Raw genomic sequence first — 57671 nt, 5'->3', positions numbered from 1 at the left:
CAGTTGCAGGTCGACACCGATCTGCGGAGCAGCCAGGCCAACGCCCCCCACACTTTCCATGGTCTGGAACATGTCATCGATCAGTTGCCACAACTCGGGGCTGTCGAACATCTCGGCCGGTACTGGCGGGGCAACGCGCAACAGGCGCTCATCGCCCATTTTCAGAATTTCACGAATCATGATCAGGTTTCATCAATGGTCGGTTTGTGTGAGTGATCGCGCCCCAGTCCCGACACATGGTGCTTTTCCTCATGGACGGGACCATGTTCGCCAGCCACTTTTTCGCCAGGGTCCTTGCCCTCCCGCGACATGTGTTCGATCACCGCGTTCATCTCCGCGCCCAACAGTAGCACCGCAGCGGAAATGTAGAAGTACAGCAATAGCACAATGATTGCACCGATACTGCCATACATGGCGTTGTAGTTGGCGAACTCCTTGACGTACAAACCGAAGCCCAGGGAGGCGATGATCCACACGACCACCGCCAGCACCGAGCCTGGAGTGATGAAGCGAAACTCCTGTTTGACGTCGGGCATGACGTAGTAGATCAACGCCACCGCGACCATCAGCAGAATCACGATCACCGGCCAGCGTGCGATGGTCCAGAGCGTGACGATAAAGTACTCAAGGCCGACTTGTGCAGCGATCCACTCCATCACCTGCGGCCCGAGCACCATCAGCGCGGCGGCGATCAGCAGCATGCCGGCAATGCCGACGGTGTAGATGATCGACAACGGAAAACGTTTCCACAGCGGGCGCCCTTCTACCACGTCATAGGCAGCGTTCATCGCACTCATCATCAGCCGCACGCCAGCAGAGGCGGTATATAGCGCAATCACGATCCCCACCGAAAGCAATCCACCCTTGGATTGCTGAAGCTGGTCGATCACCGGGTTGACCTGTTCCAGTGCCTGGGGCGGCAGTACCAGTTCCGATTGCAGACGCAGCCAGGAGAAGAAGTCGGGCAGGTGCAGGAAGCCGATCAGGGCAATCAGGAACAGGATGAACGGAAACAGCGAAAACAGCATTTGATAGGCCAGCGCCGAGGCATAGGTCGACATCTCGTCGGCGACGAACTCGGTGACCGTGCGCATCATCACACGGTGCAGGGGCAAGCCTCTCATGTCTGGAAAAATCATTAGCGTCTCCATTCGCCGCATACGCATTTGGGTTGAAGTCGTGGCGACTCTGGGGCCGTTTCCTTCACCAAGGTAGCCCAGTTGGCGACTTTGAAACAAATTCAGTGTGCAAGTTCAGGCTGACACAAAAATGGCCATCCGGGGATGGCCGTTTCTTCTTTTCATTAAAGGCATTTCAATGGGAGGAAAAGTCGTTACACAAGGTTGACCGGGAGCTTTTGCAGGGAGTTTCATTTATTTCCACCACGACATTTCATCGTTCAGTGCAGGTTGCGCTTTATGTTTGCGGGCCAACCCCTGAGAATGCGCAACACATTCAGGCCATGGCGCTGAAGATCCAATCCCGTAGGAATGTTATGAAACTCGATAAAAAGCAGGCCATTGCCCGCAGAAACCAGGAACTCGGCGGTGCTGTGCTTGGCGTCAACAACTGCCACTTCACCGAATTGAACCGCAACCGCAATATCTGGTGGTTCGACATCCCGGTATCGCGTCTGGCCGTGGGTCAGTACGAGTGGATTCACCTGCTGATGCACACGCCGGACACCGACGAACTGCTGCACCTGAAAGTGCCGACCGTGTTCCTGCGCGAGAAGCTCGAAGGCCTGGTGGTACGCAATGAAGGCAAGCGCAAGGCTGCATTGAGCCTGGAACTGAGCGCCGACAAGGACTCCTTCCTGCAGGACATGCGCCCGGCAGGCGCCAACGTAAACTTCGCGCCGTTCCGCCAATAAAACAAAAAGCTTCGCGAGCAGGCTCGCTCCCACATTCAACCGAGTTTCGTCAGAAAGAATGCGGTCACATGTGGGAGCGAGCCTGCTCGCGAAAGCGGTCTGACAGACGCTGAGTTTTCCCTGTCGACCAACAAAAAGCCCCGCATCGGCGGGGCTTTTTGTTGATTACGCAGTGGCTTTCTTCGCGTTGATCTTCTTCAGCTCTTCATCGCGCAATTCTCGACGCAGGATCTTGCCGACGTTGGTGGTCGGCAGTGCATCGCGGAATTCCACGGCGCGCGGGACCTTGTAACCGGTGACGTTGGCGCGCATGTGCTCCATCACCTGTTCCTTGGTCAGGGTCACGCCCGGCTTGGCAACGATGAAAATCTTGATCGCCTCGCCCGACTTTTCGTCCGGCACGCCGATGGCCGCGCATTGCAGCACGCCCGGCAGGGTAGCCAGCACGTCTTCGAGCTCGTTCGGGTACACGTTGAAACCGGAAACCAGGATCATGTCTTTCTTGCGATCGACAATACGCATGTAGCCATCGGGCTGGATCAGCGCGATGTCACCGGTCTTCAACCAGCCTTCGCTGTCGAGGATCTCGTCGGTGGCTTCCTGGCGCTGCCAGTACCCCTTCATGACTTGCGGGCCCTTCACGCAAAGTTCGCCGATTTCGCCCAGCGGCTGCTCGACACCGGCATCGTTGATGACTTTGCACAGGGTCGACGGCACCGGAATGCCAATGGTGCCGACCTGGATGTGCTGAATCGGGTTCACCGTCGCCACCGGGCTGGTTTCGGTCATGCCGTAGCCTTCGCAGATGCCACAACCGGTCACCGCTTTCCAGCGTTCGGCCGCGGCCAGTTGCAGGGCCATGCCGCCCGACAAGGTCACTTTCAGCGCGGAGAAGTCCAGCTTGCGGAAACCTTCGTTGTTGCACAGGGCCACGAACAGCGTGTTCAAACCGACAAAGCCGCTGAACTTCCACTTCGACAGTTCCTTGACCATCGCCGGCAGGTCGCGCGGATTGCTGATCAGGATGTTGTGGTTACCCGCCAGCATCATTGCCATGCAGTGAAAGGTGAACGCATAGATGTGGTACAGCGGCAGCGGCGTGATCAGGACCTCGCAACCTTCATTGAGGTTGGAACCCATCAGCGCCTTGCACTGCAGCATGTTCGCCACCAGGTTGCGGTGGGTCAGCATCGCACCCTTGGCCACGCCGGTGGTGCCGCCGGTGTATTGCAGCACCGCGACATCGCTGCTGGCCGGGCTGGCTTCCGCCACTGGCTGGCCCAGGCCTTTGCTCAGCACGTCGTTGAACTTGACGGCTTTTGGCAAGTGATAGGCCGGCACCATCTTCTTCACATACTTGATGACGCTATTGACCAGCAAGCGCTTGAGCGGCGGCAGCAGGTCGGCGACTTCGGTGACGATCACATGCTTGACGCCGGTTTTCGGCACCACGGTTTCAGCCAGGTGCGCCATGTTGGCCAGGCAGACCAGGGCCTTGGCACCGGAGTCGTTGAATTGGTGTTCCATTTCCCGCGCGGTGTACAGCGGGTTGGTGTTGACCACGATCAGCCCGGCGCGGATGGCGCCGAAGACGGCAACCGGGTACTGCAACACGTTGGGCAGTTGCACGGCGATTCGATCGCCGGGCTGCAAGTCGGTATGCTGTTGCAGGTAAGCGGCAAACGCACCGGACAATTCGTACAGCTCACCGTAGGTGAGTGTCTTGCCCAGGTTGCTGAATGCCGGCTTGTTGGCGAAGCGTTGGCAGGATTGCTTCAACACTGCCTGAATATTCGGATACTCGTCTGGATTGATGTCGGCAGCAATCCCAGCTGGGTACTTATCCTTCCAAAAGTCTTCGATCATGGAAGCCCACTCCTCAGCAACGCGAATTCAGCACCGCATTTGATGCGATTATTATTGGTGTTTGGCCATTGGTGAATCTGGCTGATAGAAGGCCGAGAAGTCACAAAGCGCGCCGAGAGTAGCAGCTTTGCAAAGGGTCGACTAGAGCCAAAAGCAGGCTCTACGGTCACATTTGTGACTCAAGAATCACAAGCAGTCATTTTAGAGCAAAAAACCTATAAAGCTCTGAAGCCCACGAAAACCGGGGCTTTTGCTCTCCCCAAAAAGCATCGCGGGCAAGCCACGCTCTCACAGGGTTCGTGTCGTTCACATCCATTGTGTACGACACGAACCCTGTGAGAGCGTGGCTTGCCCCGGGCGGCGTTCCGACGATCCGCGCAAAGCGCGGCCATTCACCAATCAGGCAATATCACGCAACTCCCGCCGCAGGATCTTGCCCACCGGCGTCATCGGCAGCGATTCGCGCAGCACGATGTGCTTGGGTACCTTGTACGCCGTGAAGTTCTCCTTACAGTAAGCCTTCAGCTCTTCAAGGCTGACGCCCGCTTCACGGGCCACCACGAACAGCTTCACCGCCTCCCCCGACCGCTCGTCTGGCACACCGATGACCGCACAGTTGGCGACTTTCGGGTGTGCCATCACCACGTCTTCGATCTCGTTCGGGTACACGTTGAAACCCGAGACAATGATCATGTCCTTCTTGCGATCGACGATACGCACGAATCCGTCCGGGTCGATCACCGCGATATCACCGGACTTGAACCAGCCCTCGGCATCCAGCACTTCGGCCGTGGCATCAGGTTTCTGCCAGTAGCCCTTCATGATCTGCGGGCCCTTGATGCACAACTCGCCGCGTTCGCCCAAAGGTTGTTCGACGCCGTCATCGCTGATGACTTTCAGCGCAGTGCCCGGCACCGGCAAGCCGACCGTACCGATCCGCGACTGGTCGCCATACGGGTTGGTACAGGCCACCGGCGAGGTTTCGGTCAGGCCGTAACCTTCGGTGATGCGGCAACCGGTCAGTTGTTCCCAGCGTTCGGCTGTCGCCTTGACCAGCGCAGTGCCACCGGAGTTGGTGAGCTTGAGGCTGGAGAAGTCCAGGGTCTTGAAGTCCGGGTGATCCATCAGCGCGACGAACAGCGTGTTGAGCCCCAGCAGCGCCGAGAACCGCCAGTTCTTCAGTTCCTTGATGAAGCCACCGATGTCACGCGGGTTGGTGATCAGCACGTTGTGGTTGCCCGTCACCATCATGCACATGCAGTTCGCCGTGAAGGCATAGATGTGGTACAGCGGCAGCGGCGCGATCATGACCTCCTGCCCTTCGCGCAACAACGGTTGCCCGTCGCTGCCGAACTGTCCAAGACATGCCCGTGCCTGTTGCATGTTCGCCACCAGGTTGCCGTGGCTCAGCATCGCGCCCTTGGCCAGGCCGGTGGTGCCGCCGGTGTATTGCAGCACGGCAATGTCGTCGAGACCGACGTTCAGCGGCTTGATACCCAGGCCACGGCCCATGCGCAACGCGCTCTTGAAAGAAACGGCCTGGGGCAAGAAATAGTCCGGGACCATCTTCTTGACCTTGCTCACCATCGTGTTGACCAGCCAACCCTTGGCGGTAGGCATCAGGTCGCCCATCTTCGCTTCGATCAGGTACTGGATATCGGTGTCGGGGAGCACTTCCTGGACTTTCTGGCCGAACACGTTCAGGTACACCAGCGCCCGCGCACCGGAATCCTTGAACTGGTGTCGCATTTCCCGCGCGGTGTACAACGGGTTGGTGTTGACCACGATCAACCCGGCGCGCAAGGCCCCGAACACGGCAATCGGGTAATGCAGGACGTTGGGCATCTGCACCGCGATCCGGTCCCCTACCACCAGGTCGGTGTGGCCTTGCAGATAACCGGCGAAGGCCGCACTTTGGCGTTCCAGCTCCGCGTAGGTCAGGGTCACGCCCATGTTGCTGAACGCCGGGCGGTCAGCAAACTTCTTGCAGGAACGCTCGAACACCTCGATCACCGACTTGTAGGCTCCCGGATCGATATCCAGGGGTACTCCGGCCGGGCGTTTGTCATTCCAGAAATCAGGTTGCATTGTTCTTGTCCTCTTTACCTGAATCTATCCGGGGCCACTTTTCTGTCATTTTTCAAAAAAAATGCAAAAAGCGGAGCTTCACGGACACTAGCAGTTATGACGTAGCAGGCAAATATGCCCACCGCCGTCATTGATCCCATGAATCTTCTTGCCGTGGCGCAAGCTGATCAGACGCCCGGCCAAGGATGCGCTATAAACTGCAACGAGCTGTTTGCGACCAGGCAGCCTCATGCAAAGGAACCGCCATGATCCATGACACATTCTGGCTGACCACGAGCGACCACAGCCGCCTCTTCGTCAACCAGTGGCTACCCGAGGGCAGCCTCAAGGCAATGATTCTGCTGGCCCATGGCATGGCCGAACACAGCGGTCGCTATGGACCCCTTGCGCAAAAACTCTGTGATCAGGGCTATGGCGTGTGCGCACCGGACCTGCGTGGACATGGCAAAACTGCCGAAAACGGGACACTGGGGCATTTCGCCGATGACAATGGCTGGTCCAAGGTCGTGAGCGACCTGGCCTGCCTCAACCAGCACATCGGCCAGCAGCACCCTGGCATACCGATCGTACTGCTCGGTCACAGCATGGGCAGCTACGTTGCCCAGGCTTATCTGCTGCACCACAGCGCCAGCCTGCACGGGGCAATCCTCAGCGGCTCGAACTTCCAGCCTGTGGCGCTTTATCGCGCGGCACGGCAAATCGCCCGTTTCGAACGCCTGCGCCAGGGCCGCCAAGGGCGTAGCGCATTGATCGAATGGCTGTCGTTCGGCTCGTTCAACAACAAGTTCAAACCGGCACGCACGCCGTTCGACTGGCTCAGCCGTGATCCGGCGCAGGTCGATCTGTACGTCAACGACCCGCTCTGCGGTTTCCGTTGCACCAATCAACTGTGGATCGACTTGCTCGGTGGCTTGCAGCAAATCAGCAAAGCGTCCAATCTCGCGCAGATCGACCCGGGCCTGCCGTTGCTGGTGATTGGCGGTGAATGTGATCCGGTGAGCGAAGGCAAACGTCTCAAGGATCTGGCCGACGCGCTGCGGGCGGCCGGCAGCCAGCACCTGCAACTGACCGTTTACCCGCAGGCACGGCACGAACTGTTCAACGAGAGCAACCGCGATGAAATCATCGCCGATGTGCTGAACTGGATCGCACAGGCCTTGAGCACGCCTCGGCCGCACCGGTCCGAATAGCTTTATTTGTGAATTTTTTAATTCGTCACAGGAATTGAGACAGATGACCCAGGTTACCAACACCCCTTACGAAGCCCTCGAAATCGGCCAGACCGCCAGCTTCAGCAAGACCGTCGAAGAGCGCGACATTCAGTTGTTCGCCGCGATGTCCGGCGATCACAACCCGGTGCACCTGGATGCCGAATACGCCGCCAGCACCATGTTCAAGGAGCGCATCGCCCACGGCATGTTCAGCGGTGCGCTGATCAGCGCGGCGGTTGCCTGCGAACTGCCTGGACCGGGGACTATCTACATCGGCCAGCAAATGAGCTTTCAGAAACCGGTGAAGATCGGCGATACCCTGACCGTACGCCTGGAAATTCTCGAAAAACTGCCGAAGTTTCGCGTACGCATTGCCACTCGCGTGTTCAACCAGCGCGATGAACTGGTGGTGGATGGCGAGGCGGAAATCCTCGCACCACGCAAGCAACAGAGCGTGACGTTGACCACGCTGCCGGCCATCAGCATCGGCTGATTGACCGCTCAAAAACAAACAATCTGGGAGCGAGCAGGCTCGCTCCCACATTTACTTCAGCTCAGCCTGGCTTACGAACGGGCACGCGCCTGGTTACGCAGGGCCTTGTCCTGATCGTGATTGCGCTGGACACCAGGATACTGACGCTCAACCAGGTCACGAATGCCCACCAGGTTGTGCTTGTTGATTTTCTCCATGAATTGGCCTGCATGCAGAATGTCTGTATTTTCCAGACTGACTGAATCAAGACGACCGACCGATGAATCCTGAAAAGCTCGAACTGCTGATCACCCGCGAAATGCCTTTCGGCAAATACAAGGGTCGAATCATTGCCGACCTGCCCGGCCCTTACCTGAACTGGTTCGCCCGGGAGGGTTTCCCTCACGGCGAGTTGGGCGGCCTGCTGGCCCTGATGCAGGAAATCGATCACAACGGCTTGTCGGACCTGCTCGAACCGCTACGCGCCAAACACGGCAAACCGGCCCCGCGCCACTGAATCACCTACCGAGTAACCCATGCCCGACAACACCCGCCGTGCCCGTGATGAAGCCTTCTGGCAAACCTTTGCCGACCGCTACGATGTCGAACCCGGCCCGCTCAACCTGGAGAACGGTTACTTCGGTCGCATGTCGCGCACGGTGGTCGAGGAATACCAGCGCAACATCGAGCTCATCAATCGCAGCAATTCGGTCTACGTGCGCCAGCGCTTCGAACAGGGCGACAGCCTGAAGATTCGCGCGCAACTGGCCAGGTTGACAGGCGCACCCGCCGACAGCATCGCCCTGACCCGTAACGCGTCGGAAGGTTTGCAGTCGCTGATCCGCAACTACAACCGGCTGCAGCCCGGCGATCAGGTACTGGTTTGCGACCTGGAATACGACACGGTCAAAGGCGCCATGCGCTGGCTGGCACGCAATCGTGGTGTCGAAGTGATCGAGATCGAACACGCACACCCGGCAACCTTCGACAGCCTGCTCAATACCTATCGGGAAGTCTTCGCACGGCATCCGCGGCTGAAGCTGATGGCCCTGACCCACGTCACCCATCGCACGGGCCTGGTGATGCCGGTACAGGCGATTGCAGCCGCAGCGAAGGAACATGGCATCGACGTCATCCTCGACGGGGCCCATGCCCTCGGCCAACTCGAATTTGATCTGGCCGGGCTTGGTATCGCCTTCGCTGGCTACAACCTGCACAAGTGGATCGGCGCACCGCTGACGCTCGGCTTCATCTACATCGCCCCCGAGCGCCTGGCCGACATCGACCCGGACATGGGCGAAATGCACTTCCCGCTCACTGACATTCGCGCCCGTACGCCGTACAGCACACCGAACATTCCTGCGCTGCTGACCTTGCCGCTGGTACTCGAGGAGCATCACGCCATGGGCGGCGCGGCAGCCAAGGGTTCGCGGCTCAACTACCTGCGCAACCTGTGGGTCCGCCCCGTACGCGCACTGTCGGGCATCGAAGTCCTGACCCCGGACGACCCGCGACTGTACTGCGGCATCACGGCCTTGCGCTTCATCGCACAGGCCGATCAGCAGGCGATGGTCGAGCGGCTGCTCAAGGACTACAACCTGTTCACCGTGGTACGCACCGGCGCGGCCTGCGGCCCGTGCATCCGCATCACTCCGGGGCTGACCACCACCGCCGGGCACATGACGCGGCTGACCACGGCGTTGGCGCAATTGAGCTGACCTGTAGGAGCGAGCTGGCTCCGGGCGGCGTTCCGACGATGGTCGTGAACGATAACCCGGGAACCCGATAGCCAGCGGTGCCTGGAGGTTTTTCGCGAGCAAAAAAAAACGGTGCACCGACCAAGCGCACCGTAAAGCCGTAGAACACACAACGAGTGTCGAGTGAAGCGATCAGTCCAGCAGCGCCAAAGCCTCGGCGGTGCATTCCTGAATGCGGGACCAGTCGCCGTTCTTGATCCACTCCGGATCAAGCATCCAGCTACCGCCCACGCACATGACGTTTTTCAACGCCATGTAGCTCTTGATATTGGCCGGGCCAACGCCGCCGGTCGGGCAGAATTTCACTTCGCCGAACGGGCCGCCCAAAGCCTTGATGGCTGCGACGCCACCGCTGACTTCGGCCGGGAACAACTTGAATCGACGGTAACCCAGAGCGTAGCCTTCCATGATGCCCGAGGCATTACTGATGCCTGGCAGCAGTGGAATCGGGCTGGAGACGCTGGCTTCCAGCAAGTCGCGAGTGATGCCCGGCGTGACGATGAATTGCGAGCCCGCCGCTTCGGCGGCAGCCAGCATCTGGCGATCGAGCACGGTGCCGGCACCGGTCACCAGCTCCGGACGCTGCTCGCGCAGAATCTGGATGGCCTTGAGGCCGAATTGCGAACGCAGGGTCACTTCCAGGGCCGTCAGGCCTCCGGCCGCGAGCGCATCGGCCAACGGCAGAACGTCCTGCTCGCGGGCGATGGTGATCACCGGCAGAATCCGCGCTTTCGCGCAGAGGCTGTCGATCAGGGCAACTTTGTCCGCCATGGAAACGGTCGGGGATGGGTTTGTCATAGCGGCTGTTCCTTGGCTCATGGGCACCAGTAAATCTCTAACGTGGGTTGCAGAAATGCGCGCACCGGCATTTCGGCGACATCGTCACCGGCCAGCGCGAAACTCAGGGTGGTCAGCTTGGACTGACCGGAAATCGACAGAACTTTATGTTTGGCCGAGGCCAGTAGCGCGCGGCTCATGGTCAGGCGCTGACGCGGCACGGTCGGCGCCAGCATCGGCCAGCAACGACGTGTGCCGTCGACTTTCAAGGCTTCGCCAAGGTTCGGGCTGTTGGGGAACAGCGACGCGGTGTGGCCGTCATCGCCCATGCCGAGGATCAGGACGTCGATCGCCGGCAACTCGGACAGTAAACGGTCGGCCTGCTCGGCTGCCTGTTCAAGGTTGGCACTGGCGCTGTACAGGCTCAGGAACTGCGCCTTGGCCGCCGGGCCTTGCAACAGATATTTCTTGAGCAGGCCAGCGTTACTGTCGGCGTGCTCCACCGGCACCCAGCGCTCGTCGGCCAGGCTGATCACCACATTGGACCAGTCCAGCGTCTGCTTGGCCAGGTGCTGGAAAAACGCCACCGGGCTGCGGCCACCGGACACCACCAGCGTCGCTGTGCCCTGAGCGTCGATTGCATCGCTCAATTGTTTGGCCACATTCAGTGCCAGGCTTTCGGCCAGCAGCACCGGGCTCTTGAACGCATGGGCGCTGACGCCCTGCGGCAGTTTCAAATCAGATATCGCCATACCATGACCTCCCGTCCCGCGTGATCAGAGCGATGGAGCTCATCGGCCCCCAGGACCCGGCCGCGTACGGCTTGGGCGCATCGCCGGATTTTTTCCACCCGGCGATCAACTGGTCACACCACTTCCACGCGGCTTCGATTTCATCTTTACGGACAAACAGGTTCTGATTGCCACGCATCACTTCCAGCAACAACCGCTCGTAGGCATCGGGAATCCGTGCGCTGCTCCAGGTGTCGGAAAAATTCAGCTGCAATGGACCGCTGCGCAGCTGCATGCCTTTGTCCAGGCCTTGATCCTTGGTCATCACACGCAAGGAAATGCCTTCGTCCGGTTGCAGGCGGATAATCAGCTTATTGCTGATTTGCAGGCGCTGCTCGGGAGCGAAGATGTAGTGCGACGGTTCCTTGAAGTGGATGACGATCTGCGACAGCTTCTGCGGCATGCGCTTGCCGGTACGCAGGTAAAACGGCACGCCGGCCCAGCGCCAGTTACGGATGTCGGCACGCAGGGCGACGAAGGTTTCGGTGTCGCTCTGGGTGTTGGAATTGGGTTCTTCCAGGTACCCCGGTACCGCCTTGCCTTCGCTGTAGCCGGCGATGTACTGGCCACGCACCACTTGAGTGGTCAGGCCTTCCGGGCTGATCGGCGCCAGGGCCTTGAGCACTTTGACCTTCTCGTCACGGATGCTGTCGGCGGACAGGTCGGCCGGCGGGTCCATGGCGATCAGGCAGAGCAGTTGCAGCAGGTGGTTCTGGATCATGTCGCGCAACTGGCCAGCCTTGTCGAAGTAACCCCAGCGGCCTTCGATACCGACCTTCTCGGCCACGGTGATTTCCACGTGGGAAATGTAGTTCTGGTTCCACTGGGTTTCGAACAGGCTGTTGGCGAAACGCAGGGCGATCAGGTTCTGGACGGTCTCTTTGCCCAGGTAGTGGTCGATGCGGTAGGTGCGGTTCTCCGGGAAGAATTGCGCCACGGCGTCGTTGACCTTGCGCGAGGACTCCAGGTCCGAACCGATGGGTTTTTCCAGCACCACACGGGTGTTTTGCGCCAGGCCGACCTTGGCCAGGTTTTCGCAAATCGCGCCGTATACGGCGGCCGGAGTCGCAAAGTAGGCGATGACCCGCTGTGCGGTACCGGCGACTTCGGCCAGGGCCACATAATCTTCGGTTTTGAGGAAGTCGACGTGCAGGTAGCTCAGCCGCGCCAGAAAACGCTCGACCACGGCATCGTCCAGCTCTTTGGCACCGACATAGCGGCGCAGCTCGGAGGCGATGAACGTCAGGTGTTCCTGCTCACTGCCCGGCTCACGGGCCAGCGCGATAATACGCGTGTCCTCGTGCAGCAGGCCGGCGCCGTCGAGTTGATAGAGGGCAGGAAACAGCTTGCGCAAGGCCAGATCGCCCAGGGCGCCGAACAAGGCAAAGGTGCACGGTTCAACCGTAATCGAGAGCATGATGTTTGTTCTTTTATCAAGTTAAGCTACAAATACCTTTTTTCAAGGCATCACTCAAGGGAAAATGTAGTAATAACCACAACATTTTCGCAAAATACAGATTCCGAGTGGTGGTCGGTCGGAGCCATCAGTAGGATAGGCCACCGTTACGGGCCTCACCAAAGGCCCTTTTTGCATTAGCCGCGCGCTTATCGGTGCCGGTGAATCAAGGAATCCCATATGGACCGCGTGCGAAATTTACTGGAACAAATCCAGAATCGCCTTGAAGAGCTGAACAAGGCCGAGCGCAAAGTCGCCGAGGTGATCCTGCTCAACCCGCAGCAGGCCACCCGGTTCAGCATCGCTGCCCTCGCCCAGGCGGCTTCGGTCAGCGAACCGACGGTCAACCGTTTCTGCCGTTCGTTCGGCGTCAGCGGCTACCCCGAGCTCAAACTTCAACTGGCCCAGAGCCTGGCCAGTGGCGCCGCGTACGTCAGCCGTGCGGTGGAAGCCGACGACAATCCGGAAGCCTATACCCAGAAAATCTTCGGCAGCGCCATCGCCTCGCTGGACAGCGCTTGCCAGGCACTGGACCCGAACCTGATCAGCCGCGCCGTCGACCTGTTGATCCAGGCCCGGCAGATCCACTTCTTCGGCCTCGGCGCCTCGGCCCCGGTGGCCCTGGATGCCCAGCACAAGTTCTTCCGCTTCAACCTTGCCGTCACGGCCCACGCGGACGTGCTGATGCAGCGCATGATTGCCTCGGTGGCCCACACCGGCGAGCTGTTCGTGATCATTTCCTATACCGGTCGCACCCGCGAACTGGTGGAAGTCGCACGCATTGCCCGGGAAAACGGCGCATCGGTGCTGGGCCTGACCGCCGAGAACTCGCCGCTGGCCAAGGCCAGCACCCTGAGCCTGAACATTCCACTGCCGGAAGACACCGACATCTACATGCCGATGACGTCGCGGATCATCCAGCTGACCGTACTGGACGTGCTCGCCACCGGCATGACCTTGCGCCGGGGCGTGGATTTCCAGCCGCACTTGCGCAAGATCAAGGAGAGCTTGAATGCCAGCCGGTATCCGGTGGGTGACGAGTTCAACTGACCCGAAATCTCGGCTGACCTATCCGGCCTCTTCGCTAGCAGGCTCGCTCCCACACTGGATCTTCAGTGAACACAGCATTTGTGTTCAAAACCAGTCCCCTGTGGGAGCGAGCCCGCTCGCGAAAGGGCCGGTCGCATCACCGCAAATGCCGAGCTAAGCCCCCACCCGCGCCTGCAAACTCAAATGCGCCCGCTCCCCAGGTTTCAGGCACAGGCTGTCGGTACCGCCGCTTGCGGCCTCTACGCAAACGAATTCGGATATCTCGCTCCAGGTCACGCCGAGCAACGGCCGTGAACCGGGATGCCAAACCACCGTGTCGGCCGTGTCGCCGGTATCGATGCACAGCGCCCGCTGCCAGGCATGGTCGTTGAGCTGCAATTCGCCGTCATGCTGGAACACTCGCTGACAACCGCCGTCCACGCGCAACTCGCCTTCCTGCTGACAAACCTGTCGGCTCAACTGGTCATAACCCTGCGCACCGTCCAGCCCAGACAGCGCTATCTCACTGACATCGCCAATACGCCAGTAAGCGTGCAAAGCCTGGCTCAACTGGCACGGCATGTCATCCTGATGCTCGGTGCTCAGGCGCAACTCCATGCGCTCGCCCAGATGCGCGTGCAGGTCCACCTGCCAGTCGCACAACTTCAGTTGCCAGTGCAATCGCACGCCATCGTCGTCACTGTTGCTGTCGAGCAGCTTCCAGTCGAGCAGCCGCGCCCAGCCATGGGACGGCCAGGCGTTTTCGCTCGGATGCCGGCCATACCACGGCCAACACACCGGCACGCCACCGCGAATGGCACCGACCTGCGGCCACTTCGCCGCGCACCAGAGCCAGGGTTTCTGGCCCTGTGGCTGGAAGTGCAACAACTGCGCGCCCTGACGGCTGAACACCGCCTGACACAGCGGATGATCGATCACCAGCACGTCGCGCATCTGATAGCGCTCCCACGCGAACACCGGACGCTCGCGCAAGGATTTGAAGAAGCGTTGTAGCGGATGCTCAAGCATGTGCCACGGTCCTGAAATCATCTGTCACCGGGGTGCGCGGCCCGCAAAAAAAAGCGGACAGCCAGGGCTGTCCGCAAAAATGCGCACATTGAGGAGAGCTTATCGCAACAGCGTCAGAACACCGACTGAATTTTCAGGCCGGCCACCAGCGCGTTGTCGACTTCATCCACACCACCCGGGTGCGTGATGTATTGCAGGTTGGGACGTACGGTCAGCCAGTTGGTCACGTGGAAGCCGTAGTTGATCTCGTAGTTGTATTCGGTTTCACGAATGGGCGAGAAAAGCGGGTTGTCGAAGTCCGAAACACCGTTGGCCGCGTTGGTCAGTTCGGCGTTTTTCTTCACGTCATCGTTGACATGGATACGGGCGAAACCGATGCCCACGTCATCCTTCGGACGCGCGTCGAACGGCCCCTTGTACACAAACATCAGCGACTGGTAGTTGTCGATGAAGTTGGTGTCCTTGTCGTGGAAAGTGGCGTTGGCCGCGATGTTCAGACCGCGAGAAGCGTCGCCGTTGTGGTTGGTGAGTTGCTGCTGCGCGACGAACCAGTAGCCGTGCTTGCTATCGTGGACGCGCAAAGGGTTGCCGGTGGTCGCTGCGTCCTGACCGTTGTCGTCTTCGCGAACGTCGTTGGCATCGGAGGTACTTTTGTAGTAACCGACACGGTATTCGCCCGGCAGGTTGTTGACCTTCGGCGACCAGACCAGCTCGACCGGCAGGACGGTGCCATTGGTACCACTGCCGCTGAGCTTGAAGCCGTTGCCGTGCTCCAGTTGCGACGTGTTCTGGTTGTACGCGCCGATCTGGGCGTAGAGCTCGTCATTGATGTTGTACTTCACGCGGATCGCCGCCTGGCTGACCGGCCAGTTGTACCAGATGTTGGTGGCCCAGTTACCCACTTGGGATCCGCAGAACGCCAGGTTCTGGAATTCGCACGGGAAGGTGTTGAAGTCTTCACCTTCGCCGAAGTAACCGGCCTTGACGTCCAGCTTGTTGTCGAAGAACTGATGCTGAATCCACAACTGGGTCAGACGCACCATGTGGCCACGGCCGAAGACTTCCTGGGAGGAACTCAGGGTGCCGGCACGCGGGTCGCCGATACGGTCGTTGGAGATGTTCTCACCGTTACGGTTGGTGAGCTGGATCTTGGCCTGGGTGTTGTCCCAGCCCAGCAGTTTTTCCAGGTCCAGCGCCGCCCCAAGGCCGAACTGATCAGCGTAGCGCGCGGTCTTGTCATCGTTGAAACCGCCATGCAGGTTAGCGCCGACTTCACCGACGTAGTCCATCTTGATGTCGATGCCCTGCTCGATCAGTTTGGTACGCTCGCCACCCCAATCGCCCGTCATCCATTTGGAGCCGGAGCTGAACGCTTCATCGGCCATCGCATTGCCGGCCAGAACCAGTGCTGCCGCTGCTGACACTTGGCAGATCAACCGGGCCTTGTTCTTCATCTTCATCCCTACATCCTCGTTTTATTGTTATTAACTTTTCTTTTTTAACGCGGTTACATCAGTTGCGACGCACGACAGGCCGTGCATCGCGGATCCCCTGTGGGAGCGAGCCTGCTCGCGAAAGCGGTGAATCAGGCGACATCTTTTTCGAGTCTCAGACCGCATTCGCGAGCAGGCTCGCTCCCACATTTGTTCTTCAGCGGCCTTTGAACTGTGCGACGTTGGCAACATGTGATTCGGTTTTCGCTACGCCAGCGACGCCCAGTCGCTCACCCGTTTTCGCATCGAACAGCAGCACTTTCGCCGGGTCGAATTGCAGGTTCAGCGTCTCGCCCACCGCCGGCGCCACGTCCGGCGCCATGCGGCAGCAGACTTTGGTGTCGTTGAGATTGACGAAAACCAGGGTGTCGGGACCGGTCGGTTCGGTGACCTGCACTTCGGCACGAATGGTCGGCAAACCGTTCGCTTCGCCGTTGGCCAGAACGATCTGCTCAGGGCGCATGCCGAGGATCACTTCGCGATCTTCAAGACCGGCGTCCTGCATGCCCAACGGCAGTTCGCAACGGGCCTGGCCGCTGTCGAGCAGCGCCAGCAAACGACCGTCCTTGCGCTGTAAGCGCAGCGGAATGAAGTTCATCGGCGGCGAACCGATGAAGCTCGCCACGAACAGGTTGGCCGGGTCGTTGTAGATGTCCTTCGGCGTGCCGAACTGCTGGATGATCCCGTCTTTCATCACCGCAACCTTGTCACCCAGGGTCATGGCTTCGATCTGGTCGTGGGTCACATAGACCGTGGTGGTTTTCAGGCGCTGGTGCATCAATTTCATTTCGGTGCGCATCTCGACCCGCAGCTTGGCGTCGAGGTTGGACAGCGGTTCGTCGAACAGATAAATCTTCGGCCGCCGCGCCAGGGCACGGCCCATCGCCACGCGCTGCTGCTGGCCACCGGAGAGCTGGCCAGGCTTACGGTTGAGCAGGTGTTCGATCTGCAACAGCTTGGAGACGCGGGCCACCTCTTCGTCGATTTCCGCGGTCGGCATTTTGCGGATCTTCAGGCCGAACTCGATGTTCTCGCGCACGCTCATGGTCGGGTACAGCGCATAGGACTGGAACACCATGGCGATGTCGCGATCCTTGGGGCTCATGCCGCTGATGTCGGCGCCGTCCACCAGGATCGCGCCGCCGCTGATGGTTTCCAGGCCGGCGATGCAGTTCATCAAGGTCGACTTGCCGCAGCCCGACGGGCCGACCAGGATCAGGAATTCCCCGTCATCGATCTTCAGTTCGATGTTTTTCAGGGTGTCCGGCAAACCGGCGCCGTAGGTCTTGTTGACGTTGCGTAATTCGAGAGTTGCCATGTTTCTACCCCTTGACCGCGCCGGACGTCAGCCCACGCAGGAAATACTTGCCAGCGAATATGTAGACCAGCAGTGTCGGCAGCCCGGCGATCATCGCGGCGGCCATATCAACGTTGTATTCCTTGACCCCGGTGCTGGTGTTGACCAGGTTGTTCAGGGCCACGGTAATTGGCTGGGCATCGCCACTGGCGAAGACCACGCCGAACAGGAAGTCGTTCCAGATCTGGGTGAACTGCCAGATCAGGCAGACCATCACGATGGGGATCGACATCGGCAGCAGGATCTTCCAGAAGATCGTGAAGAAGCCTGCGCCATCGAGCCGGGCGGCCTTGACCAGCGCATCCGGAATGCTCACGTAGTAGTTACGGAAGAACAGCGTGGTGAACGCCAGGCCGTAGACCACGTGCACCAGCACCAGGCCCGAGGTGGTGTTGGCCAGGCCGAATTTGCCGAGGGTGAACGAGGCCGGCAGCAGCACGGTCTGGAACGGCAGGAAGCAGCCGAACAGCAACAGGCCGAAGAACAGCTGCGAACCACGGAAGCGCCACATCGACAGCACGTAGCCGTTCATGGCCCCGACGAAGGTGGAGATCAGCACCGCCGGTACGGTGATTTTCACCGAGTTCCAGAAGTAGCCGCCGACCACGTCCCAGGCCTTGATCCAGCCGATGCCGTCAATCACGGTCGGCCAGCTCAGCAGGTTGCCGGTGCGGATGTCTTCCGGGGATTTGAAGCTGGTCAGCAGCATCACCACCAGCGGGATCAGGTACACCGCCGCGGCCAAAAGCAGCGTGGAGTAGATCGCAATGCGGCTGAAGCTCAGGGCTGGTTTGCCGAGTTGATTAGTCATGGCGTTTGCCTCGCAGCTCGGAGTACAGGTACGGCACGAGGATGGTCAGCACGGCGCCGAGCATCAGCATGGCGCTGGCCGAACCGATGCCCATCTGGCCACGGCTGAAGGTGAAGGAATACATGAACATCGCCGGCAGGTCGGAGGAGTAACCCGGACCACCCGCAGTCATCGCCGCGACCAGGTCGAAGCTCTTGATCGCGATGTGCGCGAGGATCATGAAGGCACTGAAGAACACCGGGCGCAGGCTCGGCAGCACGATCCTCAGGTAGATGGTCGGCAGGCTCGCACCGTCGACTTGCGCGGCACGGATGATCGATTGATCGACGCCGCGCAGACCAGCGAGGAACATCGCCATGACAAACCCGGAGGCTTGCCACACGGCGGCGATCACCAGGCAGTAAACCACGCGATCCTGATCCACCAGCCAGTCGAGACGCAAGCCCTCCCAGCCCCAGTCACGCAGCATCTTGTCCAGGCCCAGGCCCGGGTTGAGCAGCCATTTCCACGCCGTACCGGTGACGATCATCGACAGCGCCATCGGGTACAGGTAGATGGTGCGGATAAAGCCTTCCTTTCGGATGCGCTGGTCCAGCAGCACGGCGAGGAACACGCCCAGCACCAGGCTGATGCCGATGAACATGCCGCCGAACAGCGCGAGGTTCTTGCTCGCGACCCACCAGCGGTCGTTGTCCATCAGGCGCATGTATTGCTGCAGACCGACCCACTTGTAGCTCGGCATGAAGCTGGAGTTGGTGAAGGACAGAATGAACGTCCAGATGATGTAACCGTAGAAGCCAACCAACACGATCAGCATGCTCGGCGCGAGTACCAACTTGGGTAGCCAGCGTTGCAGCGCATCGAACGGTGAGGCTTTGCTGAAAACCGCCACAGAGCTCATCGGGATAATCCAGGTGGAGAAGTGAAATCCGGACAGAGTTCCCCCCTGTAGGAGCGAGCTTGCTCGCGATGGAATCAAGAACACCGTGTTCTGTCTGGATTAGCGCGGTGTCTGGTAGTCCATCGCGAGCAAGCTCGCTCCTACAATGGGGCGGAGCTCTCTCAGGGGTTTGCCGCAGGATTCTCCTGCGGTGATTGCGAATTACTGGGCCGCTTTGACAGCAGAAGCCAGTTGGGCGCTGGCCTTGGCCGGGTCAGCGTCCTTGTCGTTCATGAAGTTGGTGACAACGTCGAAGATCGCGCCCTGCACAGCCAGGGAGGTGGCCATGTTGTGCGCCATGCTCGGTTGCAGGCCGCCGGTCTTGTCGTCCGCGATGAAGTCCTTCGCCGACTTCTGGGCACACTCGTCGAAGCCAAGCTTGTCCATTTCGTTCAGCATGTCATTACGCACCGGGATCGAACCCTTGTTCATGCTGAAGATTTTCTGGAAGTCGGTACCCAACGCGACCTTGGCCAGGTCTTGCTGGGCAGCGATGTCGCCCTTGCGATCGGCATTGAGCTTGAATACGGCCATCGAGTCGATGTTGTAGGTGAAGGCTTTTTCGGTGCCCGGGAACGCCACGCACTGGTAGTCCTTGCCCGCGATTTTCTTCGCGGCGGTCCACTCGCTTTTCGCCCAGTCGCCCATCATCTGCATACCGGCCTTGCCATTGATGACGTCGGCGGCGGCGATGTTCCAGTCACGACCGGCACGGTTCGGGTCCATATAGCCGGTGATCTTTTTCAGCTCAGCGAACGACTTGGTCATCTCCGGGCCGGACAGGGTTTTCTGGTCCAGATCGACCAGGGCCTTCTTGTAACCGTCGGCGCCCATGACCGAGAGCACCACGTCTTCAAACACGGTGCTGTCCTGCCAAGGCTGACCGCCGTGGGCGAGCGCGATGAAGCCTGCGGCCTTGAGCTTGTCGCCGGCGGCATAGAATTCTTCGAGGGTAGTCGGGGCTTTTTCGATCCCGGCTTTCTTGAACACTTGCGGGTTGATCCACAGCCAGTTCACGCGGTGGATATTCACCGGCACGGCCACGTAATCGCCTTCGTATTTGACGGTGTCAGAGACTTTCTTCGACAGCAGGCCATCCCAGTTTTCCGCCTTGGAAACGTCTTTCAACGCGTCGGTGCTGAGCAGGCCAGTGCTGCCCCACTCCTGGATGTCCGGACCCTTGATCTGGGCAACGCCCGGCGGGTTGCCGGCTACGGCGCGACTTTTGAGTACGGTCATGGCCGTGGAACCGCCACCACCGGCGACTGCGCCGTCCTTCCAGGTGAAGCCGTCTTTTTCGACTTGAGCCTTCAGGACATCGACCGCTGCTTTTTCACCACCGGAAGTCCACCAGTGAACGACTTCGACAGAACCTTTGGATTCGGCGGCGAGCACACTGAGGGGGAGCGCAGACAGGGAAGCGAGAGAAATGACAGTAGCGAGGCGAGAAATCGCATTCATCTAGGAGCACCTTTCTTGTTGTTATGCATGCAAGTCTGTTGCTTGCGCTGCATAGGATTCTAAACAGGCGCTATCCCCTCGCAGGTAACGAAGGGATGCGCGAATGTCACCGCATGGTTACATAGAACCGCTCTGGGACAGATGCGCCAGCGCCGTGGCCATGCTCGGCGCCAGCGCCAGGCGCGGAATCAGCACGGCTTGCCAGGCGTGGTAAAGGTCTGGCTTTCCGGGCCAGATATCGGCACTCGGGCGGTTCAGCGGGTCGAGTTCGTGATGCCAGCTGCCGCCTTCGCGGTCGATGAAATGACTGTCACAGAATTCCCAGAACAGTCGGTACCAGTGTTCATACTGCTCATCACCGGTGCGTTTAAGCAGCGCACTGGCGGCGGCACTCGCTTCGCAATGGGTCCAGTGTAGGCGATGGCGGACCACCGCTTTGTTGTCCCAATCCAGGGTGTAGACGATCCCCGGCGCACCATCGACGTCCCAGCCGTGGCGGCAGTTGTGCTCAAAGAGTTTTTGCGCGTCGATGCGCAGCCAGCCCGGCGTGAGCATCCCCGCCCTGACCCGCGAAGCTTCCAGATGCAGCAACAGCCGCGCCCACTCGAAACCGTGGCCCGGGGTGGTGCCATAGGGGCGGAAGCCGTCGGCCGGATTGTCACGGTTGTAGTCCCGCAGTGGCTGCCAGGCGTGATCGAAATGCTCGATCACCAGGTAATCGTTGGCAGCGGCGTGACCATGGATCACCCGCTCGACAATCCGCTGGGCACGGCTCAGCCAACGGTTGTCGTCAGTGACATCAGCCAGTGCAAGAAAGGCCTCGGTGGCGTGCATGTTGCTGTTGGCGCCGCGATAGGCTTCCTCCTCGCTCCAGTCGCGGTTGAAGGATTCGCGCATGGCGCCCTCCTCCTCGCTCCAGAAGTACGTATCGATGATGTCGACGGCATCATCGAGCAAGGCCTGCGCACCGGGACGCTGCGCGACTACCGCAGAACTCGCGGCCAGCGCGACGAAGGCATGCAGGTAGGCGTTCTTGCCGGTGTTGCCGTCGCGGTGTTCGGCAGCCGCGAACCAGCCGCCGTGAAGCGCATCCCGCAGTGGCCCGCGCAGTGCCGCGACACCGTGATCCACCAGCTCGGCAAAACCCGGCAGCCCCTGGATATGGGCCATGGCGAAGCTGTGGGTCATGCGCGCAGTGTTCATGGTCCAGGCTTGCGCATTGGCCGGAAGCCGACCTTTTTCATCGAGGTCGCCAAAGCCTTCAGGGAGCCTCGATGCCTTGGCAAACGCCAGCAGGCGCGAGCCTTCGGCAGCGAGCCATCGCTGATGGGCAGGTGCATTCAGCCAACTGCTGAAGGCCGGTTGGAAGGTGTCCATGACGTACCTTTTTTGTTGTTATGACTGCTGGGCAGCATAAACAACGGACGAAGGCTGGCTTGTAACGAAGGGGGTGGGTTATGTCACCGGCTTGTGACAATTGCCTTGAGGACAATGTTGAATGTTCTGCCGTCTTCGCGAGCAGGCTCGCTCCCACATTGGATTTGTGTACGACGCGCGCCCCTGTGGGAGCGAGCCTGCTCGCGAAGAACGATAACGCGGTTTAACTAATCGGCACTGCGGGGCAACTGCAGGGTCACCCGCAACCCGCCCTCACGCAGATTCTGCAAACTCACTTCACCACCGTGGCTATGGGCAATGTTGCGGGCAATCCCCAGCCCCAAGCCATACCCCTGCTGCTGCCCGGCCAGGCGGAAGTGCGGTTCGAACACCTGCTCCAGCCGCTGCTCTGGCACGCCCGGCCCTTCATCATCGACATGCAGGATAAACGCGCTGTCATCGTCATCGATGTACAGATGCGCGTTCTGCCCGTACTTCAACGCGTTATCGATCAAGTTGCCAATGCATCGCTTGAGCGCCAGCGGTTTCCCCGGATAGGCCGCCAGCGCCCGCCCCTGCTGGGTCACGCGGCCGTTGCCGTTCGGTGCCAGATACGGTTCCACCAGACAGTCGAGCACATGGTTGAGGTCCACCGGCTCGATGTTCTCGTGGATGTCGGTGTCTTTCACGCACTGCAGTGCGCCTTTGACCAGCAGCTCCAGCTCGTCCAGGTCACGCCCGAACTTGGCTTGCAGTGTTTCGTCTTCGAGCAATTCGACCCGCAGTCGCAGGCGGGTAATCGGAGTGCGCAGGTCGTGGGAAATCGCGCTGAACAACTGGCTGCGCTCGGTCAGGTAACGGCTGATGCGCTCGCGCATGGTGTTGAAGGCACGGCCGACTTCCACCACTTCGCTGCCACCACCTTCGGCCACCGGCTCGACATCGGCGCCCAGTGACAAGTCCCGCGCTGCCCGTGCCAGACGCTTGAGCGGACGACTCTGCCAGTGCACCAGCAGACCGATGAACAACAGCAGAAAGCCGCTGGTCAGGACGATGAACCACACCTGCTGTGCCGGCAGGCCCTGTTCTTCAAGACTGGTGTAAGGCTCGGGCAACAGCGAGGCGATGTACAGCCATTCGCCCGGTGCCATCTGGATCTGCGTGACCAGCACCGGCGGATTCACCGGTTCCAGGGTCAGCGCGTAGTGCGCCCAGGAACGTGGCAACTCATCGAGCTTCAGGCCGCCATTGAAGATGCGCAGGTCTTCCGGACTGACGAAGGTCACCGAGATGTCCGCGTCCTGACCGAGGGACTGGCGCAGCACCTCGTCCACGGCTTTGAGCACAGCCTCTTTGCGCGGGGTGATGGGCAGCACTTCCATGCCCAGGGGTTTGTCGTTGAGCGTCACCACGAACCGGGTGCCACCCATGCTGCGCAACTGATCGAGCACCAGGGGCCGAAACGCCACCGGCAACGAACGGAAGTAACTGACACTGGCCGCCATCGAATGGGCCAGGCTGCGGGCACTGGTGACCAGGCCCTCCAGCTGCGTGGCGCGCAGTTGCGACACCCAGATCACGCTCGACAGCGTCTGGGCGAACAGCACTGCCAGCAAGGTCAGCAGCAGCATCCGTCCCAACAGTGAACGCGGTACAGGGACCTTGGCGGCGAGATTGCGCAGAAACTCAGTGGCCATTGCTGGCAACCACATTGGCTGCCAATTGGTAACCACTGCCGCGCACGGTACGGATCAGCCGTGGTGGTTTTTCCGTATCGCGCAGACGCTGGCGCAAGCGGCTGACTGCCATGTCGACGATGCGATCGAGGGGCATCAGGTCGCGGCCACGGGTGGCGTTGCCGATGGTGTCGCGGTCGAGAATTTCCTGCGGGTGATCGAGGAACAGTTTCAGCAGTGCAAAGTCAGCACCCGAGAGAATCACCTCTTCGCCATCGATGTGAAACAGCCGATGGCTGACCATGTCCAGACGCCAGTCATCGAAGGCCAGCACCTCGCCACCGCTACGTTCCTGACCGAACTGCGCGCGACGCAACAGCGCCTTGATCCGCGCCTGCAACTCCCGTGGGCTGAACGGCTTGCCCAGATAATCGTCGGCGCCCAGTTCCAGACCGATGACGCGGTCGGCCTCGTCGGAACTGGCGGTGAGCATGATGATCGGCACCTGCGCCTGGCGTGGATGCTGGCGAATCCAGCGGCACAGGCTGAAGCCGTCTTCGTCGGGCAGCATCACATCAAGGATCACCAGATCGCTCGGCGCCTCGTTCAGCGCCTGGCGAAAACCGGCGCCGTCGGGCGTGGTACGCACCTGGAAACCGGCGCGGGTCAGGTAGGTATCCAGCAACTCGCGTATCTCTTGATCGTCATCGACCAACAAAATCGACTTGTTGACTGAGCTCACTTCGAAGGCATCCTTGTTGTTGGAATTAGCGGATTATGCCTGATGCACAGAATCTACAAACACCACAGAAGCAACTGTGGGAGCGAGCCTGCTCGCGAAATCGGTTTTACATTCAACACATTCGTTGACTGACACACCGCATTCGCGAGCAGGCTCGCTCCCACAGTTGATCGCCTTTCAGGCCGGGAGAGATTGCTCCAGCGCTACACCCGCGCCAACCAACCCCGAATACGGCGCCGTCACCAGCCACACCGGAATCCCCTTGAAGTAGTCGCTCATGCAACCCTTGTCGGCGAAGCATCGGGCGAAACCGCTCCGGAGGAAGAAGTCGGCAAAGCGCGGAATCACCCCGCCAACGATGTACACGCCAGCACGTCCACCGGTGGTCAGCACGTTGTTGCCGGCCACGCGACCGAGCCAGCAGCAGAACTGTTCAAGCACTTCCACGGCAATCGGGTCGCCCGCCAGTCCGGCAGCGGTGATGGCTTCCGGCGTGTCGAGCACCGGCGTGTGCCCGTCCACCGCGCAGATCGCCCGGTAGACGCGCGGCAAGCCGCCGCCGCTCAACGCGGTTTCAGCACTGACGTGACCGATTTCGTTGAAGATATGTTGCCAAAGCTGAGTTTCACGCGGGCTGCTCAACGGCAGGTCGACGTGACCGCCCTCCCCCGGCAACGCAGCGAACCGGCCCTCCCCTAAATCGAGCAAGGTGCCAACGCCCAGGCCGGTGCCCGGGCCAATCACCACCGCCGGGCGCAATGGCTCCGGCGTGCCCTCGCAGACCACGCGGAATTCGCCGGGCTGCAAACGGGTCATGCCCAGGGCCATGGCCGAGAAGTCGTTGACCAGCAACAGTTGCTCGACCTGCAAGGTCTGGCAAAAGCCCTTGCGGCTCAGACGCCAGTGATTGTTGGTGAATTTGAATTCGTCGCCGCTGACGGGACCCGCCACCGACAGGCACACCGATCCGATCGCCCCGGGTGCCAGCCCCAGGCCATTCAGGTAGAGGCTGATGGCCTCTTCCGGGCTGGGGAAATCTGCCGTTGCCAGCACCTGGACCGATTCCAGTTGCTGGTTTTTCCACAACGCGAAACGTGCGTTGGTCCCACCGATGTCACCGACCAAAGCCAGTTTCAATTAAGCGTCTCCAGGGCAGAAGTGAAGGCGCTGGCGCCCTGCTCCGCCGAGCTGAAGGCCATGCGCATGAAACCAAACAGTTCGCGACCGGTGCCGATGTTGTTGCCCAACAGGCCCTTGGCCGGCGTGCGCGCTGCGAATTCTTCGGCGTCCACCTTAAGCTCCAGGGTGCCTTTGACGCCATCGACGCGGATGATATCGCCCTCTTGCACCCGCGCCAAAGCGCCGCCTACATAGGCTTCGGGGCTGACATGAATGGCCGCCGGAATTTTCCCCGACGCGCCGGACATGCGTCCGTCGGTCACCAGCGCCACCTTGAAGCCGCGGTCCTGTAATACACCGAGGAACGGCGTCATCTTGTGCAACTCCGGCATGCCGTTGGAGCGAGGGCCCTGGAAGCGCATCACCGCGACAAAATCCTTCTCCAGCAAACCGGCCTTGAATGCATCGGCCAGATCCTGCTGATCCTGGAACACCATGGCTGGCGCTTCGACGATCTGGTTTTCCACGGCAACGGCGGAGACTTTCATCACACCGCGACCAAGGTTGCCTTCCATCACCCGCAGGCCACCTTCCGGCGAAAATGCGCGGGCAACCGGACGCAGGATGCTTTCATCGAGGCTGTCGGTCACGCCTTCGCGCCACACCAGCTTGCCGTTGTCGAGGAACGGCTCCTGGGTGTAGCGGCTCAGGCCGTGGCCCATCACGGTGTTGACGTTTTCGTGGAGCAACCCGGCTTCCAGCAGTTCACGGATCAGGAACGACATGCCGCCCGCGGCCTGGAAGTGGTTGATGTCGGCTTTGCCGTTCGGGTAGACGTGGCTCAGGGTCGGCACGACTTCGGAGAGGTCGGCCATGTCCTGCCAGGTCAATTGAATGCCCGCCGCCATGGCGATGGCCGGCATGTGCAGGGTGTGGTTGGTCGAGCCTCCCGTGGCGTGCAGCGCCACGATGGAGTTGACCAGCGAACGCTCGTCGACGATTTCACCGATCGGCATGAAGTCGCCGTTCTGCTTGGTCAGGCGCGTGACCTGGTGCGCGGCTTCGCGGGTCAAGGCATCGCGCAACGGCGTGTTCGGGTTGACGAAGGACGCGCCCGGCAGGTGCAGGCCCATGACTTCCATCAGCAACTGGTTGGTGTTGGCGGTGCCGTAGAAGGTACAGGTGCCAGGGCTGTGGTAGGACTTCATTTCCGATTCCAGCAGCTCTTCGCGGGTTGCCTTGCCTTCGGCGTATTTCTGGCGCACATCGGCTTTCTGCTTGTTGGAAATGCCCGACACCATCGGCCCGCCCGGCACGAAGATCATCGGCAGATGGCCGAAGCGCAGCGCGCCCATCATCAGGCCCGGCACGATCTTGTCGCAGATGCCGAGCAGCAGCGCGCCGTCGAACATGTTGTGGGACAGCGCTACGGCAGTAGACAACGCGATCACTTCGCGACTCGGCAGGCTCAACTCCATGCCCGGCTCGCCCTGGGTCACGCCATCGCACATGGCCGGCGTGCCACCGGCGAACTGGCCGACGGAGCCGATTTCACGCAGGGCCTTTTTGATCATCTCCGGAAAGACTTCGTACGGCTGGTGCGCCGAGAGCATGTCGTTATATGACGAAACTATCGCGATGTTCGCGGAGTTCATCATCCGCAGGCTGTGCTTGTCTTCGCTGCCGCAACCGGCCACGCCATGGGCGAAGTTGGCGCATTGCAGCTTGCCGCGCATCGGACCGTCGCTGGCCGCACCGCGGATCAATGCAAGGTAGGCCTCACGCGTGGCGCGGCTGCGGGCGATAAGCCGTTCAGTGACCTCAAGGACGCGGGGATGCATGTGTAGAACTCCAGGCTAACGGATGTGGCGACCTGATTGTCTATGCTGATCAAAGGCCGGTGTCGATGGGATGACAGACGGTTTAATTGACCATTCGGACCAGTTGATTCAGGTCACTCGTTGTAGATTGAACAAAATATTGCCATTAAAAAGGCTTGTTTTCTATTTTTTTACGAATAATCTTGTAATTCCAACAACAAAACGACGGTAGCGCCGCAATATGACTCTTCGAATCGCAATCAATGGTTTTGGCCGCATCGGCCGTAATGTCCTGCGTGCACTCTATACCCAGGGCTACCGTCAGGATCTGCAGATTGTCGCCATCAACGATTTGGGCGACAGCGCGATCAACGCTCATCTACTCAAGTACGACACCGTTCACGGCACATTCGATGCCGATGTCCAGCACGACCAGGAGAGCCTGACGGTCAACGGCGACCGCATTTCGGTCAGCGCCATCCGCAACCCGGCCGATTTGCCCTGGGCCGCGGAAAAGATTGATGTGGTATTCGAATGCACCGGTTTGTTCACCGACCGGGCCAAAGCCGCCGCGCATATTTCGGCGGGCGCGCACAAAGTCATTATCTCTGCACCGGCCAAAGGCGCCGACGCCACCGTCGTTTACGGGGTGAACCACGACATTCTGCGCCAGTCGCACCAGATCATTTCCAACGCGTCGTGCACCACCAACTGCCTGGCTCCGGTGGCCCAGGTGCTGCATCGCGAACTGGGCATCGAAAGCGGCTTGATGACCACCATTCACGCCTATACCAACGACCAGCACCTGACCGACGTCTATCACGTCGATCCGTACCGCGCCCGTTCGGCCACCCAGAACATGATCCCGAGCAAGACCGGTGCCGCCGAAGCCGTCGGCCTGGTGCTGCCGGAACTGGCAGGCAAATTGACCGGCATGGCGGTGCGCGTACCGGTGATCAACGTGTCGCTGGTGGACCTGACGGTGCAGCTCAAGCGCGAAGCGTCGGCCGATGAGGTCAATGCGCTGATGAAAGAAGCCAGCCAGCACTCGAAGATCCTTGGCTACAACACCCTGCCGCTGGTCTCCAGCGACTTCAACCACAACCCGCTGTCATCGATCTTCGACGCCAACCACACCAAATCCAGCGGCAAATTGCTCAAGGTACTGGCGTGGTATGACAACGAGTGGGGCTTCTCCAACCGCATGCTCGATAACTGCCTGGCACTGTGCAACGCCGAATAGGCAGCACGCCCCCGTTCTTGCAGGAGCGAGCTCGCGAAGGATGCAAGGACCTCGTGTTCATTCAGGCGCCCCTTGTCATCGTTAACGGCCATCGCGAGCAAGCTCGCGCCTACAGAGGGTTTGCGGCGACTCATGGATCCCGGGCACAAAAAAGCACCCCGCAGGGTGCTTCTTTTTGCATCTGACTTCAGCGGATCAATGAGCCTGCTGATTCTCCGACAAGATCAACTTGCCCTCTTTATCCACAGGGATCTGGTTCCCGGGATCACGATCCATGCGCACATTGCCTTCCTTGCCGTCCAGCGAATACCGCACGTCGTAACCGACAACCTTGTCGCTGATGTCATTCACCGTATTACAACGGGTCTGGGTCGTGGTGTAGGTATCACGCTCCTGCATGCCTTCCTGCACCTTGTTGCCGGCGTAACCACCGCCAACAGCACCCGCGACCGTGGCGATCTTCTTGCCGGTACCGCCACCGATCTGGTTACCCAGTAATCCACCCGCCAATGCACCGACCACCGTACCGGCGATCTGATGTTGATCTTTCACCGGCGCCTGCCGGGTGACCGTTACATCCTTGCACACTTCACGTGGAGTCTTGATTTGCGTCTTGACCGGCTCAACGGCGAGTACTTGCGCGTACTCTGGGCCGCTTTTAACCAGGCTGTAGGTGGCCACAGCACCCCCGGCAGTCACACCGACAGCACCCAGTACAGCACCAACCAGCATCGACTTGTTCACATGAACCTCCTGACCATCACATACGGGATAAACCCGCGCTTCTCCCAGCCTTGGAGCACAAAAAAAGGCGCGAGTTCAACTCGCGCCTTTTTCGGACTACATCGCTGGAAGACTGCTCTGGATTAGAGAGCCCCTCAAGGACGGTCGTCGACTTCCTTCTCGGTATTGGCAGGAGGAATCAGGTCCTCGGTGCTCAGGTTCAGCCAGATCAGCACCACGTTAGCGATGTAGATCGACGAGTAAGTACCCGCCATGACACCGACGAACAGGGCAATCGAGAAGCCGAACAGGTTGTCGCCACCGAAGAACAGCAGGGCCGCGATCGCCAGCAAGGTGGAGATCGAGGTCGCCATGGTCCGCAGCAGGGTTTGCGTGGTCGAGATGTTGATGTTCTCGATCAGGGTGGCCTTGCGCAGTACACGGAAGTTTTCGCGAACCCGGTCGAATACCACGATGGTGTCGTTGAGCGAGTAACCGATGATCGCCAGCACCGCCGCCAGCACCGTCAGGTCGAAGGTGACCTGGAAGAACGACAGGATACCGATGGTCACGATCACGTCGTGGATCAGGGACACGATCGCGCCGACCGCAAACTTCCACTGAAAGCGGAAAGCCAGGTAGATCAGGATGCCGCCCAGCGCCATCAGCATGCCGAGGCCGCCCTGGTCGCGCAGTTCCTCACCCACCTGCGGGCCGACGAACTCGACACGCTTGACCGTCGCCGGGTTCTCGCCGCCGACCTTTTGCAGGGCTTCGGCCACCTGGTGACCCAGTTGCGGGTCTTCGCCAGGCATGCGCACCAGCAGATCGGTGGTCGCACCGAAGTTCTGCACGACCGCTTCGTGATAGCCCGCGGTCACCAGCTGCTCACGCACCTTGGTGACATCGGCCGGACGCTCGTAGGTCAGCTCGATGAGCGTACCGCCGGTGAAGTCCAGGCCCCAGTTCATGCCCTTGTGGAAGACACTGAAGATTGCCAGTGCGGTAAGGAACAATGTGACGCCGAACGCAAAGTTGCGGACGCCCATGAAGTTGATTGTACGTAACATGGCAGCCCCTTAAATCCACAACTTCTTGAAGTCACGACCGCCGAAGATCAGGTTGACCATCGCGCGGGTCACCATGATGGCCGTGAACATCGAGGTAAAGATCCCGAGGGACATGGTCACTGCGAAGCCCTTGACCGGACCTGTGCCCATGGCAAACAGGATGCCGCCCACCAGCAGAGTGGTCAGGTTGGCGTCGAGAATCGCGGTGAACGCCCGGCCGAAGCCTTCGTTGATTGCGCGCTGCACGGTCATGCCGGCGGCGATCTCTTCACGGATCCGCGAGAAGATCAGCACGTTGGCGTCGACCGCCATACCCATGGTCAACACGATACCGGCGATACCCGGCAGGGTCAGCGTTGCCCCCAGCAGCGACATCAGGGCCAGCAGCATCACCATGTTCACCGCCAGCGCGACGGTGGCGATGAGGCCGAAGAAGCGGTAGATGGCCATGATGAACAGCGAGACGAACAGCATGCCCCACAACGATGCATCGATACCTTTGGTGATGTTGTCGGCACCCAGGCTTGGGCCAATGGTGCGCTCTTCAGCGAAGTACATCGGTGCCGCCAGACCACCGGCACGCAGCAGCAGCGCCAGCTCGGACGATTCGCCCTGGCCGTTCAGGCCAGTGATACGGAACTGGGCACCCAGCGGCGACTGGATGGTTGCCAGGCTGATGATCTTCTTCTCTTCCTTGAACGACTGCACCGCCACGTCTTTCTCGACGCCGTCGACCACTTGCTTGGTGTAAGTGGTGACAGGACGCTGCTCGATGAAGATCACCGCCATGCTGCGACCGACGTTCGAACGGGTCGCACGGCTCATCAGTTCGCCGCCGTGACCATCCAGACGGATGTTCACTTCCGGCGTGCCGTGCTCGCCGAAGCCCGCCTTGGCATCAGTCACCTGGTCACCGGTGATGATCAGGCCACGCTCGATGAGCGCAGGAGGACGCTTGCCCTCACGGAACTCGAATTCCTCGGAAGTGGCTTTCGAAGCACCAGGCTCAGCCGCCAGACGGAACTCCAGGTTGGCCGTCTTGCCGAGGATACGCTTGGCTTCGGCGGTGTCTTGCACGCCCGGCAGCTCAACCACGATGCGGTTGGCGCCCTGACGCTGAACGATCGGTTCGGCAACACCCAGCTCGTTGACGCGGTTACGTACCGTGGTCAGGTTCTGCTTGATGGAGTATTCGCGGATTTCCGCCAGCTTGGCCGGGGTCATCGCCAGACGCAGCACCGGTTGACCATTGAGGTCGGCCGGAACAATGTCGAAATCGTTGAAGTTCTTGCGGATGATGGTGCGAGCCTGTTCGCGGGTCGCTTCATCGGAGAAGCCCAGCTGGATGGCACCATTGAGCTGCGGCAGGCTGCGATAGCGCAGTTTCTCTTTACGCAACAGGCTCTTGACGTCGCCTTCGTAGACTTTCAGGCGTGCATCGAGGGCTTTTTCCATGTCCACTTCCAGCAGGAAGTGCACACCACCGGACAAGTCCAGGCCCAGCTTCATCGGGTGCGCAGCGAGGTTGCGCAGCCATTGCGGGGTGGTTTGCGCCAGGTTCAGTGCAACGACGTAGTCGTCACCCAACGCCTTGCGTACAACGTCCTTGGCCGGCAGCTGATCTTCAGCCTTGGTCAGGCGAATCAGACCGCCCTTGCCGTTGGCGGCCAGGGTGGCAGCCTTGACGTTGATTCCGGATTCTCTGAGCGCAGTGCTTACACGATCCAGATCAGCCTGATTGACCAGCAGCGCAGTGCTTGCACCGCTGACCTGAATGGCCGGGTCATCAGGGTAAAGATTGGGAGCGGAATAAATCAGACCGACCGCCAGCACCGCCAGGATCAGAATGTATTTCCACAGAGGATATTTGTTCAGCATCACGCCGCCCGTTTATGACGCGGGGCGCCTTGCGCGCCCCGTCGATTGAATATGAAGTTGAAACTCAGATCGCTTTCAGCGTGCCTTTTGGCAGCGTGGCAGCGATGGCGCCTTTCTGGAATTTCATTTCGACGGTGTCGGAAACTTCCAGAACGACGAAATCGTCGGCCACTTTGGTGATCTTGCCGGCGATGCCGCCGGTGGTCACAACTTCGTCGCCCTTTTGCAGGCTGCTCAGCAGGTTTTTCTGCTCTTTGGCGCGCTTGGCCTGTGGACGCCAGATCATCAGGTAGAAGATGACCAGGAAGCCGACCAGGAAAATCCACTCAAAGCCGCCGCCCATAGGGGCTGCCGCAGGGGCTGCAGCGTCTGCCATGGCATTAGAGATAAAAAAGCTCATTTAGCACTCCAGTTGCAAATGTTGAATCTTGGGGTCAGAAAACTCAGTCCAAAGGCGGCACGGGAAGCCCGCGTTTGGCGTAGAAGGCATCGACAAAGGCGGCCAATGTACCCTGTTGAATAGCCTCGCGCAAACCAGCCATAAGCACTTGATAATGGCGCAAGTTATGGATGGTATTGAGCATGCTTCCCAGCATTTCGCCGCACTTGTCCAGGTGATGCAGGTAAGCGCGGGAGAAGTTCTGGCAGGTATAGCAATCGCAGGTCGGATCCAGCGGCGAATCATCATGGCGATGGAACGCGTTTCGGATCTTCAGCACGCCGGTATCGATGAACAGATGCCCGTTGCGGGCATTACGGGTTGGCATCACGCAATCGAACATGTCCACACCGCGGCGCACACCCTCAACCAGATCTTCCGGTTTGCCAACGCCCATAAGGTAACGAGGTTTGTCAGCCGGCATCTGGCCCGGCAGGTAATCCAGCACCTTGATCATCTCGTGCTTCGGCTCGCCCACCGACAGACCGCCGATGGCCAGGCCATCAAAACCGATCTTGTCCAGGCCTTCCAGGGAGCGCATGCGCAAATCCTGGTGCATGCCGCCCTGAACGATGCCGAACAGCGCCGCCGTGTTGTCGCCATGGGCGTTTTTCGAGCGTTGGGCCCAACGCAGGGACAACTCCATCGATACACGGGCGACATCTTCGTCGGCCGGGTACGGCGTGCATTCGTCGAAAATCATCACGATGTCGGAGCCCAGGTCACGCTGCACCTGCATCGACTCTTCCGGGCCCATGAACACCTTGGCGCCGTCGACCGGCGAGGCGAAGGTCACGCCCTCCTCCTTGATCTTGCGCATGGCGCCCAGGCTGAACACCTGGAAACCACCGGAGTCGGTCAGAATCGGGCCTTTCCACTGCATGAAATCGTGCAGGTCGCCGTGCTTCTTGATCACTTCCATGCCCGGACGCAGCCACAGGTGGAAGGTGTTGCCCAGAATGATTTCAGCGCCAATCGCCTCGATATCCCGCGGCAGCATGCCCTTGACCGTGCCATAAGTGCCGACCGGCATGAAGGCCGGGGTCTCGACGGTGCCACGGGGGAAGGTCAGGCGACCACGACGAGCCTTGCCATCAGTGGCAAGCAGCTCAAACGACATACGACATTGGCGACTCATTCTTTGTCCTCAGGGCCACGTGGTGCGGGGTTACGGGTGATAAACATCGCATCACCGTAGCTGAAAAAGCGGTATTCGTTGTCGACGGCGGCTTTATAGGCGGCCATGGTCTCGGGATAACCGGCGAACGCCGAGACCAGCATCAACAACGTGGATTCAGGCAAATGGAAATTGGTGACCAGGGCATCGACCACATGAAACGGCCGGCCCGGGTAGATGAAGATGTCGGTATCGCCGCTGAACGGCTTGAGCACGCCATCGCGGGCGGCGCTTTCCAGGGAACGCACGCTGGTGGTCCCCACCGCCACCACCCGACCGCCGCGCGCGCGGCAGGCGGCAACCGCATCCACCACGTCCTGGCCGACTTCCAGCCATTCGCTGTGCATATGGTGGTCTTCGATCTTCTCCACGCGCACCGGCTGGAAGGTGCCGGCGCCAACGTGCAGGGTCACGAACGCTGTCTCGACGCCCTTGGCGGCAATCGCCTCCATCAGCACCTGATCGAAATGCAGCCCCGCCGTCGGCGCCGCCACCGCGCCCAAACGCTCGGCGTAGACGGTCTGGTAACGCTCGCGGTCCGCGCCTTCATCCGGGCGGTCTATATAAGGAGGCAACGGCATGTGCCCGACGCGGTCGAGCAGCGGCAGCACTTCCTCGGCAAACCCCAGCTCGAACAACGCATCATGACGCGCCAGCATCTCGGCCTCGCCACCGCCGTCGATCAGGATCTTCGACCCAGGCTTGGGCGATTTGCTGGAGCGCACATGGGCCAGCACGCGATGACTGTCCAGCACCCGCTCCACCAGGATTTCCAGCTTGCCGCCGGAAGCCTTCTGGCCAAACAGCCGCGCCGGAATCACCCGGGTATTGTTGAACACCATCAAATCGCCCGGGCGCAAATGCTCAAGCAAATCAGTGAATTGACGGTGTGCCAGGGCGCCGCTGACCCCATCCAGGGTCAACAGGCGACTACCGCGACGCTCGGCCAAAGGATGGCGGGCAATCAGCGAATCAGGAAGCTCGAAGGTAAAGTCAGCAACGCGCATGATGGGGTTCGTCTAGCAGGGCCGGGAAGTCTAGCGGAAATATCAAAAATTCTCCATGTACCTGATTGACCAGCGGTTATCTCATCTCTATACTCCGCGGCCATTGCCCTGATGGCGGAATTGGTAGACGCGGCGGATTCAAAATCCGTTTTCGAAAGGAGTGGGAGTTCGAGTCTCCCTCGGGGCACCAAAATTAAGAAAGGTCTTGCTTTGCAAGGCCTTTTTTTTCGCCCATAGAAAAGTGCCTGACACGCCGCCGACCTGTAGGAGCTGGCTTGCCAGCGATTTCTTTGAACTTCACACCCCTCGGTCAGTAAGACACTCATCAAGGATTCCCCCATGGAATTGCACCTGGAAACCGTCGCCCTCTTCTCCCTCAAGCTGGCTTATGAGACGGAAGATCAGAGCCCGATTTTGCGGGATGATCTGGTGATGGGGGATTACCAGCGGGATGTGTTTGAGTTGCTGGTGCGGGGGGGGGGATGTTGAAGGGATTCAGGTGAAGGTGGGTGAATGTGTGAGGTTGGCGTTGGAGGCTGTTGGGGGTGTGGATAAGCCGTTGGGGCGGGAGTTGGGGAGGTTGGCGGATGAGGTTTCCAGTATTCAGACAATGGAGCTGCTTGATGCCCCACTCATCGCCCTCAAGGATTACCTGAAAGACATTCAGTGAGTGAAGGCAGGCGGTCTAAAAAGCGAGAACGCCCTATAATCAGACCGACGTTGGTTGCCACTCCTTCTTATCCAATGATAAGTCTCTCTCCCGCCGAGACGAATCAATATCTTCCGTTCCCTCAAATGGAAGTCTATCCCATCTTTTCTTAAAGAACGCCATTTCTCCAACGCTCTATGAACAACCGAGGAATGTAACAAAACACAACGTACCCCAATAACGTAATCGCGTAATAACACAGCAACATAGCTGAGGCAAATATCGAATACATCAAGGCATTCACTCCAAAAAGGCGAAACTTGTGATTATGCCCAGCCAAATCTACATCACCGAAGTAATTAATCGACACAAATATCGCTTGTAACACTGCTATTACAAACAATGCATACACGTACTTTTTGAGCGTCAAGCTCCGGTATTGCTCTGGGTCTATGACAATTTTTGCGTGGGTCAGGTAGACGGAAACCGCTGCGAAGATTGGACCAAAAAGGCTGATATAGCTGGTGCTCAATCGGGAGCTGAATGGAAACAATGAAGACCAAAACCCCACCGTCCCAAACAGATGTTGCTCTAAAAAATTGTCGATTCGCAGATACATCTCGGTACTAGCGTGTGCCGGTAGAAAATTGGCGATCAGGAATATAGGTATCAGGCTAAACGATATCAGCAGATAAGGAACGGGAATAACTTGAGTAACTTTTTTACTCATTGAGACTACCTTGCCCTTGGAGTGGACCGAAAAAGCTTTGGAGAATTGGTGAAGCCCATGCTTTCGGCATTAAGCCCGATGCAATGGAGCATCGGGCCATTTTACCGTAACAAACTGTGTATCATTATTGTTGCGGAAGTACATTGAGGACAGTGGTGTTGATCTCATCGACCTTTTTTGCGTCGAAGTAAGCGCCTGCCAGTGCCATCAATATTGCCACCGTCACTACACCTGCTACGGATCCGACAAACGCCGGTATGGCCAGCACCATGACGCCCGCAAGTACCGCTCCGGCTCCAATACCGACAGCAATGCTTTCCAGTTCCAGACCGAGGGGTTTCCAGTCGCCAGTTTCGATACCAACAATCGTGTGCTCCCGAATTGCGTTGATCTGGAAAATTTTGCCAACAACGCCAAACGCCTTGCCCAATCGTGTGACGTTGTCGGCCAGCGTCGCCTGATCGAGAGTCTTTAACGCGTTCACTACGGCCTTGGTGTCCTGCGAATTGAGCTTTGTGTTGGGGTTTACCCGCACCTTCTCAAAGGTTTCCATAGCTTGCGCATAGCTTCGCACTTTCTTGCCTGAAATATTTTCCTGTAGATCCAACGCGACTTTGCTCATGTTTTCGCCGTATCTGACCAGAATGTCTTTATTGACGTCGGATAGAAACATGATTGCAGCTTCGTAACTGGCCTTTTCTGCTGCAATGTGAGCGGCTTCCTCAGCCAGCCTTCTTGCCTCCGCCTCCGCTAATAGACGAGCGTCCTCTTCCACCTGGGCAGTGACAACAGCCTGCGTCAGGATTACGGATTTTTCCGAAAGAATTCGGATTTTCTCTGTCAGTATTTTTGCCCTGTAGGCAGCTATAGCGGATGCCTCCCAGCTTTTGTAAATGCCGAGACCTGTTCCGGGAACACGGGAGTTCTGGAGTAAGTTCGCAAAATCCACTGCACTTTTCTTGATTTCCACCGCCAGGACATTTCTACCGAAAAAAGCGTTTGCTTCAGTGTTACTCTTGGCTAGTTCCGCGTCGTTCTGAATGATCAGACTGTCCACAACGGCTTTTTCCGCTTTGGTCTGTTCCAGCTTGGAGAGTGAGTAGATACCCACTGCCGCAGCAATTTCCGCGTCAATATCCGCTGGTAATTGTGGCAAATAGGCGGTGTAGGATTGCTCAATATTTCTTTGAGCTGTGGCGACAGTAACTATTACGGATATCGTGTAGCGATCACTTACCCTGATGCCTTTCTGACTGAAGAACATATCAACTTCGAAACTACTGACAACTTTTCCATTCCACGATAACGGCTTGGCAACTACCCCACTACCGGGGATGGGGCCCGAAGGCTTGGGCAGTGGTGGTTCAGGAGTTACAACAATAGGTGGAAGGGTGACATTTCCTTGCGGCATGTATTTTTCTCCATGATATGTGAAACAAACAGCCCTTCTTAATCGACCCTGATTCAAGGTCGTAAACAGGCTATCTTCAGACTGCTTGCCCTTACCGCTTGGAACTTCACGAGCAAGCATTAACTGTAAAAATCAAAGTCATATTCTTTTTGAAACAGCAGCTAAAAGAGCATAGGCAGGGCTATGACTTTGCGTCACAACTCTTCGTTAGCGGATGTTGCTCATCTTCAGAAGTTGCAGAAAAATGGTTCGCACGCCCCCTCCCACCGTCGCTGCCAATTCAGCGACCCGAGTTATTCAAGGCGCAACAGCGCCCCAATCACGTCATCAGGCGCTTTTTTATGCCTGCCGCGTGAGTTATGGCGGCTGTGCGTGTGGAAACGAATGTGGCAGCTCCTCATATCAAGGAGTTAGATAATGCGCAGTATCAATCCGTTTGAAATTTGGCTTTCCCCTCTACGCAATTCCCAATCGCGTAACACCCTCCCCCATTGCCTCTCCATCCTCGGAGGTGGCCAATGACCGAACAACCCGAACTCAAAACCATCGGCCTAACCCCCCGCCATTTACTGTTCCGATCAACCACTGTTCCACGTCACTCGCGGCGTTCCCCTCGGTGATGCGTTGTCGATGGCTTCTGATTTTCTGTTCCTGGCCAAGTCGCTGACCGAAGATTCTGCCTATGCCACAGACACCGACCGTCATGCCTGGGCTGCGCATTATTTGACCTCGATGAGCAAGGCGTTGGTGGATGATGCGGTGAAGGTGCTGACGCGGGATCGGGCTGTTGCGCCGATGTCCAAGCGAGCGTCGGAATCTGAAGGGTAGCTTCCGGGTTTTAGACGTCAGGCATAACGCTTGTAGAGACGGGCTTGGTCGCGGTGAGCTTGGGCATTCAGCGGGAGTGGTGGTTGCCTCTGGTTTTTCGCGAGCAGGCTCGCTCCTACGGGGGGCTGTGGAATGGATCACCGCATCTGCACCCTGGAATTACCCACCGATCTGATGCTGTTTCTCACCGGCAACGCTTGCTATACATCCCCCACCGGTAGGCCAGTGCATGAACGGCCCCTGCCTCGCTCATCTAGACTTAATGGATAGTCGCAGACAGAACCAAACACGTCGCTCTGGTGCGGATAAATCAAAGGCGGCGTGGCAATCTGGCTTTTATGCCCTTACCGATGTGCGGCGAAGACCGCGCCGGGCACAACAAGATGCCCGCTCAGGGTGCCCTGGCCAACGGCCTGAAAATGCCACGATTGCGTGACGTGGTGTAAGTGCCGCAGCCGACACTTTCGGACAACCGACGACCTTCTGGTGTGTCCGTGACCGTGAGGAATGCTGTATGCCTGATGTTGAGTTGCACCTGCCTGTGGTCAACAGCCTGCTGGAGCGCCACAAGGGCTCTGCGGGTGCGCTGTTGCCCATTCTTCATGATATTCAGGAGCGCATCGGTTACGTCCCCGATGTCGCCGTCCCCGAGATTGCTCATGCCCTCAATCTGAGTCAGGCCGAGGTTCGCGGGGTGATCAGTTTTTACCATGACTTCCGTACCGCCCCGCCGGCCAGGCATATCCTGCGGCTGTGCCGCGCCGAGTCGTGCAAGAGCCGTGGCGCCGAGCAGTTGGCCGCGCAGTTGCGCGAGCGTCTGCAACTGGACGATCACGGCAGCAGTGCCGACGGCAGCATCAGTTTGCGTCCGGTGTATTGCCTTGGCGCCTGCGCCTGTTCGCCTGCGCTTGAGCTGGATGGCCGGGTGCATGCGCGGCTCAGTGCCGAGCGTCTGGATGCACTGCTCGACGCTTGCCGGGAGGACGCGTGATGCCGACGCTCTATCTGCCCTGTGATTCTATTGCCCGTGCCGTGGGTGCCGATGAGGTATCCGTGGCCCTGATCAATCAGGCCAAGGCACTTAATTTGCCGCTGGAGCTACAGCGCACCAGTTCGCGCGGCCTGTACTGGCTGGAACCGCTGCTGGAAGTGGACAGCCCGCAAGGCCGGATCGGCTTCGGCCCGCTGACCGCTGCCGATGTGCCGTCCGTGCTCGATGCGTTGCAAGGCGAGCCGTCCAGCCATCCACTGGCCTTGGGTCTGGTGGAAGAGCTGCCTTATCTCAAGACTCAACAACGCCTGCTGTTTGCCCGAGCCGGCATTACCCGGCCGCTGTCGCTGGAGGATTACCGGGCCCATGGCGGTTTCGAGGGCTTGACCCGCGCCATCGCGGTGGGCGGTGAGCAGACCGCGACGGAAGTGTTCGATTCAGGCCTGCGTGGCCGTGGCGGCGCGGCTTTCCCGGCCGGGATCAAATGGCGCACGGTGCGCGGCACCCAGGCTGCGCAGAAGTACATTGTGTGCAACGCCGACGAGGGCGACTCCGGCACCTTCGCCGACCGTATGTTGATGGAAGGCGACCCCTTCCTGTTGATCGAAGGCATGGCCATCGCCGGCCTCTGCTGCGGCGCCAGTTACGGCTACATCTATGTGCGCTCGGAATATCCGGATGCCGTGGCCACCCTGCGTCAGGCGTTGAGCATTGCCCGTGATGCCGGTTACCTCGGCGCCAATGTCGGCGGCAGCGGTCAGGCCTTCGACATGGAAGTGCGCGTCGGTGCCGGCGCGTACATCTGCGGCGAGGAAACAGCGCTACTGGATTCGCTGGAAGGCAAGCGCGGGATTGTCCGCGCCAAGCCGCCGATCCCCGCCTTGCAGGGGCTGTTCGGCCAACCGACCCTGGTGCACAACGTGCTGACTTTGGCCTCGGTGCCGCTGATTCTGGCCAAGGGCGCGCAGTTCTATCGCGATTACGGCATGGGCCGCTCGCTGGGCACCATGCCCTTCCAGTTGGCGGGCAACATTCGTCACGGCGGTCTGGTGGAACGGGCCTTTGGCCTGACCCTGCGGGAGCTGGTGGAAGACTACGGCGGCGGTACCGCCAGTGGTCGGCCGCTGAAGGCCGCACAGGTTGGCGGCCCGCTTGGCGCCTGGGTGCCGCCGTCGCAATTCGACACGCCGCTGGATTACGAAGCCTTCGCCGCCATCGGCGCGATGCTCGGTCACGGTGGCGTGGTGGTGGCTGACGACAGCCTGGACATGGCCCACATGGCGCGTTTCGCGATGCAGTTCTGCGCCGAGGAATCCTGTGGCAAATGCACCCCCTGCCGCATCGGCTCGACCCGGGGCGTGGAGGTGATCGACCGCCTGCTGGCCGCGCCCGACCAGAATGGTCGCGATGAGCAGGTGATCATCCTCAAGGACCTGTGCGACACCCTGCAATACGGTTCGCTGTGTGCGCTGGGCGGCATGGTCTCTTTCCCGGTCGCCAGCGCCCTCAAGTACTTCCCCGCCGACTTCGGTCTGCAAGCCTCGGAGGCCGAGCAATGATCACTCTCTTCGACCCGAAAACCGATATCGATCTGGGCACCCCGGCCCGCGACAGCCAGGTGCAAGTCACCCTGAACATCGACGGCCGCAGCATCAGCGTGCCCGAAGGCACCTCGGTGATGCGCGCCGCCGCGCTGCTGGGCACCACCATTCCGAAACTCTGTGCCACCGACAGCCTGGAAGCCTTTGGCTCCTGCCGCATGTGCCTGGTGGAAATCGACGGCATGCGCGGCTACCCCGCGTCCTGCACTACGCCTGTCACTGAAGGCATGACCGTGCACACCCAGACGCCGAAGCTCGCGACCCTGCGGCGCAATGTCATGGAGCTGTACATCTCCGATCACCCGCTGGACTGCCTGACCTGCTCGGCCAACGGCAACTGCGAGCTGCAAACCGTGGCTGGCCAGGTTGGCCTGCGGGAAGTGCGCTACGGCTATGAAGGCGAGAACCATCTGGAGGACGTAAAAGACACCTCCAACCCTTATTTCGACTACGACCCGAGCAAGTGCATCGTCTGCAACCGCTGCGTGCGTGCCTGCGAAGAAACCCAGGGCACCTTTGCCCTGACCATTACCGGGCGCGGTTTCGAATCCCGCGTGGCCGCTGCCGGTGGCGAGAACTTCCTCGACTCGGAATGCGTGTCCTGCGGTGCCTGTGTGCAGGCCTGCCCCACCGCGACCCTGATGGAAAAAAACGTGGTCGAAATGGGTCAGCCCGAACGCAGCGTGATCACCACCTGCGCCTATTGCGGCGTGGGCTGTTCGTTCCGCGCCGAGATGAAAGGCGACCAACTGGTGCGCATGGTTCCCGACAAGAACGGCCAGGCCAACCACGGCCACTCCTGCGTCAAGGGGCGCTTTGCCTGGGGCTACGCCACCCACCCGGATCGCATCACCAAACCGATGATCCGCAAACACATCAGCGACCCTTGGCAGGAAGTCAGCTGGGATGAAGCGGTAACCTACGCCGCCAGCGAATTCCGCCGGCTGCAGCAAAAATATGGCCGCGACTCCATCGGTGGCATCACCTCCAGCCGCTGCACCAACGAAGAAACCTATCTGGTGCAGAAACTGGTGCGCGCCGCGTTCGGCAACAACAACGTCGACACCTGTGCGCGGGTCTGCCACTCGCCGACCGGTTATGGCCTCAAGCAAACCCTGGGCGAGTCCGCCGGCACCCAGAGTTTCGACTCGGTGATGCAGGCCGACGTGATCCTGGTGATGGGCGCCAACCCCAGCGACGCCCACCCGGTGTTCGCCTCGCAACTCAAGCGCCGCCTGCGTGAAGGCGCGCGGCTGATCGTCATCGACCCACGTCGCATCGATCTGGTGGACACGGTGCACGCCCGCGCCGAACTGCACCTGGCCCTGCGCCCCGGCACCAACGTCGCCATGCTCAATGCCTTGGCCCATGTGATCATCACTGAAGGCCTGCAAAACCAGGCCTTTATCGACGCCCGTTGTGAGGCCGGCGATTTCGCCCGCTGGAGCGAGTTCGTCAGCCGTGCGGAAAACTCGCCGGAAGCGATTGGCCCGATCTGCGGTGTAGCAGCTGCCGACATCCGTGCCGCCGCTCGCCTGTACGCCACCGGTGGCAATGCGGCGATCTACTATGGCCTGGGCGTCACCGAACACAGCCAGGGCAGCACTTCAGTCATGGGCATCGCCAACCTGGCCATGGCCACCGGCAACATCGGCCGCGAAGGCGTGGGCGTGAACCCGCTGCGGGGGCAGAACAACGTTCAGGGCTCCTGCGACATGGGCTCCTTCCCCCACGAGTTGCCTGGCTACCGGCACATCTCCAACGATGTCATCCGCACGCAATTCGAACAGGCGTGGAACGTCACCCTGCAACCCGACCCGGGCCTGCGCATTCCCAACATGTTCGAGTCTGCGCTGGCCGGCAGCTTCAAGGGCCTGTACTGCCAAGGCGAAGACATCGCCCAGAGCGACCCGAACACCCAGCACGTCACCGCGGCGCTGTCAGCCATGGAGTGCGTGGTGGTGCAGGACATTTTCCTCAACGAAACCGCCAAGTTCGCCCACGTGTTCCTGCCGGGCGCTTCGTTCCTGGAAAAGGACGGTACCTTCACCAACGCCGAGCGGCGCATCTCGCGGGTGCGCAAGGTCATGGAGCCGCTGGGCGGCAAGGCCGACTGGGAAGGCACGGTGGCCCTGGCCAATGCCCTGGGCTACCCGATGAACTACAAGCATCCATCGCAAATCATGGATGAAATCGCCAGCCTGACGCCGACCTTCACCAACGTCAGCTACGCCGCGCTGGATAGCCACGGCAGCCTGCAATGGCCGTGCAACGCCGCAGCACCGGACGGCACGCCGACCATGCACATCGAGGAATTCGTGCGCGGCAAGGGGCGCTTCATGCTCACCGGCTACGTGCCCACCGAGGAGAAGGTCAACAGTCGCTATCCGCTGTTGCTGACCACCGGGCGCATCCTCAGCCAGTACAACGTCGGCGCCCAGACCCGGCGTACCGACAACGTCGCCTGGCACGATGAAGACCGGCTGGAAATCCACCCGACCGACGCCGAGAGCCGTGGCATCAACGAAGGTGACTGGGTCGGCATCGGCAGCCGCGCCGGGCAGACCGTACTGCGTGCGCGGATTACCGAACGGGTCGCCCCGGGCGTGGTGTACACCACCTTCCACTTCCCCGAGTCGGGCGCCAACGTGATCACCACCGACAACTCCGACTGGGCCACCAACTGTCCGGAGTACAAGGTCACGGCCGTGGAAGTCAGCCGCGTCTACCACCCTTCGGAGTGGCAAAAGCGCTTCCAGGAGTTCAGCGACGAGCAGCACCGCCTGCTCAAGGATCGCGCCCGTGGCGCTAAAGCGGAGGTACGCCGATGAGCACTGCCAACCTGATCAAGATGGCCAACCAGATCGCCCAGTACTTTACCAGCGAACCAGACCAGCAACAGGCCGTGCTCGGGGTGCGCAATCACCTGCAAATGTACTGGACGCCCGGGATGCGCAAGGAATTGCTGGCCTGGCAGACAGAGCACCAGGGTGCGGACTTGCACCCCTTGGCACAGGCGGCGGTGAGCGGGGCGGGCTGGGAGGCATAGGTTTTAGCCAGCAGAAAAACTGTAGGAGCGAGCAGGCTCGCTCCTACACGTCTTTGCGTGACGCCGTCACCGTCACTTCAATGGCCCGGACACTGATCGCCGCGAATGTCGCGGTCAGCAGTACGCCGTTGAAACCCAGCAGCACTGCCAGCACTCGTGAGACGCCGAGTTTGGGCACCAGTTCGCCGTAGCCGATGGTCAGGCCCGTGACGAAGGCGAAGTACACACCGTCATCGGGGCTCCACCCTTCCAGATGGGCGATGATCAGGCCGAACACTACGATCACTAACAGCAGTATCGAGAAGATCGGCCACACCACTTTGAAATAGAACCAGACCGCTTTGTAGAACTCTTTGCGGACGTTTGCTGCACGGGTGAAGTTCATGTCGTGGGCTTCCTGGGGTTTGCCTGACCGGCAATGGGATGCACGGCGATTCAATACCCCGTTCAGCTTGGCACAAGCGCTGAAAACCGCGACCAACGGGGCGATATCTGTGGAGAACGCAGGACTAAGCTGACAGGTAGCCGTCACGCTAGTGGAGAAGGTCCGTGTTCAAGCACTTGACCCCGCCTGTCCTGATCGCCCTCGTCATAGCGCTCGGCGGTTCGTCTTGCCACGACTATGCCAAAGATGACACCACCCATACTATCCAGAAAGCGCCGGCCGCCGAGGGCAATGGCAGGTTTATCCCGCCACAACAACGCATGCCCTCGACGATGCCACGGCCTAGGATGTAGCGGTCAGTTGGCTTCGCTTTCGCGAATCAGCTTCTTGTTGATCTTGCCGACGCTGGTCTTGGGGATTTCGGCGACGAACTTGAACTGCTTGGGGATCGCCCATTTGTTGATGCGGCCGCCGTCGACAAAGGCTTGCAGATGCGTCTCCAGGATCTTGCGATCCAGGTATTGGCCCGGCTCGCTGACAACCATGGCCATGGGCCGTTCACCCCATTGCTCATCGACGATACCCACCACCGCGACGGACATGACGCCCGGGTGTTCGCTGATCAGGCTTTCCAGTTCCAGGGAGCTGATCCACTCGCCACCGGTCTTGATCACGTCCTTGATGCGGTCCTTGATTTCCACGCCGCCCAGCTTGTCGATCGAGGCCATGTCGCCGGTGTGCAGCCAGCCGTTGTGCCACAGCTCCGCGCCTTTGTCCGGGGCGTTGAGATAGCCCTGGGTCAGCCACGGCGCGCGCACCACGATCTCCCCCAGGGACTCGCCATCGTGGGCCACGTCATTGCCATCGGCGTCGATGATCTTCAGGTCGACCATCGGCACCGGCGTGCCGGTCTTGATGCGGATCGGCAGTTGGGCATCGACAGATAGCTGCAGGTCTTCGTCACGCAGATAAGTCAGGCACAGCAACGGGCAGGTTTCGGACATGCCGTAGCCGGCGTGCACCACCATGCCTTTGGCGCTGGCTTCGCTGGCGATGCCGAGGGTCAGCGCACTGCCGCCGAGGAGCATTTTCCAGCCGTCGAAACGGGTCGCCTTGCCTTCCTCACAGTTGAGGATCATCTGCAGGATGGTCGGCACGCAATGGGAGAACGTCACCCTCTCTTCGCGATGGAGCCGCACCAGGCTGTTGGGCTCGTAGCGGCCCGGATACACCTGCTTGATGCCCATCAGGGTCGCGACATAAGGCACGCCCCACGCATGCACGTGGAACATCGGCGTAATGGGCATGTACACATCGTCGGAACGCAGCAGCGGCTGGCCCTGATAGGCGCCCAGGGTGCCGACGGCGTTCAGGGTGTGCAGGACCAGTTGGCGATGGCTGAAGTACACGCCTTTCGGATCGCCAGTGGTGCCGGTGGTGTAGAACAGCGTGGCGACCGAATTCTCGTCGAAATCCGGGAAGTCATACTGGTCCGGCGCCAGGGACAGCAGGTGCTCGTATTCGCCCAGCACCGGCAACGTGGTGCTCGGCGCCGTGTCGTCCGTAAGCTGGAGGAAGCCCTTGACGGTGGTGAGCCGGTCCTGAATCTGTTCGACCAGCGGCAGGAAGTCATCATGCACCAGCACCAGGTCATCCTCGGCGTGGTTCATGGTGAACAGCACCTGCTCCGGCGACAGGCGAATGTTCACTGTGTGCAGCACCGCGCCGATCATCGGCACGGCGAAGAAGCATTCCAGGTAACGGTGGCTGTCCCAGTCGAGCAGGGCCACCGTGTCACCGGCCTTGACCCCGGCTGCGGTCAGCGCATTGGCCAGGCGGCGGATGCGCTGGTTGAGTGTCTGGTAGCTGTAGCGCAGCTTGTCGGCGTAGACGATTTCCCGGCCCGGCTCGTAGCGCACGCCGGACAGCAGCAATTGCTTGATCAGCAAGGGATAGGCATAGGCGCCGTCGGCGGGCGGGATTATTTTTGTCGCCATCATGATTAAGGTTCCTTGTCCTTAGGATCAGAACTGATCGGCCTGCAACTCATAGAGGCAGTCGCTGCCGGCCTTGGCCGATGCGCTCAACGAGTGGATACGCGGCAGCAACCGGGCAAAGTAGAAACGCGCGGTAGCCAGTTTGCTGGTATGGAAATCATCCTCGACGTGCGAACTCAGGACGGCCTTGGCCATGCGCGCCCACATGTAGGCATAGGCGGTGTAGCCGAACACGTGCAGGTACTCGACCGAGGCCGCGCCGATTTCATTCGGGTTGTTTTGAGCCCGGTCCAGCAGCCACGCGGTCAGCTCGTCGAGGGTATCCACGGCGGCATTCAACGGTTTGGTGAACTCGGCGAGATCCGTACTGGCGGTCGCCGTGAAGTGACGAATCTCGTCGGCGAACAGGTTGTAGAGCGCCCCGCCGCTGCCGACGATCTTGCGCCCGACCAGATCCAGGGACTGGATGCCGTTGGTGCCCTCGTAGATCTGGGTGATGCGCACGTCGCGCACCAGTTGCTCCTGACCCCATTCGCGGATGTAGCCGTGGCCGCCAAAGATCTGCTGGCCGTGAACGGTCGTCTCCAGGCCCATGTCGGTGAGAAAGGCCTTCGCTACGGGTGTCAGCAGCGACACCAGTTCCTGAGCGCGGGTACGGGTGGCGGCGTCTTCGCTGTACTTGGCGATGTCCAGTTGCAGGGCCACGTAGCTGGAGAACGCACGACCGCCTTCGTTCAAGGCTTTCATGGTCAACAGCATGCGGCGTACGTCCGGATGCACGATGATCGGGTCGGCGGCCTTGTCCTTGAATTGCGCACCGGTCGGCGCACGGCTTTGCAGGCGGTCACGGGCGTAGGCGACGGCGTTCTGGTACGAACGCTCACCCTGCGCCAGGCCCTGGATGCCGACGCCCAGTCGCTCGTAGTTCATCATGGTGAACATCGCCGCCAGGCCCTTGTTCGGTGCGTCGACGATCCAGCCCGTGGCGCCATCGAAGTTCATCACGCACGTGGCGGAGGCCTTGATGCCCATCTTGTGCTCGATGGAGCCGCAGGACAGCGCATTGTTTTCACCCAGCGAACCGTCGGCGTTGACCAGCACCTTGGGCACCAGGAACAGCGAGATGCCTTTTGGCCCCGCCGGTGCATCCGGCAGTCGCGCCAGTACCAGATGGATGATGTTCTCGGTCAGGTCGTGGTCGCCGCCGGTGATGAAGATCTTGCTGCCACTGACCTTGTAGCTGCCGTCGGCCTGTGGCTCGGCGCGGGTGCGAATCAGGCCCAGGTCGGTGCCGGCGTGGGCTTCGGTCAGGCACATCGAACCGGTCCAGGTGCCGGCATACATGTTCGGCAGATAAGTCGCTTTCAGCTCTTCACTGGCGTGGGCCTTGATCGACAGGCACGCGCCGGCGGTCAGCATCGGGTACAGGCCGAACGACAGGCTGGCCGAGTTGACCATCTCTTCGACCTGCGCGGAAATGGCCTTGGGCATGCCCATGCCGCCGTACTGCGGATCACCGCCAACCCCGACCCAACCGCCTTCGGCGAAGGCTTGATACGCCTGGGCAAAACCGTCCGGGGCGGTGACCGAACCATTGCTCCAGGTGCAGCCCTGTTCGTCGCTGGCGCGGTTCAAGGGCGCGATCACTTCGCCGCTGATCTTGCCGGCCTCTTCGAGGATGGCGGCGGCGGTTTCTTCATCGATCACATCGGCCAGGCCAGGCAAACTGGCCCACAGACGGGACACCTGGAAAACCTCGTTGAGTACGAAGCGCATGTCGCGCAGGGGAGCTTTGTAATCAGACATCTTGGCTTACTCGGAAGTGGTCAGGGCATGGGGCATGCCGTGACGTTCAGTGGATTCAGGGTTTTCGGCGGCCGCCACAGAACCGGGCTGTGGAGCCCGTTCGCGCAGCAGAAACCAGGACAGGGCCGGAATCAGGATCAGTGCGCCGAGCATGTTCCACAGGAACATGAAGGTCAGCAGGATGCCCATGTCGGCCTGGAACTTGATCGGCGACCAGACCCAGCACACCACGCCGGCCGCGAGGGTGATGCCCACCAGCCCGACCACCCGGCCGGTGAAGGACACGGCGTTGCGGTAGGCCTGGGACAGCGGCAGGCCCTGGCGCTGGAAGTGCAATTGCACGCTGAGCAGATACAAGGCGTAGTCCACGCCGATCCCCACGCCGAGCGCGATCACCGGCAGGGTCGCGACTTTCACGCCGATGCCCATGGCCACCATCAAGGCTTCGCAGAGGATCGAGGTCAGCACCAGCGGCAACAGCGCCACCAGCGTGGCGCGCCAGCTGCGGAAGGTGATCAGGCAGAACAGCGTCACCGCCGCATACACGTACAGCAGCATGGTGCGGTTGGCTTCACGCACCACGATGTTGGTCGCCGCCTCGATCCCGGCAGTGCCGGCGGCGAGCAGGAACTGGCGATCCTCGGTGCTGTTTTCCCTGGCGAATTTGTCGGCGATCGCCACCACCGCGTCCAGGGTTTCAGCCTTGTGATCCTTGAGGAAGGTGATCACCGGCATTAGCGAGCAGTCGGTGTTGAACAGTTCCGGCGAGTTGACCGAGGCTTGCTGCGCGGCGTAGTTCAGCACGTCCTGGTTGCGCTGGATGCTGTTGAGCTTGGGGTTGCCTTCGTAGGTGCCGGCAGTGATCTGCCGCACCGCGTTGACCAGCGAAGCCGTGGCCTGCACGCCCGGATACTGTTGCAGCTCCCAGGCCAGGCGGTCGGCCAGGACCAGGGTCTTGTAGTTCAGGCAGCCTTCCGGCGCGGTCTTGATCATCACCGCGAACAGGTCGCTGGACAGTGCGTAATGCTGGGTGATGTAGGCATTGTCGCGGTTGTAGCGCGAGTCGGCGCGCAGCTCCGGCGCACCGCTTTCCAGGTCGCCGATCTTCAGGTTCAGGCTGACCAGGTAACCGCCGACACCCATCAACACCGCAACCAGAACGGCGCCCGTGGCCCACTTGGCGGTGGTGAAGCGATCGAGCAGATCCCAGAGCTTGCCGAAGCCTTTGTGCTTTTCTGCACGGGTGTCGATTTTCAGCGCACGCTCGGCGGCCTTGGCGCCGACGCCGACATAGGACAGCGCCACCGGCATCAGCAACAGCGAGGTGAAGATCAGCACCGCGACGCCGATGCTGGCCGTGATCGCCAGGTCCTGGATCACCGGGATATCGATCAGCATCAGCACCGCAAAGCCCACGGCATCGGCCAGCAACGCGGTGACCCCGGCAATGAACAGACGGCGGAAGGTGTAGCGTGCGGCGATCAGCTTGTGGGTGCCACGGGCGATGTCCTGCATGATGCCGTTCATCTTCTGCGCGGCGTGGGACACGCCGATAGCGAAGATCAGGAACGGTACCAGCACCGAGTACGGATCGATGGCGTAACCGAGCCAGGCAACGATGCCCAGCTGCCAGACCACCGCGATCAGCGAGCAGCCGACCACCAGCAGGGTGCTGCGCACGCAACGGGTGTAGGCGTAGATGATCACCAGCGAAGTGACGACCGCCAGACCGAAGAACATCATCACCTGAATCAGGCCGTCGATCAGGTCGCCCATCAATTTGGCGAAGCCGATCACCCGCACCTTGTACTGACCGGTGCCTTCTACCCCGGATTTACGCGCGGCGCTGTCGCCGGCGTATTCGATCTTGTCGCGCAACTGCTCTTCGAGCATCTGCGAGAACGCGTGGTAATTGATGCGCTGTCCGCCGGCCGCGGCTTTGTCCAGCAATGGCACCACCAGCATGCTCGATTTGAAATCGCTGGCCACCAGGCTGCCGACGACGCCAGCACGGGAGATGTTCTGACGCAATTGTTCGATTTGTTCAGGCTGCCCGGAATAGGTGTCGGGCATCACCGGGCCACCCTGGAATCCGTCCTCGGTGACTTCGGTCCAGCGCACCGCCGGGCTCCACAGCGACTTCATCCAGGCGCGGTCGACACCTTCGGTGAGGAACAACTGGTCGTTGACCTGCTTGAGCACGTCCAGGTAACCGGGGTCGAAAATATCGCCCCGGGTGTTCTCGACCACCACCCGCACCGAGTTGCCCAACCCGCGCAGCGACTGGCGGTTTTCCAGGAAGTTCTGGATGTACGGCTGGCTCTGCGGAATCATTTTTTCGAAGCTGGGGCGCAGCTCCAGGCGCGTCGCCGCCATGTAGCCCAGCACCACCGTGGCCAGCGCCATCAGCAGCATGAACAGCGGGCGATAGTTGAACACCAGCCGTTCCAGCAGGTTGCCGGAGCGACGATCGAAATCACGCACATCGCGGATCACCGGCATGGCGTCTTGTTTGATATTGCCCATGTCTGGATTCTCGCTCTTAGGGTTCGAGGGCTGCTTCGTGGGCTGGCTCGGCGGCTAGCGTCCGGGTACCACGGCTGCCGGCCAGCACCAAGGCGCCATCGGCGGACTGGGTGGCGCCGGCGACCGGCGTCGGTGCCGGTTGCTGCACCAGGTGCAACTGTGCGCCCGTCCCCTGACTGACCAGCATCTGCCCGCCCTGGGTAAACAAGCGATAATTGCCACGGGCATCGATCAGGCCTGCGGTGATGCTGACGTGCAGGCCGGTGTCCAGTGCGGTCCAGCTCTGGCCGCCGTCGGTGCTGCGCAGCACGTTGCCGCGCAGGCCATAGACCAGCACTTCGCCGGGCTTGCCGAGCACACCGAAGAAGCTGCCTTGATACGGCGTCGGCACGGCGGCAAAGCGTTGGGCGCTGTCGTCCCATTTGAGCAACAGGCCCTGTTCGCCGGCGATATACAAATCGTCACCGGTGGAGGCGATGGCATTGAGGTGAAAGCCCTGCGGGTTGTCAGTGCGATCCTGGAACGGGGTCCAGGTCTGGCCACCGTCTTCGGTGCGCAAAATCAGGTTGAACACACCGACCACATAACCCAGTTTTTCGTTGGCGAACCAGACGTCGAGCAACGGTTTGTCCGCGCCCTGCTCGGCTAGCTTCTGGCCCTCGTTGACCAGCAGCGGCCATTGCTCGTTGCCCGGTTCGGCGCTGGCCAGCGCCGTGTAATGCCTGGCCAGCAACTCGCCGATCTGGCGACCGTCGAGCTGCTTTTGCCAAGTCGCGCCGGCGTCGCTGCTGTGCAGCACCACGCCGTCATTACCCACCGCCCAGCCCTGGGTGGTGGTCGGAAAATTCACCGCGGTCAGATCGGCGCTGACCGGCACGGCGGCCTGCTGCCAATGCCGGCCAGCGTCATCGGAAAACAGAATATGGCCACGCTGGCCGACGGCGATCACGCGCCCACCGGCGCGGGCCATGCCCGACAACGGGCTGTTGATCGCCAACGCGCTGACCCTGGCGGGCAGGTCCAGCACATCGACGTATTCGGCCGCATGGGTGATGCCCTGCCACAGGCCGAGCACGACACCAAACGCCAGCCGCAACATATTATTTTTATACGAACACATACTGCGTCCTCTTCGGAAAACCGCGCCGGGGCACACATCCGCGTGCCAGACCAGGTCATGCCGTTGTAGGAGCGAGCAAGCTCGCGATGGACTATTGGGCGACGCGGGTATCCAGAAAACACGCGTAATCGTTAGCGACCATCACGAGCTAGCTCGCTCCTACAACAACGCGGTTGGCTTAGCGAATACCGCTGCCGGCCAGGGATTCCGACGACCACTGCGCCTTGGAGAGCGGGTCGATGTACTTGATGCCGCCATACGGGCCGACTACGCCGTTGATGTTGTACGAACCACCCACCAGGTCGTAGATCATGAAGGGCGTCGAATCCGGCACCTGCTTGTCGTAGCTCTGGCTCAGGAAGGCGAAGGAGCCGCGATAGAGCTGACCACGGGCGTCATATTGATCCGAGGCCAGAGCGGTCCAGCTGTCTTCGTCGAGGTAGAAGCGGCGTTTGGCGTAGATGTGGCGGGCACCGGCCTTGAGGTTGCCTTCGACGACCCAGACGCGATGTTTTTCCCAGCGCACGAAGTCCGGTGCCAGGTGGTTGGCGGTGGTCAGCGACTTCGGATCCTGGACGTAGGTCAGCTTATAGGTGTTGTAGGGCACGATCATTTCCTGCTTGCCCACCAGCTTCCAGTCGTAGCGGTCCAGCGCACCGTTGAACACGAACACGTCATCGTAGGTGCCCGCGCCCGCGGTGCCAGGGTTAGGCGTGTCGTACGCCAGGTTCGGCGCCAGTTTCACCCGACGCTGGCCCGGCAGGTATTGCCAGGCACGACGTGGCTGCTGCAAGGGGTTGGCGGCGTCCTTGAGCATCACCGCTTCGCCGGCCCGGCGCGCAGGGCCGGTGTACGCCAGCTTCATCTGGTAGTACACGTCGGCGCTGCTGATCGGCTGCGACAGGTTTTCATAGATCGGGTAGGAGATGTTCGCTTGCCCGGTGGTGGCCAGGCTCGGCACGCCGGCGGAGTCGACGTTCCAGGAATCGTACTTGGAGCTGATGCTGACGCCTTGGTAGCGCAACAGGAAGTTCCACATCGCTTCGTTGCCCGACTGCGGAATCGGGAACGGCACGCCCGGCAGGACGTTGTCGATGGCCAGGCCACCTTCCAGGGACTTGGCACCGATGGCGTTCTTCACGCCGTTGTCCAGAACGGCCTGGGGCAGCGAAACGGTACGGTGGGTCGGGTAGACGTCGACATGGAAGGTCGGGAAACGCTTGGCCAGTTCAACGGTGGTTGCGCTGAGCAGGCCCTTGTACTGCTCGACGTTCTTGCCGTCGATCACCAACAGCGGTTTTTCGCTGGCAAACGGATCCGGGCGCATGCTGTCACCGGATTTGAAACTGGCCGGTGGCGTGGTCAAGCCACCGTTGTAGGCAGGGATGGAACCATCAGCGTTGCCGGCTTTTTCAGCGCCGACCAGGGTCAGGCTGGTGCCCAGCTTGGCAGCTTCCTGGGTTGAAACAGCGGCCTGTGCCTGGGCGGCAAGGACCATGGCCAGCGAAGCGGCCAACACGGTTTGTGCGAATTTCATCTTGTTATTCTCCTGCTTGCGTTGAGCAAATCAGTGGTGCTTCAAAAGGTTGTTTTCATCGTCAGGTACACGGCGCCACGGTCCTCAGTCGTGGCACCACCTCCGGAGAAGGACGAGTAGCCACCGGCGAAACAGGCGTAGTTTTCGTTGCCGCTGAAGGCGTTAGGAGTGGAGCCGTCACCGCCGTTCGGGCCGGTACTCACACCGCTGACGTTGCACTTTTCGGTTTTGCCGAAAGAGTCCACGTACTTCAGGTCGACAAAGTATTTGTTGTACACAACGGCACCGACGCCAACGGCATAGTTGCCGGTGTCCTTGGCACCGCCACCGGAGACCGGTGACACGCCGGCGATACCGACGTTGACCGACATTGGCGCGTTGAGGTCGACCCCGGGAAACACCTGGTACCAGGTCGGTGTGAAGTTGACCGCAACACCCCAGTTGTCCCGGGTCGGCGCGTCGATACCGTGATAGCTGTCCTTGCCTTTGTAGAGCGCCTCGTTCTTGCTATCGAGCTTGAGCAGGTTGCTGTAATACAGCTCGCCGAGCAGGGTCGCCTGATCGAACACCGGCGTTTTCGGCAGGGTCATCAGGCCGTTGAGCGTCCAGTGCAAGGTGTCGCCGGTGGCGCTCATGCTGTCGCCGCGGTGTGGAGTGTCGTAGATCACACCCGTGGCATCCGAACGCGCCGGCAACAGCCCCAGGCCTTTGCCCAGGCCCAGCGGGCTGGTGCTGCTGACGATCGCCGGAATACTGGCCAGCGGCATGTTGTGACGGATGTTCAGGTCCGAACCGACGCTGACCCCGCCCACGTCCTTGGACAGGCTCAGGCCAAAGATCTTGATGTTGTCGGCATAGGCCAGTTGATACGTCGCGGTGTCCAGCGAGTTGAGGGTGTTGACCACCGCAGGCACTTGCCCTGCCGGCCGGGTGCCGTTGGGGTTGGCCGAGGTAATGCCCCTGGCATCCAGCCAGGCTTGCGGCAGGATTTCCGAAGTCTCGCGGTAGTAGACGCCGAGGGTGCCATCCAGCCAGGCCGGCGACCACTTGGCCATGACGCCCCAGTCGCCGCTGCTGCCCGGTGTCAGGTCATGGCCGCGACGCACGTTGGTCAACGCGTTGCACGGCGCCAGGCCGCAACCCAGCGGACTACCAGGCACCTTGGCGTTGGTGTTGCCGAGCAGGAACGACTGCGCACCATAGCCGACCAGATCGGAACCGCCGTAGTAAGTACCGGCTTCCGGCAGACGCGCGGCGTCCCAATCGAGGAAGTACTGGGCACCCACGGTCAATTCCGGATTGACCGTGAACGTCATCGACAACTGGTTGCGCGGGACGAACAGTTCCTTGGCTTCGGTACCCGGCGACGCGGCCAGCTTGGCCAGGTCGAGGCCGGACTGGCCGTAGCTGACCGAGTGCACCGGGTTGAGAATGGTCTCGCCCCAGAACACGTTGTGCTGGCCGGCCTTGGCGCTGAACATCGACTCCTCGCCCACTTCGGTGCTGTAGAACACGAAGGCATCGAGGATTTCGCCCGAAGGACCGCTGTAGTAGCGCTGGGCATAATTGCTCAGGTGCGGGCTGCCATTACCGACGTTGTCATGGGTGACCGCTGCCAGGCGCGGGTCGTTGGCGATCAGGCCCGATGTCGACCCATTGCCGTTGACGAACGGGTTGGAGTTGGAGCCGGTGTTGTCATAGGCCTTGTCGTACCAGCTGGCGGCGCTGACGCGAAAGCCCATGGCGTTCTTGTAGACCACATCCATTTCGGTCAACAGGTCGATACGGTTGGTGATGTTGGTACCGGCCTTGCGGAAGTTGTAGTCGCCGTCGTTGTTGTTCGGCGTTCCCAACATGCGTTTGTCGGCGCTTTCGGTGCGCACGCCGTAGTTGTACTTGACGGTGTTATCCAGGCGCGCGGTCCAGTCCGGGTTGCCCAGATCGATCTCGACTCCATGGGCAGCAGGCGCAATGACGGCCAGAATGGCCGAAGCCAGCAAGGTGTAGCGTGCAGCAGTGAAGCCGTGAGTCTTATTGTTGTGCATTGCGTTGTCTCCGCCTTTTTGTATTTGTTTTAAGCGCAGCCGCCCTCACACAATCCTCTATGGGTTTGCGTTTAAGGAATGAGGGCAATTGCCGGTTGGCGTACTGCCAGTCCAGCTCCTTGTACTAGCGGTCCAGCTCCAGGATGAGTGCCTCGGCTTGCTGCCAATGGCCAAATCCTGCGGCCGGATTGAGATGGCCGACATCGCCCAGATTGAGCAATTCGGCGCCCCAGCCTTCTGCCATGCGAGTGACCGCAGCAAGGCTGGCAAGGTGATCGTTGGTGCTGCCGGCCACGATGCTGCGAAATGGCAGCGGGCCTTGGGGCAGAGGATTCCAGCCCTGGCTACGCAGGGTTTCGGAAGAGGGATAGTTTGCCGGCCAGACCGCATCGAGGTCCGGTGGCGCAGCCAGCAAGGCGCCCTTGATCGGACGGCTGTAATGCGCCGCCCAGTGCGCGACCATCAGCACGCCGGCACTGTGGGCCACCAGAATCACGGGGCCGTCGATCTGTTCGAGTTCGTGTTGAATCGCCCGCACACGGGCCATACAGTCGAGCTTGTCAGTCTCCAGCGGCGGGACACTGCGCACCTTGCTCAGCCTGGCTGCAAGCAACGTTTGCCAATGTTCGGCCACATGCTCGCGCAGACCCGGAACGATCAGAATGGTGGCGGCAGTTTGCAGTTTGTCCACGGTCAACACCTTCGCTTTCTCGATAACTCGACTGGCTGTTTTCGCCAGGGGCTTTTTGTAGGATCGACATTAAAGAGCGACCACCCGAAGCGCTTTACATTGGACGTCAGGCACTTTTCTTTTGATGACAAATTGTCGGACAGCAGGACAGTGCGACCGCTGGTCGAAAAAAACCGCAGGTTGGCGCAAGGTCACTGTAATCAACGGATACAGGACGATTGCATCAACCCACGCAGAGATTGAGTGACCGGCCAGCATGAAAATCATCAACGACATGACAACTGTTCAACTGTTGATACGCTGGATATAGTCGCCACGCTCACGCCAATCGCCATCGGCCCAGGGAAGACCTTCGCATGCCCAAGCTTGTCCGCGCCGCCGTCTTGACCAACTACCTGGAGGTCACCCAGTACCTGGGTTTCAACCCGCGAGATGTCATGGCAGGCGTCGGCCTGAGCAGAACCCAATTGCAAGCGCCTGAAACCCGCATCCCCATTGATGCCGCGGTGCGCCTGCTGGAGGATTCCGCCGCCGCCAGCGGTTGCCAGACCTTCGGCCTGAGCATGGCCGAGTCGCGCCAGCTCTCGGACTTCGGCGTTGTCAGCCTGCTGCTCAGCCATCAGCGCACCCTGCGCGATGCCTTGCAGGTCGTGGTGAACTACCGGCACCTGATGAATGACTCACTGGCCATCTTCATCGAAGAGGCCGGCAAGATGGTGATCATTCGCGAAGAGGTGGTCACCGAAACGCCGATGCCCAGCCGTCAGGCCACGGAGTTGGCCATCGGCGTGATGTTCCGCCTGTGCTCGGCCCTGCTCGGCTCACACTGGCACCCCTACAGCGTCAACTTCATGCACCAGCCACCGGAGAACCTGCACCTGCATCGCCGGCTGTTCGGCTGCAATCTGGAGTTCGGCAGCGAGTTCAACGGCATCGTCTGCCCCGACATCAGCCTCGACACGACCAACCCCAACGCCGACCCGGCCATGGCCCGCTACGCCCAGAGCTACCTCGACTCGCTGCAGAACCACGAAGGCGCCTCGATGCTGTTCGAGGTGCGCAAGGCCATCTACCTGCTGCTGCCCATGGGGCGCGCCACCATCGAACAGGTCGCTCAGAGCCAGGGCATGAACGTGCGCACCCTGCAACGCCGCCTCAAGGACGACAGCTGCGCCTTCAACGACGTGATCAACGACGTGCGCCGCGACCTGGTGCTGCGTTACCTGGACAACCCGAACTACTCGCTCAGCCGCATCGCCGACATGCTCGGCTACTCGATGGCGAGCTCGTTCACTCGCTGGTTCATCAACCAGTTCGGCATGCCGCCGGCGACGTGGCGGGCGCAAAGGCAATCCAGCGCAAAACCTGTCGCAGGCCCGAAAGAGCTCTGAGTCGACCAGGCAAAAAAAGGTTCTTCTCGGATTGTCGGGAAAGTTTTTTTGCTCTGTAGCTGTGAGCTTATCCATTTCCAGGGTGGCGCTGAGTCACCTTTGCGCCCTTACGGCGCCTTACTTTTTCAGTCGAAAAAAAAGTAAGCAAAAATTCTTGCCCCACCAGGGGCCCTACGCTGCGCTTCGGGTTCCCTCGCTCCGGTGTCGCTACGGGGTATCGCGGCCTCCGAGT

Annotated in this window: 46 protein-coding genes, 1 tRNA gene and 3 pseudogenes (1 of these 50 running past the window's edge); 15 read left to right on the top strand and 35 right to left on the bottom strand. The window is 60.3% G+C overall.

Annotated elements, in window-relative coordinates:
- Both def and CAF65_RS15780 read right to left on the bottom strand, forming a co-directional pair.
- Positions 1 to 180: the start of a peptide deformylase gene (def, locus tag CAF65_RS15785; RefSeq protein ID WP_085717107.1), read on the bottom strand. It extends 360 nt beyond the left edge of the window; only the first 180 of its 540 coding nucleotides appear in the window; its start codon is at positions 178 to 180; its stop codon lies off the left edge, out of view.
- A 2-nt stretch (positions 181 to 182) separates the two neighbouring features.
- Positions 183 to 1139 carry a YihY/virulence factor BrkB family protein gene (locus tag CAF65_RS15780; protein WP_085717106.1) on the bottom strand — a complete coding sequence of 319 codons (957 nt, stop codon included), beginning with the start codon at positions 1137 to 1139 and terminating at the stop codon, positions 183 to 185.
- A 356-nt stretch (positions 1140 to 1495) separates the two neighbouring features.
- Between CAF65_RS15780 and CAF65_RS15775 the strand changes: the two genes are divergently transcribed.
- The gene (locus tag CAF65_RS15775; protein ID WP_085717105.1) at positions 1496 to 1873 is read left to right on the top strand and encodes a hypothetical protein; all 378 of its coding nucleotides are present in this window, start codon (positions 1496 to 1498) and stop codon (positions 1871 to 1873) included.
- Positions 1874 to 2038: 165 nt separating this feature from the next.
- Here the strand turns inward: CAF65_RS15775 and fadD1 are convergent, their stop codons facing one another.
- Complete coding sequence (fadD1, locus tag CAF65_RS15770; protein WP_085717104.1) at positions 2039 to 3739, bottom strand: long-chain-fatty-acid--CoA ligase FadD1; 1701 nt, start codon at positions 3737 to 3739, stop codon at positions 2039 to 2041.
- Between the two features lie 399 nt (positions 3740 to 4138).
- Positions 4139 to 5827, bottom strand: coding sequence for a long-chain-fatty-acid--CoA ligase FadD2 (gene fadD2, locus CAF65_RS15765; RefSeq protein WP_085717103.1), 1689 nt, complete (start codon positions 5825 to 5827; stop codon positions 4139 to 4141).
- A 245-nt stretch (positions 5828 to 6072) separates the two neighbouring features.
- On the opposite strand from fadD2, the gene CAF65_RS15760 reads away from it, so the two are divergent.
- Both CAF65_RS15760 and CAF65_RS15755 read left to right on the top strand, forming a co-directional pair.
- Complete coding sequence (locus tag CAF65_RS15760; RefSeq protein WP_085717102.1) at positions 6073 to 7017, top strand: alpha/beta hydrolase; 945 nt, start codon at positions 6073 to 6075, stop codon at positions 7015 to 7017.
- Positions 7018 to 7060: 43 nt separating this feature from the next.
- Positions 7061 to 7531 carry a MaoC family dehydratase gene (locus CAF65_RS15755; protein ID WP_085717101.1) on the top strand — a complete coding sequence of 157 codons (471 nt, stop codon included), beginning with the start codon at positions 7061 to 7063 and terminating at the stop codon, positions 7529 to 7531.
- Positions 7532 to 7602: 71 nt separating this feature from the next.
- Here CAF65_RS15755 and CAF65_RS15750 read toward each other — a convergent pair.
- Positions 7603 to 7728 (bottom strand): annotated as a pseudogene (locus CAF65_RS15750) (aldehyde dehydrogenase); the annotation flags it as partial.
- Between the two features lie 62 nt (positions 7729 to 7790).
- Here CAF65_RS15750 and CAF65_RS15745 point away from each other — a divergent pair.
- Positions 7791 to 8027: a DUF3820 family protein gene (locus CAF65_RS15745; protein WP_003227425.1), complete on the top strand. Its 237-nt coding sequence runs from the start codon at positions 7791 to 7793 to the stop codon at positions 8025 to 8027.
- Between the two features lie 19 nt (positions 8028 to 8046).
- A complete protein-coding gene (locus CAF65_RS15740) occupies positions 8047 to 9228 on the top strand; it encodes an aminotransferase class V-fold PLP-dependent enzyme (RefSeq protein WP_085717100.1) in 1182 nt (393 codons plus the stop codon).
- A gap of 171 nt (positions 9229 to 9399) precedes the next feature.
- Here the strand turns inward: CAF65_RS15740 and CAF65_RS15735 are convergent, their stop codons facing one another.
- From CAF65_RS15735 to zwf, 3 genes are read right to left on the bottom strand one after another with little or no spacing between them, the layout of a single operon-like run.
- Positions 9400 to 10065: a bifunctional 4-hydroxy-2-oxoglutarate aldolase/2-dehydro-3-deoxy-phosphogluconate aldolase gene (locus tag CAF65_RS15735; RefSeq protein ID WP_085717099.1), complete on the bottom strand. Its 666-nt coding sequence runs from the start codon at positions 10063 to 10065 to the stop codon at positions 9400 to 9402.
- Positions 10066 to 10082: 17 nt separating this feature from the next.
- Positions 10083 to 10796 (bottom strand): 6-phosphogluconolactonase, encoded by a 714-nt coding sequence (pgl, locus tag CAF65_RS15730; RefSeq protein WP_085717098.1) that lies wholly within the window; start codon positions 10794 to 10796, stop codon positions 10083 to 10085.
- A complete protein-coding gene (zwf, locus tag CAF65_RS15725; RefSeq protein ID WP_085717097.1) occupies positions 10783 to 12252 on the bottom strand; it encodes a glucose-6-phosphate dehydrogenase in 1470 nt (489 codons plus the stop codon). Before zwf ends, pgl begins: the two co-directional genes overlap by 14 nt.
- Before the next feature lie 228 nt (positions 12253 to 12480).
- Here zwf and CAF65_RS15720 point away from each other — a divergent pair, with 228 nt between their 5' ends.
- Positions 12481 to 13341, top strand: a complete 861-nt coding sequence (locus tag CAF65_RS15720; RefSeq protein WP_170948639.1) for a MurR/RpiR family transcriptional regulator — start codon at positions 12481 to 12483, stop codon at positions 13339 to 13341.
- Positions 13342 to 13494: 153 nt separating this feature from the next.
- Here the strand turns inward: CAF65_RS15720 and CAF65_RS15715 are convergent, their stop codons facing one another.
- The 11 genes from CAF65_RS15715 to edd form a co-directional block, all read right to left on the bottom strand.
- Complete coding sequence (locus tag CAF65_RS15715) at positions 13495 to 14349, bottom strand: D-hexose-6-phosphate mutarotase (RefSeq protein WP_085717096.1); 855 nt, start codon at positions 14347 to 14349, stop codon at positions 13495 to 13497.
- Positions 14350 to 14462: 113 nt separating this feature from the next.
- Positions 14463 to 15809 carry a carbohydrate porin gene (locus tag CAF65_RS15710; protein WP_085717095.1) on the bottom strand — a complete coding sequence of 449 codons (1347 nt, stop codon included), beginning with the start codon at positions 15807 to 15809 and terminating at the stop codon, positions 14463 to 14465.
- Between the two features lie 190 nt (positions 15810 to 15999).
- Entirely contained in the window at positions 16000 to 17160 is a 1161-nt protein-coding gene (locus CAF65_RS15705) for an ABC transporter ATP-binding protein (protein WP_085717094.1), read from the bottom strand.
- A gap of 4 nt (positions 17161 to 17164) precedes the next feature.
- The gene (locus CAF65_RS15700; protein ID WP_085717093.1) at positions 17165 to 18010 is read right to left on the bottom strand and encodes a carbohydrate ABC transporter permease; all 846 of its coding nucleotides are present in this window, start codon (positions 18008 to 18010) and stop codon (positions 17165 to 17167) included.
- Positions 18003 to 18911: a carbohydrate ABC transporter permease gene (locus tag CAF65_RS15695; protein ID WP_085717092.1), complete on the bottom strand. Its 909-nt coding sequence runs from the start codon at positions 18909 to 18911 to the stop codon at positions 18003 to 18005. The genes CAF65_RS15700 and CAF65_RS15695 overlap by 8 nt, the downstream gene beginning before the upstream one ends.
- 201 nt (positions 18912 to 19112) lie before the next feature.
- A complete protein-coding gene (locus tag CAF65_RS15690; RefSeq protein ID WP_085717091.1) occupies positions 19113 to 20411 on the bottom strand; it encodes an ABC transporter substrate-binding protein in 1299 nt (432 codons plus the stop codon).
- 117 nt (positions 20412 to 20528) lie between these two features.
- Positions 20529 to 21788: an AGE family epimerase/isomerase gene (locus CAF65_RS15685; protein WP_085717090.1), complete on the bottom strand. Its 1260-nt coding sequence runs from the start codon at positions 21786 to 21788 to the stop codon at positions 20529 to 20531.
- 227 nt (positions 21789 to 22015) lie between these two features.
- The gene (locus CAF65_RS15680; RefSeq protein ID WP_085717089.1) at positions 22016 to 23485 is read right to left on the bottom strand and encodes an ATP-binding protein; all 1470 of its coding nucleotides are present in this window, start codon (positions 23483 to 23485) and stop codon (positions 22016 to 22018) included.
- Positions 23475 to 24206: a response regulator gene (locus CAF65_RS15675; RefSeq protein ID WP_056725962.1), complete on the bottom strand. Its 732-nt coding sequence runs from the start codon at positions 24204 to 24206 to the stop codon at positions 23475 to 23477. Before CAF65_RS15675 ends, CAF65_RS15680 begins: the two co-directional genes overlap by 11 nt.
- A 177-nt stretch (positions 24207 to 24383) precedes the next feature.
- Positions 24384 to 25343 (bottom strand): glucokinase, encoded by a 960-nt coding sequence (locus tag CAF65_RS15670; protein WP_085717088.1) that lies wholly within the window; start codon positions 25341 to 25343, stop codon positions 24384 to 24386.
- Positions 25340 to 27166 (bottom strand): phosphogluconate dehydratase, encoded by a 1827-nt coding sequence (gene edd, locus CAF65_RS15665; RefSeq protein WP_085717087.1) that lies wholly within the window; start codon positions 27164 to 27166, stop codon positions 25340 to 25342. The genes CAF65_RS15670 and edd overlap by 4 nt, the downstream gene beginning before the upstream one ends.
- A gap of 220 nt (positions 27167 to 27386) precedes the next feature.
- Between edd and gap the strand changes: the two genes are divergently transcribed.
- Positions 27387 to 28388, top strand: a complete 1002-nt coding sequence (gap, locus tag CAF65_RS15660) for a type I glyceraldehyde-3-phosphate dehydrogenase (RefSeq protein ID WP_085717086.1) — start codon at positions 27387 to 27389, stop codon at positions 28386 to 28388.
- A 195-nt stretch (positions 28389 to 28583) separates the two neighbouring features.
- On the opposite strand, the gene CAF65_RS15655 is transcribed toward gap, so the two are convergent.
- The 6 genes from CAF65_RS15655 to queA all read right to left on the bottom strand — a co-directional run bounded on the left by CAF65_RS15655 (position 28584) and on the right by queA (position 34682).
- Positions 28584 to 29132, bottom strand: a complete 549-nt coding sequence (locus CAF65_RS15655; RefSeq protein WP_085717085.1) for a glycine zipper 2TM domain-containing protein — start codon at positions 29130 to 29132, stop codon at positions 28584 to 28586.
- A gap of 134 nt (positions 29133 to 29266) precedes the next feature.
- Positions 29267 to 30181, bottom strand: a complete 915-nt coding sequence (secF, locus tag CAF65_RS15650) for a protein translocase subunit SecF (RefSeq protein ID WP_085717084.1) — start codon at positions 30179 to 30181, stop codon at positions 29267 to 29269.
- Between the two features lie 9 nt (positions 30182 to 30190).
- A complete protein-coding gene (secD, locus tag CAF65_RS15645) occupies positions 30191 to 32059 on the bottom strand; it encodes a protein translocase subunit SecD (RefSeq protein ID WP_085717083.1) in 1869 nt (622 codons plus the stop codon).
- Between the two features lie 64 nt (positions 32060 to 32123).
- Entirely contained in the window at positions 32124 to 32459 is a 336-nt protein-coding gene (gene yajC, locus CAF65_RS15640) for a preprotein translocase subunit YajC (protein ID WP_007956696.1), read from the bottom strand.
- Positions 32460 to 32502: 43 nt separating this feature from the next.
- The gene (tgt, locus tag CAF65_RS15635) at positions 32503 to 33618 is read right to left on the bottom strand and encodes a tRNA guanosine(34) transglycosylase Tgt (RefSeq protein ID WP_178076707.1); all 1116 of its coding nucleotides are present in this window, start codon (positions 33616 to 33618) and stop codon (positions 32503 to 32505) included.
- A 14-nt stretch (positions 33619 to 33632) separates the two neighbouring features.
- Positions 33633 to 34682, bottom strand: coding sequence for a tRNA preQ1(34) S-adenosylmethionine ribosyltransferase-isomerase QueA (gene queA, locus CAF65_RS15630; RefSeq protein WP_008020244.1), 1050 nt, complete (start codon positions 34680 to 34682; stop codon positions 33633 to 33635).
- A gap of 105 nt (positions 34683 to 34787) precedes the next feature.
- Here queA and CAF65_RS15625 point away from each other — a divergent pair.
- Positions 34788 to 34872, top strand: a tRNA-Leu gene (locus CAF65_RS15625).
- Between the two features lie 149 nt (positions 34873 to 35021).
- A pseudogene (locus CAF65_RS15620) lies at positions 35022 to 35352 on the top strand (hypothetical protein).
- 148 nt (positions 35353 to 35500) lie between these two features.
- On the opposite strand, the gene CAF65_RS15615 reads toward CAF65_RS15620, so the two are convergent.
- Both CAF65_RS15615 and CAF65_RS15610 read right to left on the bottom strand, forming a co-directional pair.
- Positions 35501 to 36061, bottom strand: coding sequence for a hypothetical protein (locus tag CAF65_RS15615; RefSeq protein ID WP_085717081.1), 561 nt, complete (start codon positions 36059 to 36061; stop codon positions 35501 to 35503).
- A 124-nt stretch (positions 36062 to 36185) separates the two neighbouring features.
- Entirely contained in the window at positions 36186 to 37472 is a 1287-nt protein-coding gene (locus tag CAF65_RS15610; RefSeq protein ID WP_085717080.1) for a colicin-like pore-forming protein, read from the bottom strand.
- A 518-nt stretch (positions 37473 to 37990) separates the two neighbouring features.
- Between CAF65_RS15610 and CAF65_RS15605 the strand changes: the two are divergent.
- The 5 genes and pseudogenes from CAF65_RS15605 to CAF65_RS15585 all read left to right on the top strand — a co-directional run bounded on the left by CAF65_RS15605 (position 37991) and on the right by CAF65_RS15585 (position 43941).
- Positions 37991 to 38300: pseudogene (locus CAF65_RS15605) on the top strand (DUF3077 domain-containing protein).
- Positions 38301 to 38814: 514 nt separating this feature from the next.
- Positions 38815 to 39291 (top strand): formate dehydrogenase subunit gamma, encoded by a 477-nt coding sequence (locus CAF65_RS15600; protein WP_085717079.1) that lies wholly within the window; start codon positions 38815 to 38817, stop codon positions 39289 to 39291.
- Positions 39291 to 40850 (top strand): NADH-quinone oxidoreductase subunit NuoF, encoded by a 1560-nt coding sequence (locus tag CAF65_RS15595; protein ID WP_085717078.1) that lies wholly within the window; start codon positions 39291 to 39293, stop codon positions 40848 to 40850. The genes CAF65_RS15600 and CAF65_RS15595 overlap by 1 nt, the downstream gene beginning before the upstream one ends.
- Positions 40847 to 43723: a formate dehydrogenase subunit alpha gene (gene fdhF / locus CAF65_RS15590; protein ID WP_085717077.1), complete on the top strand. Its 2877-nt coding sequence runs from the start codon at positions 40847 to 40849 to the stop codon at positions 43721 to 43723. Before CAF65_RS15595 ends, fdhF begins: the two co-directional genes overlap by 4 nt.
- On the top strand, positions 43720 to 43941 hold the full coding sequence (locus CAF65_RS15585) for a formate dehydrogenase subunit delta (protein ID WP_085717076.1): 222 nt from the start codon (positions 43720 to 43722) through the stop codon (positions 43939 to 43941). Before fdhF ends, CAF65_RS15585 begins: the two co-directional genes overlap by 4 nt.
- A 43-nt stretch (positions 43942 to 43984) precedes the next feature.
- Here CAF65_RS15585 and CAF65_RS15580 read toward each other — a convergent pair whose 3' ends face one another.
- The 8 genes from CAF65_RS15580 to CAF65_RS15540 all read right to left on the bottom strand — a co-directional run bounded on the left by CAF65_RS15580 (position 43985) and on the right by CAF65_RS15540 (position 56048).
- A complete protein-coding gene (locus tag CAF65_RS15580) occupies positions 43985 to 44326 on the bottom strand; it encodes a potassium channel family protein (protein ID WP_085717075.1) in 342 nt (113 codons plus the stop codon).
- 356 nt (positions 44327 to 44682) lie between these two features.
- Positions 44683 to 46326, bottom strand: a complete 1644-nt coding sequence (locus CAF65_RS15570) for a fatty acid--CoA ligase (RefSeq protein WP_085717073.1) — start codon at positions 46324 to 46326, stop codon at positions 44683 to 44685.
- 24 nt (positions 46327 to 46350) lie between these two features.
- Positions 46351 to 48129 (bottom strand): acyl-CoA dehydrogenase C-terminal domain-containing protein, encoded by a 1779-nt coding sequence (locus CAF65_RS15565; RefSeq protein WP_085717072.1) that lies wholly within the window; start codon positions 48127 to 48129, stop codon positions 46351 to 46353.
- Positions 48130 to 48135: 6 nt separating this feature from the next.
- On the bottom strand, positions 48136 to 50655 hold the full coding sequence (locus tag CAF65_RS15560) for an RND family transporter (protein WP_085717071.1): 2520 nt from the start codon (positions 50653 to 50655) through the stop codon (positions 48136 to 48138).
- A gap of 16 nt (positions 50656 to 50671) precedes the next feature.
- The gene (locus CAF65_RS15555) at positions 50672 to 51775 is read right to left on the bottom strand and encodes a YCF48-related protein (RefSeq protein WP_085717070.1); all 1104 of its coding nucleotides are present in this window, start codon (positions 51773 to 51775) and stop codon (positions 50672 to 50674) included.
- Between the two features lie 178 nt (positions 51776 to 51953).
- Complete coding sequence (locus CAF65_RS15550) at positions 51954 to 53312, bottom strand: DUF1329 domain-containing protein (RefSeq protein WP_085717069.1); 1359 nt, start codon at positions 53310 to 53312, stop codon at positions 51954 to 51956.
- Between the two features lie 41 nt (positions 53313 to 53353).
- Complete coding sequence (locus tag CAF65_RS15545; protein ID WP_085717068.1) at positions 53354 to 55357, bottom strand: DUF1302 domain-containing protein; 2004 nt, start codon at positions 55355 to 55357, stop codon at positions 53354 to 53356.
- 124 nt (positions 55358 to 55481) lie between these two features.
- Complete coding sequence (locus CAF65_RS15540; RefSeq protein ID WP_085717282.1) at positions 55482 to 56048, bottom strand: alpha/beta hydrolase; 567 nt, start codon at positions 56046 to 56048, stop codon at positions 55482 to 55484.
- Positions 56049 to 56404: 356 nt separating this feature from the next.
- Between CAF65_RS15540 and CAF65_RS15530 the strand changes: the two genes are divergently transcribed.
- Positions 56405 to 57439: an AraC family transcriptional regulator gene (locus tag CAF65_RS15530; RefSeq protein WP_085717066.1), complete on the top strand. Its 1035-nt coding sequence runs from the start codon at positions 56405 to 56407 to the stop codon at positions 57437 to 57439.
- The last annotated feature ends 232 nt before the right edge of the window (positions 57440 to 57671 follow it).

This window comes from Pseudomonas sp. B28(2017), assembly GCF_002113025.1.
Taxonomy (GTDB): domain Bacteria; phylum Pseudomonadota; class Gammaproteobacteria; order Pseudomonadales; family Pseudomonadaceae; genus Aquipseudomonas.
The sequence above is the reverse complement of the archived record's forward strand: the minus strand, read 5'-3'. Positions and strand labels throughout refer to the sequence as shown.

Excerpts from the sequence above, each read along its gene's own strand:
- fadD1 (WP_085717104.1), bottom strand. The coding sequence starts at position 3,739 with ATGATCGAAGACTTTTGGAAGGATAAGTACCCAGCTGGGATTGCTGCC.
- CAF65_RS15775 (WP_085717105.1), top strand. The coding sequence starts at position 1,496 with ATGAAACTCGATAAAAAGCAGGCCATTGCCCGCAGAAACCAGGAACTC.
- CAF65_RS15550 (WP_085717069.1), bottom strand. The coding sequence starts at position 53,312 with ATGAAATTCGCACAAACCGTGTTGGCCGCTTCGCTGGCCATGGTCCTT.
- secD (WP_085717083.1), bottom strand. The coding sequence starts at position 32,059 with ATGCTGAACAAATATCCTCTGTGGAAATACATTCTGATCCTGGCGGTG.
- queA (WP_008020244.1), bottom strand. The coding sequence starts at position 34,682 with ATGCGCGTTGCTGACTTTACCTTCGAGCTTCCTGATTCGCTGATTGCC.
- pgl (WP_085717098.1), bottom strand. The coding sequence starts at position 10,796 with ATGGCGATATCTGATTTGAAACTGCCGCAGGGCGTCAGCGCCCATGCG.
- CAF65_RS15570 (WP_085717073.1), bottom strand. The coding sequence starts at position 46,326 with ATGATGGCGACAAAAATAATCCCGCCCGCCGACGGCGCCTATGCCTAT.
- CAF65_RS15595 (WP_085717078.1), top strand. The coding sequence starts at position 39,291 with ATGCCGACGCTCTATCTGCCCTGTGATTCTATTGCCCGTGCCGTGGGT.
- tgt (WP_178076707.1), bottom strand. The coding sequence starts at position 33,618 with ATGTCGTTTGAGCTGCTTGCCACTGATGGCAAGGCTCGTCGTGGTCGC.
- CAF65_RS15600 (WP_085717079.1), top strand. The coding sequence starts at position 38,815 with ATGCCTGATGTTGAGTTGCACCTGCCTGTGGTCAACAGCCTGCTGGAG.
- CAF65_RS15615 (WP_085717081.1), bottom strand. The coding sequence starts at position 36,061 with ATGAGTAAAAAAGTTACTCAAGTTATTCCCGTTCCTTATCTGCTGATA.
- CAF65_RS15710 (WP_085717095.1), bottom strand. The coding sequence starts at position 15,809 with ATGAAGATGAAGAACAAGGCCCGGTTGATCTGCCAAGTGTCAGCAGCG.
- CAF65_RS15530 (WP_085717066.1), top strand. The coding sequence starts at position 56,405 with ATGCCCAAGCTTGTCCGCGCCGCCGTCTTGACCAACTACCTGGAGGTC.
- CAF65_RS15545 (WP_085717068.1), bottom strand. The coding sequence starts at position 55,357 with ATGCACAACAATAAGACTCACGGCTTCACTGCTGCACGCTACACCTTG.
- CAF65_RS15690 (WP_085717091.1), bottom strand. The coding sequence starts at position 20,411 with ATGAATGCGATTTCTCGCCTCGCTACTGTCATTTCTCTCGCTTCCCTG.
- CAF65_RS15780 (WP_085717106.1), bottom strand. The coding sequence starts at position 1,139 with ATGATTTTTCCAGACATGAGAGGCTTGCCCCTGCACCGTGTGATGATG.
- CAF65_RS15740 (WP_085717100.1), top strand. The coding sequence starts at position 8,047 with ATGCCCGACAACACCCGCCGTGCCCGTGATGAAGCCTTCTGGCAAACC.
- CAF65_RS15705 (WP_085717094.1), bottom strand. The coding sequence starts at position 17,160 with ATGGCAACTCTCGAATTACGCAACGTCAACAAGACCTACGGCGCCGGT.
- CAF65_RS15715 (WP_085717096.1), bottom strand. The coding sequence starts at position 14,349 with ATGCTTGAGCATCCGCTACAACGCTTCTTCAAATCCTTGCGCGAGCGT.
- zwf (WP_085717097.1), bottom strand. The coding sequence starts at position 12,252 with ATGCTCTCGATTACGGTTGAACCGTGCACCTTTGCCTTGTTCGGCGCC.
- CAF65_RS15760 (WP_085717102.1), top strand. The coding sequence starts at position 6,073 with ATGATCCATGACACATTCTGGCTGACCACGAGCGACCACAGCCGCCTC.
- CAF65_RS15755 (WP_085717101.1), top strand. The coding sequence starts at position 7,061 with ATGACCCAGGTTACCAACACCCCTTACGAAGCCCTCGAAATCGGCCAG.
- fdhF (WP_085717077.1), top strand. The coding sequence starts at position 40,847 with ATGATCACTCTCTTCGACCCGAAAACCGATATCGATCTGGGCACCCCG.
- gap (WP_085717086.1), top strand. The coding sequence starts at position 27,387 with ATGACTCTTCGAATCGCAATCAATGGTTTTGGCCGCATCGGCCGTAAT.
- CAF65_RS15585 (WP_085717076.1), top strand. The coding sequence starts at position 43,720 with ATGAGCACTGCCAACCTGATCAAGATGGCCAACCAGATCGCCCAGTAC.
- CAF65_RS15680 (WP_085717089.1), bottom strand. The coding sequence starts at position 23,485 with ATGGCCACTGAGTTTCTGCGCAATCTCGCCGCCAAGGTCCCTGTACCG.
- edd (WP_085717087.1), bottom strand. The coding sequence starts at position 27,166 with ATGCATCCCCGCGTCCTTGAGGTCACTGAACGGCTTATCGCCCGCAGC.
- CAF65_RS15560 (WP_085717071.1), bottom strand. The coding sequence starts at position 50,655 with ATGGGCAATATCAAACAAGACGCCATGCCGGTGATCCGCGATGTGCGT.
- CAF65_RS15555 (WP_085717070.1), bottom strand. The coding sequence starts at position 51,775 with ATGTGTTCGTATAAAAATAATATGTTGCGGCTGGCGTTTGGTGTCGTG.
- CAF65_RS15685 (WP_085717090.1), bottom strand. The coding sequence starts at position 21,788 with ATGGACACCTTCCAACCGGCCTTCAGCAGTTGGCTGAATGCACCTGCC.
- CAF65_RS15745 (WP_003227425.1), top strand. The coding sequence starts at position 7,791 with ATGAATCCTGAAAAGCTCGAACTGCTGATCACCCGCGAAATGCCTTTC.
- CAF65_RS15565 (WP_085717072.1), bottom strand. The coding sequence starts at position 48,129 with ATGTCTGATTACAAAGCTCCCCTGCGCGACATGCGCTTCGTACTCAAC.
- fadD2 (WP_085717103.1), bottom strand. The coding sequence starts at position 5,827 with ATGCAACCTGATTTCTGGAATGACAAACGCCCGGCCGGAGTACCCCTG.
- CAF65_RS15735 (WP_085717099.1), bottom strand. The coding sequence starts at position 10,065 with ATGACAAACCCATCCCCGACCGTTTCCATGGCGGACAAAGTTGCCCTG.
- CAF65_RS15580 (WP_085717075.1), bottom strand. The coding sequence starts at position 44,326 with ATGAACTTCACCCGTGCAGCAAACGTCCGCAAAGAGTTCTACAAAGCG.
- CAF65_RS15610 (WP_085717080.1), bottom strand. The coding sequence starts at position 37,472 with ATGCCGCAAGGAAATGTCACCCTTCCACCTATTGTTGTAACTCCTGAA.
- CAF65_RS15700 (WP_085717093.1), bottom strand. The coding sequence starts at position 18,010 with ATGACTAATCAACTCGGCAAACCAGCCCTGAGCTTCAGCCGCATTGCG.
- yajC (WP_007956696.1), bottom strand. The coding sequence starts at position 32,459 with ATGAGCTTTTTTATCTCTAATGCCATGGCAGACGCTGCAGCCCCTGCG.
- secF (WP_085717084.1), bottom strand. The coding sequence starts at position 30,181 with ATGTTACGTACAATCAACTTCATGGGCGTCCGCAACTTTGCGTTCGGC.
- CAF65_RS15695 (WP_085717092.1), bottom strand. The coding sequence starts at position 18,911 with ATGAGCTCTGTGGCGGTTTTCAGCAAAGCCTCACCGTTCGATGCGCTG.